The sequence below is a fragment of the Gordonia sp. (in: high G+C Gram-positive bacteria) genome (assembly GCF_020438995.1).
Classification (GTDB): domain Bacteria; phylum Actinomycetota; class Actinomycetes; order Mycobacteriales; family Mycobacteriaceae; genus Gordonia.
In genome coordinates, this window is the sequence record NZ_JAGQTN010000225.1 from 1 (window position 1) to 51942 (window position 51942).

Here is a 51942-nt window from a genome sequence, read left to right on the forward strand (position 1 = left end):
CACCCTCGTCAACACACCCACCGACACCACATCAGACAAACGACGATCAGACTCAGGCTTCACCCAACCAGCACGCGGCACACCACCAGACTACACCCAAGTCGACCTTAACTGAACGGTATTGAGGCTAGAACTGGTTAGTGCCCTCCTTCGTCAGCGGTGTTGAGCACGTTGATGCCGCGGAACAGCGCCGACGGACAGCCGTGGCTGACCGCCGCCACCTGGCCGGGCTGGGCCTTGCCGCAGTTGAACGCGCCCCCGAGGCGCCAGGTCGACGGCCCGCCGACCGCTTCCATCGCGTTCCAGAAATCGGTGGTGGTGGCCTGGTAGGCGACGTCGCGGAGCTGGCGTCGAGTCTGCCGTTACGGATACGGAAGAAACGTTGCCCGGTGAACTGAAAGTTGTAGCGCTGCATATCGATCGACCACGACTTGTCGCCGACGACGTAGATGCCGTCGTCGACGCGGGCGATCAGGTCGTCGGTGCTGATGTCGTCCGCGGCGGGGGCCAGGCTCACGTTGGCCATCCGCTGAATCGGGACGTGGTGCGGCGAGTCGGCGTACGAGCAGCCGTTGGATCGCGCCAGCCCGAGCCGGGGTGCGAACACCCGGTCGAGCTGATATCCGACGAAGATGCCCTCACGCACCAGATCCCAGCTTTGCGCGGCCACCCCTTCGTCGTCGTATCCGACAGTTGCCAAACCGTATTCGACGGTACGGTCGGCGGTGACGGTCATCGCCGGTGATCCGTAGCGCATGGTGCCGAGTTTGTCGGGGGTGGCGAAGGAGGTGCCGGCGTACGCGGCTTCGTAGCCGATCGCGCGGTCGTATTCGGTTGCGTGACCGATCGATTCGTGGATGGTCAACCACAGGTTGGTCGGGTCGATCACCAGATCCGTCGGTCCCGCAACAACACTCGGTGAATTGACCTTCTCGGCCAATAGCCCCGGCAGGGTCGTCAGCTCGGTGGTCCAGTCCCACACGTCATCGTCGGTGAGTGTCTCCCAGCCCCGGGCGGTCGGAGGCGCGAGCGTGGTCATCGTCTCGAACTTGCCGGCGGCGGTGTCGACGGCGGTCGCGTCCACGTGCGGCTCCACCCGTACCCGCTGCTGGGTGATCGAACTGCCGAAGGAGTCGGCGTAGAAGGTCTGCTCCTTCACGCAGATCACCGAGGCGGTCACGTGGTCGACGCCGTCGGCGGCCAGGAGCCGGGCCGAATACTCGGCGAGCAACGATGCCTTGTCGGCGGTCGGTACCTCGAACGGGTCGGTGCGATAGGCCGACACCCACGTCGCGTCCCGGTACACGGGTTCGCCGGCCAGCTCGATGCGTTCGGCGTTCAGGGATCTCAGAGTGGCGGCCACGGCGACAGCTCGTCGCGCGGATGTGGCCGCGGAGTCGGTGGTCAGCTCGGGATGGGAGGCGAAGCCCCAGGTGCCGTCGACGATGACCCGCACGGCGAAACCGACCTCGCCCGCGGTGACCGCCGATTCGAGCTTCCCGTCCCGCAGGTTCAAGTTCTCGTTGCTGAGCCGGTGCAACCGCAGGTCCGCGTACGAGGCGCCCGCGGCGAGCGCCGCCGACAGCGCCGCATCGGCCAGCTGATGGCGGGGCAGGGCGAGAAAGTCCGGGTCGACGTCGCGGGTGGCGGTCACCTCCCGGACTCTACTGACATCGGGCCCCGATAGCGGTCTAATGCCTGGCGCGTCTGCGTGGTGCCGGGCACCGGACCCCTAGAATCACCGGTGATGGTGCGGCAGAGACATGTGGGTGCGGTGGTTGCCGCGGTGATCGTGCTCGTGGTGACGAGCATTGTCGGGTGTTCGAGCGTCGATGACGGTCCTCGGGACGCCTTGGACCGATACCTGACGGCATTCGATGACCACGACATCGCGGGCGCCGCCGAACTCACCGACAATCCGGACGCGGCGCAGACCGGCATCGAACAAGTGTGGAAGGGGCTGTCCGCCCAGGGCGTGTCGTCCTCGACCGGTCACGCACGCACGACCGCCGACAACGCCGACATCGACGTCATGTACACCTGGAAGCTCGCGGGCGGGCAGACCTGGGAGTATCCGGCGACAGTGAAGATGGCGAAATCGACGCAGGGCTGGATCGTGCGCTGGGCGCCGACGAACATCCACCCCGACCTGGGCCGCAATCAGCGACTGCTGCTGGAGACCACGTCCGCGCCGCGGGCGACGGTGAACGAGTCCGACGGTTCGCAGGTGTTGGTAGACGGCACCTTCTACGGCATCGCCTTCGACGCCAAGGCCGCCGCCCGAAAAGGCAGTGTCGTCGACTCGGTCACGTCGGTCGTCGGCGCGCTACGGCTGTACGCGCCGGATCTTTCGGTGCAGACCATCACTGAGAAATCGACCGCTTCCGAAGGCATTTACCCGATCGCACGCCTGACCGAGGCACAGTACAACGCGATCCATGATCAGCTCGACATTCCCGGAGTGCTGATCACCGAACAGACCGACCTGGTGGCCAAGGACAAGCGGTTCGCTCCGGGCCTGCTCTCGGTGGTCCGCGGACTGGTTAGCTCCGAGGTGGAGGGTAAGGCCGGGTGGCGGGTGATCACCACCAACGCCAACGGTCTGCGGACCGGCGTCGTCGCCGACCACGCCCCCCAGCCGGCTCCCGCGGTGTCGTTGACGCTGTCGCGGTCCAGGCAGAACGCGGCTCAGCGTGCGGTCAACGCCCGAAGCCGTTTCCCCGTCGCGATGGTGGTGATGCAGGCATCGACCGGACGAATTCTCGCGATCGCTCAGAACCCGCTCGCCGACCGGAGTGGTTCGATCGCGACCACCGGCCTGTATCCGCCCGGCTCGACATTCAAGATTGTCACCGCTGCCGCCGCGATCGGTAAGAATCTGGCACACCCCGGCACGATGGTGCCGTGTCCGGGAACCATCGACATCGGTCCACGTCGCATCCCCAATTACGACCGGTTCGCTCTCGGGACGGTATCGATGCAGCAGGCCTTCGCGGCGTCGTGCAACACCAGCTTCGCCAAGCTCGCCAGCGAGATGGGACCGGCCGACCTCCCCAGTACAGCGGCGGCTTTGGGTATCGGCCCGGACTACACGATCGCCGGCCTCGAATCGGTGTCCGGAACGGTGCCGCTGTCCTCCGATCTCGTCGAACGCACCGAGGACGGATTCGGTCAGGGCAAGGTGCTGGTGAGTCCGCTAGGCCTGGCAATTGCAGTGTCCACCATCGCACGTGGCGGCAAATCGCCTGTACCGCAACTGATTCGAGGTAGACGGACCATCGTGAAGGGCGGTGGAAAACCGGCCCTCGACCCGGTGGTGTTCACCGAACTCCGGTCGATGATGCGCGCGGTGGTCACCGGCGGCACCGCCACCCTGATCAACGGGATGGGTGAGGTGTACGGCAAGACCGGTGAGGCCGAGTTCGCCGGCGGCTCACACGCCTGGTTCGCCGGCTACCGGGGTGACCTGGCCTTCGCCACCCTCGTCGTCGGCGGCGGCGACTCCACCAACGCCGTAGCCGTCACCCGGGACTTCCTCGCCGCCCTCCCGAACTGAGTCCGTTCCCGCGCAGCTACTTCGTTGCACGCCGAACGGATCCGTTTGGCGTCCAAGGAAACCGTTCGGCGTGAGCGTGGCCGCCTGTGGAGTGGAGATCGCAACAGCGGCCAGATGATCGCGGGTGTGGAAGTCCGCAACCCGTTTGGCGAACACCGCGAACGTTAGGTCCTCGTCGCCTTCGAAGTCTTGTCACGTGCGGCGGGGGAGGATCAGGAGTTGACCGGTTTCGGGGTGGGGCCAGGTTTCTACGGGGTGGTCGTAGGTGTGTGAGAGGAGGTCGGCGGTCATGACTTCGGGGGTCGGGCCGTGGGCTACCAGGCGGCCCTGCTTCATGACGGCTACCTGGTCGGCGTAGGCGGCGGCGAGCGAGAGATCGTGGACGACGATCAGGACGGCGGTGCCCTGGTCGCGCTGGCGGCGCAGGATGTCGAGGACGGCTTCCTGGTGGTGGATGTCGAGGGCGGCGGTAGGTTCGTCGAGAAGCATCACCGGGGCCTGTTGGGCGAGGGCGCGGCCGAGGGACACCCGGGCTTGCTGACCACCGGAGAGCTGGGAGAAAGGGCGGTCGAGGATGTCGCCGAGGTCGCATTCGGCGATGGCGTCGGCGATGATCTGCGGGGACTGCACCGCCTGCGGGGTGCGTAGCCACGGGAAGCGGCCCATCTGCACCACCTCGGCGACGGTGAACGGGGTGTCGGTGCGGTTGGTCTGCGTCACCAGCGACCGTTCCCGCGCCAGGTCGCGATGGCCGATAGCACCGATTTCGTGGCCGTTGATGCGGACAGTTCCCGACGCCGGTCGGCGCACCCCCGACAGTGCCGACAGCAGCGTCGACTTGCCGCAGCCGTTGGGGCCGACGAGCGCGCACAGCGAACCGCCGTCGACCGTCAGCGACACACCCTTCACCACTTCGCGCCCGCCGAGCGTGATGTGAATGTCGTCGGCGATCAGACCCGTCGTATTACTCACCAGCCAGCCCCCGCGTGCCGGCTGCGGCGCAGCAGGATGAAGAACAACGGGCCACCGATCAGGGCCGTGAACATGCCGATCGGGAGGTCGGCGTCGCCGATCATGGTGCGGGCCGCCAGATCGGCGCCCACCAGCACCAGCGCGCCACCGATCAGGCTCGCCGGCAACAGGGTGGCGTGACGGGGGCCCAGCACCAGCCGCATGACGTGCGGCACGATCAGTCCGACGAACATGATGATGCCCGCGAACGCGACAGCGGCAGCGGTGAGAATCGCCACGAGAACGATCGCCTGACGACGCACCACCTCGACGTTCACTCCGAGCGAGGCCGCCTGAACGTCGCCGAGGGCGAGCAGATCGAGCTTGTGGCTGAGCGCGAGAGCCCCCGCACAACCGGCGACGATCAGCGGCGCCGCCACCCACACCTGATTCCACGAGGCACCGGCCACCGAGCCGAGCTGCCAGAACACGATCTGCTCACGGTCGTTCGGATTGGCCACGAACGTCAGATACGCGATGATGCCGGTCGCGAACGCATTGACCGCGATGCCGGTGAGCACCAGCATGATCGTCGACGACGCCCCGTCGCGTAGCGACAGCAGATATACCGCGGCCGTGGTGAACAGGCCGAACACGAACGCGGCACCGGCCAGCGCCCACTCGTTGGAGCCGCTGCCGCCGAGCACGATGATCAGGCACGCCCCGATCGCCGCACCCGACGAGACACCGACGATGCCCGGCTCGGCTAGCGGATTGGCCAGCACACCCTGTAGCAGACAGCCGCCCGCGCCGAGCCCGGCACCGACGATCAGCCCGAGCACGATCCGCGGGAACCGCACGTTCCACAGGGTTTCCTCGCCATTCTCGTGCGTCGGCAACGGCCCGATGTCGAGATGCCAGTGGTGGGCCAGACTGCCCAGCACCTCCGACGGCGCGATCGCGACCTTGCCGCTGCCCGCCGAGATCACCACGAGCACCGCGAGCGCGATCAGCATGCCGACGATGATCGCGATACTGCGGGTCAGGCGGGATCTGCGCCGACCGTCGGAGGCTTGTATTGTCGCAGGCCGCTCGGCCACGGACACATCATCTTTCACCGATAGACCGCCTTCGCCAGGGCGCCGATGACCTCGCCGACGTCCGGCCCGAACGCCAGGATCTTCGTCTCGTCCATCTGCACGACCCTGCGATGTCGCCCGGCCGACGTCGCGGCGATCCCGGCGATCTTGAGGACACCGTCCGGACCGCCGACGGTGTCGGCGCCCTGCTTCATCACCAGGATCACGTCGGGGTCGGCGCGGATCATGGCCTCGGCCGAGATCATCGTGAACGCTCCCGTCAGGTCGGCTTTAGTGCCGGCGTCGACGCCGCCGATCGCCTCGATCAGGCTGTCGGCACCCGAACCCGGTCCGGCCAGAAGGGTCAGTTTGGGGCCGCGAACGTACACGAACGCGATCGTCGGATTCCCCGACGGATTGGGCACCAATTGCCGGGCTTCGGCCACCTGCCGGTCGGTGCGTGCGATGAGTGCCCTGCCTTCGGCGGACACACCGAGTGCGTCGGCCACCGACTCGATCAGCTCAGTGTTGTTGTCGAGACTGCGGATGGCGGTGAACAGCACGACAGGGATCCCGGAGTTGCGGATCTGGTCGATCGCACCGGCCGGGGTGGTGTCCTGGTTGATGAGCAGTACGCTCGGCCGCAGCTTGAGCACCATTTCGGCGTTGAGGCTGTGACCGCGGTTGGTCACCACCGGTAGGCCGACGGCGGCCGGGAAGATCGTCGACGTGTCGCGGCCGACCATCCGCGAACCGAGGCCGAGCGAGAAGACGATGCTGCCGAGGGTGCCGTTGATGTCGACCGCGATGATGCGGGAGGCGTCGGCCACGGTGACCTTGCGGCCACCGGCGTCGGTCACGGTTGCCGGCAGCACCGGTCGCGGGTCCGTGGTGATGGGGTGGACGTCGGTGCCGGGTAGCTGCGCGGTCTGTGGGCCGTCGCGCAGGTGTGCGGTCGACGCCTTGGCGGTCTTGTCCTGGTCGATCGGGGTCACGAAACAGGAGGTCACGGTCAGTGCGACGAGGCCGGTGATCAGGACGAACAGCAGTCTCGCCGATCGACGTGCACGTACCGAGGTGCTTGCGTCAGGCATTTGTCTCACCGGACCCTTCGTGACCCTTGCTCGTTCCTCGCTTCGGCCTCAGGGATCAAGATGTGTTCCCCGGCCGTCACCTTAGCCGGGTGCGCCGGACCCGATGGCGTGGCGGCAGGTTCTAAGCTGGACGCCATGACCGTTCGCGCTCCCCTGAAACCCGGCACACTGTCACCGACGCTGCCGGTGCCCGATTCCATCGAACGCCCGGAGTATGTGTGGAAGCCGACCGCGAACGAGGGGCACGAGCCGTGGGTGCAGACGCCCGAGACCATCGAGAAGATGCGGCTGGCGAGCAAGATCGCCGCCAACGCGCTCGCCGAGGCCGGTAAGGCCGTCGCCCCCGGCGTCACCACCGACGAGCTCGACCGTATCGCGCACGACTACATGATCGACCACGGGGCCTACCCGTCGACGCTCGGCTACCGGGGGTTCCCCAAGTCGTGCTGCACCTCGCTGAACGAGGTGATCTGCCACGGGATCCCCGACTCGACCGTCATCGAGGACGGCGACATCGTCAACATCGACGTCACCGCCTACATCGACGGCGTGCACGGCGACACCAACGCGACGTTCCTGGCGGGCAACGTCTCACAGGAGGCGGCCGACCTCGTCGAACGAACCCGCATCGCCACCGAGCGTGCCATCAAGGCCGTCAAACCGGGCCGCGAACTCAACGTGATCGGCCGCGTCATCGAGTCCTACGCCCACCGGTTCGGCTACAGCGTGGTCCGTGACTTCACCGGCCACGGCATCGGCGAGACCTTCCACAACGGTCTGGTGATCCTGCACTACGACCAGCCCAACGTCGATACCGTCATCGAACCGGGCATGGTGTTCACCATCGAACCGATGATCAACCTCGGCGGCCTGCCGTACGAGATCTGGAAGGACGGCTGGACCGTCGTCACCGTCGACCGCAAATGGACGGCGCAGTTCGAGCACACCCTGGTGGTCACCGACACCGGCGCCGAGATCCTGACACTGCCCGATCCAGAGATCTGATTCGGCACATCCGTTTTCGCAGCGTGGTGAGGCAATCCCGGGAGTAGCGTCGACCCGGACGGATTGCGGGTCCGGCGATCCCGACCGAGGAGGAATGCGATGTTGTCTTCCGCAACGGGGTGGTGGCGCAAGCACTACAGCAAACTGCCGCCCGCTGTGCAGATGATCGGGCTGCAACTGTGGATGCCGCTGTTCTTCATCACCGCGTTCTGCCTGTGTTACGTCGTCGCCTTCCATGCACCGAAGGTGCACGACGTGCCGGTCGCGGTGGTCAACACGCCTGCGGCGTCGGTGGTGACGCAGAAGATCGAAGCCGGTGCCCCGGACACGTTCGCGTTCAGCTATTTCGCCGACCGATCGGCGGCCGTCGAGTCGGTGCGGGACGGCGACAATGCGGCAGCGCTCGTCATCTCCGCCGACGGGCAGGGCCAACCCGAACTCTTCGTGGCGGGGGCACATCAGTTCCAGGCGTCGAGCATCGTGAAGACGTCTTTTCAGCAGATCTTCGCCACCGGCGAGGGGGTGAAGATCACCGATATCGCGCCGCTGCCGAAGTCGGATTCATTCGGTCAGGGCGCCATGTACATGATGATGTCGTGGTGCATCGCCGGATACATGGTGGCGATGTTCATCGGCATGATGGGCGCACCGCTGGGCCATTGGACGCGGGTGAGCATCCTCGCAGGCGGTGCGATCGTACTGGCGGTGGTGTCCAACGTCATCGTCGGACCGATCGTCGGTGTCTACCCTGCGGAACACTTCCTGCAGATGACCGGCCTGGCGATGCTGTGGATCTTCGCGATCGGGTTGTTTGTCAACGGAATCTCGTACTTCTTCGGCAGATTCATCACCGGGCCGGCGCTGCTGATGTTCGTGTTCGTGTCGATCCCGGCGTCGGGGGCCGCGTTCCCGGCATGGATGGTGCCGTCGTTCTTCAAACATCTGCAGCCGTTCGTCGTCGGGCACGGCATCACCGAGATGATCAAACGAATCCTGTACGGGGTCGGCGAACCGTACTGGCAGGGCTTCCTGCTGATGGGCGCGTACGCGGTGCTCGGTGTGCTGACGATGCTTGTGGGTAAACGCTGGCGTGAATCCAAAGAGGTCGATCGCATCCTGTCCGGTCAGTCGACGATGATGATCGCCGCCCAGCGCGCGATGATGGCACACGGTATGGAGAATCGGGCAACTGTGCTGCGCCGGCACGGTATCGACCCGGAGACGGGCAAGCCGCTACACCAAGCGACCGGCACCGCCTCTGCGGACACGGACGATGCCGAGGCTTACACCGAACTCGAATTGACCGCCGGCGGCGACCCGCTGGTCAACGGGGGCAGAAGTCTGGGCCTGGGCGAGATCGATCGCGAACACGACATCCTGCAGGCCGACCGCACAGGTCAGGAGTGAACGGGGCGCTGCTGATCGGCGGAGCCACGTCCGACGCCGGCAAGAGCATGATCGTGACCGGGCTGTGCCGGGCGCTCGCACGGCAGGGAGTCCGCGTCGCGCCGTTCAAGGCGCAGAATATGTCCAACAATTCGGCCATCACCCGGGACGGGGGCGAGATCGGCCGTGCGCAGGCGTTGCAGGCGTTCGCCTGCGGACTCGAACCATCGACGCGATTCAATCCGGTGCTGCTCAAACCGGGCAGCGACCGCCGCTCGCATGTGGTGGTGCGCGGGAGGCCCGACGGCCAGATCGGTGCCGCCGACTACGCCACCCGGCGAGCGCAGTTACTCGGTGTCGTCACGGACGAACTTGCTTCTCTGCGTGCGGATTTCGATGTCGTGATCTGTGAGGGTGCGGGATCGATCGCCGAGATCAACCTGCGCGGCTCCGACATCGCCAACATGGGATTGGCGCAGGCCGCCTCGATGCCGGTGATCGTGGTCAGCGACATCGACCGGGGCGGATCACTGGCGCATCTGTTCGGCACCACCGCTGTGCTTGACGCCGACGACCAGAGCCTCGTAGCCGGGTACCTGATCAACAAGTTCCGCGGCGATCCCGGGCTGCTCGCACCGGGCCTGGACCAGTTGCGTGCGCTCACCGGCAGACCTACCTACGGTGTGGTGCCGTTCGCCTCCGGAATCTGGATCGACGCCGAGGATTCTCTGTCGGTCGCCGTCGGTCGCAGGGTCGGCCCGAGTGCCGACGACGGTCGTCGGGTCCGGTTGAGCGTCGCTGCGATCCGGCTGCCCCGCATCTCCAACTCCACCGACGTCGAGGCGCTGGCCTGCGAACCGGGCGTCGACGTCACCTGGGTCGACGATGCGAGTGCCGTCGCCGCCGCCGACATCGCGATCGTGCCGGGCACCCGGGCGACGGTGTCAGATCTCGCCTGGCTGCGTTCCCGTGGCATCGACGCCGCACTACGAACCCGGGCCGAACGGGGCCGGCCGATCATCGGGATCTGCGGCGGCTACCAGATGCTTGCCCGCGCCATCGTCGACGACGTCGAGTCGGGGAGCGGACGCGTCGACGGCCTCGGCCTGCTGGACATGACGATCCGGTTCGATACCGACAAGATCACCCGCCAGGTGACCGGACACGCGGACACCGCCGCAGGCCGAGTCCCGATCCGCGGCTACGAAATCCACCACGGCCGGGTGGCCGACAGCGCAGATGACCCATGGATCGCCCAGGGCCACAACGAGATCAAGGAGGGGTCGGTGCGGGGCGGGATACGCGGCACGCACTGGCACGGCCTGCTGGAGAACGACGCCTTCCGCCGCGACATTCTCACCACCCTCGCCGCTGAGGCCGGAAAACCCGACTTCGACGTGGCCCCCGACACCAGCGTCGCCGCGATCCGTACTGCCCAGGTCGACCTGATCGCCGACCTCCTCACCCACCACGTCGACCTCGACGCCCTGCTTCACCTCATCGACACGGGCGCGCAGGCAGCCGTACCGACCATCACGCACGCCCTCACCCGCTGAGCCCGACTATTGCCCCACCGGCCAGTGCTCGACCTCCCGCATCGGGAAGTCCTTCGGATTGCCCGTACACAGGGCGGCACCGTGCACCGATGCGGTGGCGGCGATGAGGCAGTCCGCCTGGTGGAGCGCTATTCCGCGCGCCGAGTATTCCGATCGCCATCGGCCACTGAGTCTGGCCGCCGCCGCATCGACCGAAAGGACCACCAGACCGGCGAGCAATGAATCGACCGCGTGCTGCTCCCGCGAACGCATCCCCCGGACGATCTCTTCGACGTTGATGGCGGTGGTCGCCGGAACGCCGCCGGTTACCCGCAATTCACGGATTCGCTGGACGGCAGGCCGACCGCGCAACGCGTCGATAAGGATCGTCGTGTCAAGGACGACGTGCACTACCCGGCCCGTCGCGGATCGCTGTGCCGTTGGGCGCGCACCCACGCGGCGGGATCGTCATCCCAGTCGTGACCGGTCTCCGGGATTGCGCCGAATGCGGATTCCAGTGCCCGCCAGCGCTCTTCCTGAGCGACCGCGGCCTCGACTGCCTGCCGGACGAACCCGCTGCGGCCGCGCGGACCTGCCACCTCATCAATGCGACCGACCAACTCGTCGTCCAACTCTATGTGCATTCTCATGTGCTAAGCATGACACATACCCGTCCTGATAGAAGCGGACTCCGTGCGACGCCACCTGCCGGTACGATCGACGGGTGAAGACCGAGCAGCGCGCGATCACCGTTGGCGACTACACCTTCGACGTCGAGATCGGTGGTCCCGAGCGCGGCAAGTGGGTGCTTCTGTTGCACGGTTTTCCGGTCGGTGGTTCGTGTTACAGCGAGGTGGTACAGCGGCTACATGAGTCGGGGTTGCGGACCATCGTTCCCGAGCAGCGTGGTTACAGTCCCGGCGCGCGGCCCACCGAGGTCGAGGAGTACGGGATAGATCACCTGGTGTCGGATGCGATCGGCATCCTCAATGCCCTGGGCGTGCCGTACGCGATTCTCGTCGGGCACGACTGGGGCGGGCTGGTGGCCTGGCACCTGGCGTCCAGGTACCCGGATCGGTTCACGGGGCTGGTCGCGGTGAGCACCGGTCATCCGTCGGCCGGGCGCGACGCATTGAGCAGCGGCGACCAAAGACAGCGGTCCTCCTACATCAAGAAGTTCGTCGTACCCGGCGCCGAAGAGGCGATCCTTGCCGACAACTTCAAGGTGCTGCGTGACTTCGGTGTCACCGCAGAAGAATTGGTGCCGTTGAAGGCTCCGGGTGCGCTGACCGCCGCACTGAACTGGTATCGCGCCAACTTCACCGGTGATGTCAAGACGAAGATGAGTTGCCGCCCCGTCGAAATCCACACCACCCTGGTGTGGAGCGACAACGATTCGGCACTCGGGCGCGAGCAGGCCGACTTGACGAGCCGCTACGTGTACGGCGAATACCGGTTCTGCGTGTTGCCCGGTGTGGATCACTGGATTCCGCAACACGCCGCACCGGCATTGGCGAGTGAGATCGCGCTCCGGTCCGCGGTCTTCTAGTGCGGCGCAGTCCTTTTGACTGACTGTGCGATTGATCCCGGAAACCGGGACTCACAGCACACTCGGGCCTGCGAAATCACAGGTCCAGACCGAGTAGCGCGTTCTCCAGGACTTCGGGCATCGCCGGGTGGATCCAGTACTGGCCGCGGGCCATCCGGCGGGCGTCGAGGCCGAACGACATCGCCTGGATGACGGGCTGGATGACCGTCGACGCTTGAGGGCCGAGGATATGGCAGCCGAGGATACGGCCGGTGCCGCGTTCGGCGATCACCTTGCACAGGCCGGTGGTGTCCTCCATGGCCCAGCCGTAGGCGACGTCACCGTAGGTCTGGACCTTCACCGTGATGTCGTAGCCAGCCTCGCGGGCTTGTTGTTCGGTCAGACCCACCGAGGCGACCTGGGGGTGGGTGAATACCGCACCCGGCACGAAGCGGTGATCGAACCGGTCGAGATCGGTTGCGTCCCAGCCCTTTATCAGATTGCCCTGCACGACGCGCTGCTCGTGATTGGCGACGTGTTTGAGCTGATACGGCGAACTCACATCGCCGAGCGCCCACACTCCGCGGGCCGTCGCGCGGCCCGCGTCGTCGCACACCACCCGGCCGTCGTCGTGGAGGTCGACGCCGACCGAGTCGAGGCCCAGCCGGTCTCCGTTGGGAGTACGGCCGATCGCCACCAGCAGTGCGTCGCCGTCACAGTGGCCACCGTCGGAAAAGCTCACGCGGACAGTGCCGTCGGGCAATTCCTCGACGTCCGACACGTCACCGTTCAGACGGACGTCCCATTGTTGCTGCGCGACCTCGGTGAATCGGGCCGAGATGTCCTCGTCCTGCGATCGCAACAACCGCCCGCTCCGCGCGACGACGGTCACCTGCGATCCCAAAGATCCGAAGACGTGCGCGAATTCGGCTGCGATGTAACCACTTCCGACGATGATCAGGCGCCCCGGCAATTCAGGCAGCCGCATGATGTCGTTGTTGGTGTAGTACCGCACGCCGCTGTCGGCGATGGCAGGCGGAATCATCGGCCGGGCGCCTGCCGCGATCACCACCTGCTCGGCGAGCACCGTCGCACCGTCTGTGACGAGCCGGTACCGGCCGTCGCGGTCACGGCCGTCGAACACCACATGCGACGGGTAGACCGTGATGTTCGGGCACCGTTCGACCCGGTACTCCTTGCCGCCCGCCGAGATCGGATCGATCCGCCCGAACACCCGCTCCACGATGGCCGGCCAGTCGGCGCGCTCGAACGACGCGTGGACGCCGTACCGCTGCGCGGAGCGAACCGTGTCGGCCACGTCTGCGGCATACACGAACATCTTGGTGGGAATGCACCCCACATTCAGGCAGGTGCCTCCGTAGACACCCTCCTCGAAGATCGCGATCGACAGGTCGTCGAAACGTTCGTCGGGAATGGAGTTTCCGCTGCCCGAACCGATGATCGCGAGGTCGACGATGCGGGTCGTGTCGCCGCCGGTCACCGGGCGGTTCCGGCGCTCGTCGCGTTGTCCGCGGCGGCATCGATCAAGGGTGGCTCGATATCCCGGGTGATCTCCGTCAGCCATTCGCCGAGTGCCCGGTAGGCGCTCTCGCGGGCCGGTTTGGCCGACAGGAACACGTCGTGCCGGGCACCGGTGATGGGCACCACGCGCACCCGGTCGCCGAGGTGGGCGCTCCAGCGAGCCATGTGCCGGACGTCGAGTACGACGTCGGCGGCGTCGACCTCTGGAGAATAGGCGTGGGTGGACATCGACGCATTCGATCGCAACACCAGGGTGGGGACTCCGACATCGATGCCGCGATGCAGTCTGCGCTGCCCGGATCGGACGGCGTCGATGAAGCCGAACGTGACGGGAAAGCCGCCCATCGGCTTCAGGCGCAGATCGTACGACCATTCGCCGTGTGCACTCTCGTGGAGGCTGTGCCCGTAGGCGAGTGAAAGCTCCTGTGGCAATACTTGTTTGGGCTTTGCCCTGGCAACGGCCTTGATCACCATCGTGACCGGGAACGTGCGCAGGACCGCCTCACCCTGCAGGTCGAGCCACGGGCTGTTGAGTACGGCCCCGTCGATGCGGGAGTGCAACGCCGGGTTGTCCTGACGCAGCCGGTCGAGCCACAGCGACGTGGTGAGCCCGCCAGTCGAATGCCCGGCGACGACGACCTTTGCGTCGGGACCCACCTCATCGATCACCGCACGCAACGCCAGGGTAAGTTCCTCGCCGTAGCGGCCCAGGTCGGTGGTGAAGTGCGGGGTCTGGTTCTCGCGCAGTGACCGGCCGCACTTACGTAGATCGAGCGCGTAAAAGGCGTACCCGCGGGCATGGAAGAAATCGGCCAGCGGCTGCTGGAAAAAGTAGTCCGTGAAACCGTGGACGTGCAGCACGGCACGGTGCTGACCGGAATCGGGGGAAACACCTTCGGGAGCGCTGTGCCGGATCAGGGTCGCCGAGATCGGGTCCTCACCGTCGGGGTCGGGGCCGAGGGGAATCGTCGCGATCTCATATCTGTCGAGATACCGGTCGGGGTGCCAGGTCAGCCCCGGCTCGGTGATGTCGCCTGCGGCGGATTCGGGGGTGTCGCCTGCGGCGGATTCGGGGATGACGGCTGCGGCATCGTCGGTGGAACTCACGGGTCCACTTTAAGGCGCGCACAGCGGTCACGGGTCCCGTTGCTGTCGCCCGGGGCACATCGCGGCGTGGCCGGTTCCGACAACGATTCATTCATGGGTAAGAATGACCGTTGACAGTCAACATCCGGACGGGTAACCGTCCACAGCTGCGAGAGTGGAGCCACGGTGTCGCAAACGGTGATCAAGACGGACGTCGCGCTGATCGGCGCGGGCATCATGAGCGCAACGCTCGGCGCACTGATCCGGCGCCTCGAACCCACCTGGTCGGTGAGCGTGTTCGAACGCCTCGACGCGGCCGCCGCCGAGAGCAGCGACCCGTGGAACAATGCGGGCACCGGGCACTCGGCGCTGTGCGAACTCAACTACACTCCCCAGACCGCCGACGGCGACGTCGACATCTCCAAGGCGCTCAGCATCAACGAGCAGTTCCAGGTGTCCCGGCAGTTCTGGGCGCATGCGGTCGACAACGGCTTCCTCGGCAACCCGAAGGAGTTCATCAACCCGATCCCGCACGTCAGCTTCACCCACGGTGCCGACGGCGTCGAGTACCTGCGCAAGCGCCACGCCAAACTGTCCGCGCAGACCCTGTTCGAGGGCATGGAGTACATCACCGATCCGGGCGAGTTCTCCGACCGGCTGCCGCTGATGGCCGCGGGCCGCGACTTCTCCGATCCGGTGGCGCTCAACTGGTTCACCGATGGCACCGACGTCGACTTCGGCGCCCTCACCCAGCAACTGCTCAACTACGTCGGGCAGGCGGGTGATGTGTACTTCGGTCACGACGTCACCAATCTGACCAAGCAGTCCGACGGATCGTGGCGCGCCAAAGTCACCAACCGGCGCACCGGCGAGAAGCTCACCATCGCAGCCAAGTTCGTGTTCGTCGGTGCCGGTGGCGGTGCGCTGCACTTGCTGCAGAAGTCGGGTATCGCCGAGGCCAAGGGCTTCGGTGGGTTCCCGGTGTCGGGCGCGTTCCTGCGCTGCACCAACTCCGACCTCATCGAGCAGCACGCCGCCAAGGTGTACGGGCAGGCCGCAGTGGGCGCACCGCCGATGTCGGTGCCGCACCTGGATACTCGCGTCATCAACCACAAGCAGGGCCTGCTGTTCGGCCCGTACGCGGGCTGGTCGCCCAAGTTCCTCAAGAACGGCAAGTACACAGATCTGCCGTTCTCGGTGAAGCCGAACAACATCATCCCGCTGCTGTCGGTGGGCGTGAAGGAAATGGCGCTCACCAAGTACCTGCTCGGCGAACTCGCCGCCAGCCGCGCGGCTCAGATCGCCACCCTTGCCGACTTCATGCCGCGCGCCGACGGCGGCGACTGGGAGATGATCACCGCGGGCCAGCGCGTGCAGGTGATCCGCAAGACCGGGGGCGGCGGCTCGCTGGAGTTCGGTACCGCCGTCATCGCCGCCGACGACGGCACCATCGCCGGGCTGCTCGGTGCGTCGCCGGGCGCCTCCACCGCGGTGCCTGCGATGCTGTCGGTGCTCGAGCAATGCTTCCCACAGCAATACAAGGCGTGGACACCCAAGCTCACCGAGATGATCCCGTCGTTCGGCAAGAAGCTCTCGGACAACCGCGACCTGTTCCGGCAGGTCTGGGACTGGACGAGCAGCTCGCTGCGGCTCACCGGCGGACATTCGGCCTAGAAAGCCGTCCGCTGACGCACGCAGGCCACACCGGATCACCGCGTGAGGTGGGTGGTGCGGCACGCGGTGGTGTGATAGTGACGACATTATGAGCAATGCGCAGCTTCACCGCGGTTCGGTGGACGAGATCGACGCGCGGACCCTGTACCGGCTGCTGCAGTTGCGGTCGGAAGTGTTCGTGCTGGAACAGGCATGTCCGTACCAGGATCTCGACGGCCGCGACCTCGAACCCGCGACCCGGCACCTGTGGATCACCGCCGACGACGGCACCGTGGCCTCCGAACTCCGGATCCTGCGCAACATCGGTCCTGACGGCGCGGTCGCCTATCAGATCGGGCGCGTGTGCACTCATCGCGCACACCGCGGCCGCGGCCACACCCGGTGGTTGATGACCGAGGCGCTCGCCGAGATCGGTGACCACGAGTGCCGCATCGAGGCGCAGAAGTACCTGGCGGAAATGTATGCCGGACATGGATTTTCCATTTCCGGAGACGAGTATCTAGAAGACGGTATCCCACATGTACCGATGATCCGGGCGGCGGGTTCGTCGGTGGAGTCGGCCGGTGACGGTGGTGAGTGAGATCGCGGCACGCTATCCGTTCACCGCGGTCGTCGGGCAGGACCGACTCAAGCTGGCGTTGATTCTCAGCGCCATCTCCCCGGGCATCGGCGGCGTGCTGATCCGGGGCGAGAAGGGGACCGCCAAGTCGACCATCGTGCGCGGCCTCGGACCGGTCGCCGGCGGTCGGGTGGTGGAACTGCCGATCGGTGCCACCGAGGACCGCGTCGTCGGTTCGCTCGATCTGACGGGCGTACTGCGCGAAGGCCGTGCCGATTTCACCCCGGGTCTGCTCGCCCAGGCCGACGGCGGCGTGCTGTACATCGACGAGGTCAACCTGCTCGCCGACCATCTCGTCGACGTACTGCTCGATGCCGCAGCCAGCGGGCGGGTGACCATCGAACGCGACGGAGTCTCGCATACGCAGGCCGCAGCATTCGTACTCGTCGGCACGATGAACCCCGAAGAAGGGGAGTTGCGGCCACAACTGCTCGACCGGTTCGGTCTCGCCGTCGATGTGGTGGCCGCCCACGACGTCGATGAACGCGTCGAAATCATCTCGTGCCGAATGGAATTCGACGCCGATCCGGAGGCCTTTGCCGAGCGGCACAAGGCTCAGGAGGACGAGCTACGCACCCGGATCGACGATGCGCGGGCGGCGGTGCGCGAGGTCGCGCTGCCGGTGGCTCAGTTGCGGCGCATCGCGGGGATCTGCGCCCACCTCGGCGTCGACGGGCTACGCGGCGACATCGTCGTCGCTCGGGCCGCAGCCGCGCACGCGGCCTGGCGCGGCGCGGAGTCCATCGACGGCGACGATATCGCCGTCGCCGTCGAACTCGCACTGCCGCATCGGCGGCGCCGAGACCCGTTCGACGACTCGGGTTTCACCGACGAACAACTCGACGACGCGATGCGGGCCGGTGACGAGGCCGCGGATTCGGCGGAACCCGAGCCCGACCCCGATGGCGACGGGCCAGACGACGGGGGCGGTGCCCGGCCGGAGTCAGGAGCGGACGGTGACGGCCCGGACCTCGGCGATCCGGCCCCGGATGACGCGACGCCCGACACTCCGCAGCAGCAACCGGAACAGCAGACAGCGCCCGCCGGCGCGCTGTTCGGCACCCGCAGTACGGGGGCACCGCGCCGGATGCGGCCGCTCAAGGTGGCCGGAGTCGGGGACGGTGATCCGGGACGACGCTCCCGGGCCCGCAGTACCCGAGGTGCGACGACACATGCCGTCGACTTCACGACGGGCCGACCGCTGCACCTGTTCGGCACGGTGCTGGCGGCGGCAGGACGAACCGCGGGCACGACCGGGACGCGCGTGCCAGGGCTGACGGTCGTCACCGACGATCTGCGTGGTGCCCAACGCGTCGGCCGCGAAGGCAATCTCGTCGTGTTCGTCGTCGACCTCAGCGGCTCGATGACCGCCCGTAAACGCCTGGCTGCGGTCAGCGAGCTGTGCGTCGACCTGCTGCGCGACTCCTACACGCGCCGCGACCGGGTGGCCGTGGTCACCGCCCGGGGTTCGTCCGCACAGGTCAGCGTGCCGCCGACACGCTCGGTGGAGTTGGCGGTGCGCAGACTGGCACAGGTGCGTACCGGTGGTCGCACGCCCTTGGCCGAGGGGTTGCAGACGGCGACGGAGGTGATCGACGGCGCGGCCCGTCGCGAACCGGCCCGTCGTCCGCTGCTGGTGGTGCTCACCGACGGCCGGGCAACCGCCGGGCCCGACGCCCCGCGTCGCGCCGACGCCGCGGCCGCAGGCATCGCCCGTCGCGGCATCGCGTCGGTGGTGGTCGACTGCGAGCAGGGCATGATCCGGCTCGGTATGGCACACACTCTCGCCGCCCGACTCGGCGCGCAATGCCTGACCCTCGACGAACTGACCCCGGCCGCCCTGCATAGATCCGGGCCGCACGGACCGGCCACTGCCCAGGTATCCCGCGCGAGCTAGGAGAACAGCTGTGCCCCAAGGAGTTCCGGAGAACGTTCCGAACGACGGTCTGACCACCCGGCAGCGACGTAACACCCCCGTGCTGGCTGTGCACACCGGAGACGGCAAAGGAAAGTCGACGGCGGCCTTCGGGATGGCGATGCGGGCCTGGAACGCGGGGCTGAGCGTCGGTGTGTTCCAGTTCGTCAAGAGCGCCAAATGGCGGGTCGGCGAAGAATCGGCGCTGCTGGCTCTCGGCGAGGTGCACGCCGCCACGGGCAAGGGTGCGCCCGTTGAATGGCACAAGATGGGTCAGGGCTGGTCCTGGCTGCGCGCCAACGCCGGTGATGCCGACGACCATGCCGCCGCAGCTGCCGCGGGCTGGGCCGAGATCGCCCGCAGGCTCACCGAACAGACCCACGACTTCTACGTCCTCGACGAGTTCACCTATCCGCTCGACTGGGGATGGGTCGACACCGACGCCGTCGTGGCCGCCCTCGCCGCCAGGCCCGGCCGCCAGCATGTGGTGATCACCGGCCGCCGCGCACCCCGAGCGCTTGTCGACGCCGCGGACCTGGTGACCGAGATGCGCAAGATCGCTCACCCGATGGACCAGGGCCGCAAGGGCCAGAAAGGGATCGAGTGGTGACGATCCCGACGATCGTCATCGCCGCACCCGCCTCGGGCAGCGGTAAGACGACCGTCACCACCGGCCTGATCGGCGCGCTGCGCGCCGCCGGTCACCGGGTGGCCCCGTTCAAGGTGGGTCCCGACTTCATCGACCCCGGCTATCACGCGGTGGCCGCCGGTCGACCGGGCCGCAACCTCGACCCGAACCTCGTGGGCACCGACCTGGTCCCACGGCTGTTCGCCGCGGGCAGCGCCGGGGCCGACATCGCGGTCGTCGAGGGTGTGATGGGCCTGTTCGACGGACGTATCCGATCCGACGACAGCGGCTCGGCCGTCGCCGACGCCGATCCGGTCGCGTACGGGTCGACCGCCCACGTCGCCGCGCTCATCGGTGCCCCGGTGGTGCTCGTGGTCGACGGCTCGGGGCACAGCCAATCCCTGGCCGCGCTGCTGCACGGATTCCTCACCTACGATTCGTCGGTCAGGATCGCCGGGGTCATCCTCAACCGGGTCGGATCACCCCGCCACGAACAGGTGTTGCGGCACGCGTGCGCCCGCGTCGGCCTGCCTGTGTTCGGGGTGATCGGCCGCGACCCGTCGCTCATGGTGCCCTCCCGCCACCTCGGACTGATCCCGGCCGCCGAACGCAGCACCGAAGCCGTCGCCGCCGTCGCCGCGATGTCGACCGAAATGACTGTGTCCCTGGATATTCCGGCGATCGTCGATGCGGCTGCGACACGGGCCCGGCTGACCGCGACCCCGTGGTCGGCGACGGACGCACTCGAACCAGCCGGGAGTCCGGTGATCGCTGTCGCCGGCGGTCCGGCGTTCACCTTCTGCTACACCGAACTCGGCGAACTGCTCACCGCCGCCGGCGCTCGGATCGCGGTGTTCGACCCCGTGACCGACCCGCTGCCCGACGGTACCGCCGGGGTGGTCATCGGCGGCGGCTTCCCCGAGGAACATGCCGCCGAACTATCGGCCAATATCACTTTGCGGCAACAGCTTTCGGAGCATGCGAAGTCTGGGGGGCCGATCTGGGCCGAATGCGCCGGCCTGCTGTACCTGACCCGTGAACTCGACGGCCATCCGATGGCGGGCGTGCTCGATGCCGTCGGCCGGTTCTCGCCGGCACTGACGCTCGGGTACCGCGACGCGATCTCGGTCGCCGACTCGGTGCTGTTCCGGGAAGGGGAGCGGGTGACCGGTCACGAGTTTCACCGCAGCGTCGTCGTCGAGGACCGGCCGGGCCGGTCGCCTGCGTGGATGTGGCGCGATTCGTCGGGGCGCCCCGCACGGCACGGTCACGTCACCGGCGGTGTGCACGCCTCGTACCTGCACCTGCATCCGGCGGCGCATCCGGCCGCCGTCGCCGGATTCGTCGCCGCAGCCGATGTCTTCCAGCACACTGCTCCTGACCACACCCGGCGTGCGATGACCGAGCCCACGTAGCACCCGCGCCCACGTAGCACCCGCGACCCGACAAGGATGTGCAGCACCATGGACACCAATCACGAAGGCAGGTTTCCGGGCCGTCCCGAACCCACCGAACACCGGTGGGCCGACGCGCTGGACGCCCTGACCAAACACGGTGGCGACGATCCGCGGCTGCTGCGTGACCTGCTCGACGCCGTGCTCGTGGTGGGGCAGGGGCTCGAGCTCGATGAGGCGCTGCAGCGGATCGTCGAAGTGGCCGTCGGCGTCGTCGACGCCCAGTACGGCGCGCTCGGTGTGCGTGGCGGCGACGGCGGCTTGAGCGAATTCGTGCACATCGGGATCACGCCGCAGCAGCGCGCCACCATGGGACATCTGCCGGTGGGCCGGGGTGTTCTCGGACTGCTCATCAAGAAGCCGCAGGTAGTGCGGATTCCGCACCTGTCCCAGCATCCGTCGTCGGTGGGATTCCCGCCCCATCACCCGCCGATGGAGACGTTCCTCGGCGCGCCGATCACGGTGCGCGGCTCCAACTTCGGCAGCATCTACCTGACGGAGAAGCGCAACGCCGAGGAGTTCACGAAGGTCGACGAGACGCTGATCGCGATGCTGGCGGTGGCCGCCGGAATCGCCGTCGACAACGCGCGACTATTCGAGGGCGCCCGCACCCGGCACCGCTGGATGCAGGCCGTCGCCCGCCGAGGATCCGAACCTTTGGCAGGAATAGCCTTGTCGGACACCATGTCCCGCCTGTGCGACGATGTCGCCGGGCTTACCGACGCGGTGGACGTGGTCATCCTCACCAGCTCTGACGACAAGATGGTGGTGCAGGGACGATCACAGCAGATCGCCGGTGCCGAGCAGTCCGGCGACGTGTCGGCCGTATCGGCGACGCAGATGCCCATCGGATCGTCGATGGTCGTGCACGCGGCAGATCAGCTTCCCGCCGGGGTGGTCGGCGGCGGCGCCGAATGGATCACTGTGCAGCCCCTGCAACGGGCCGCCGGAGCGTTCGGATGGCTGGTGGTGGCCCACCGCCGACAGCCCTGGTGGGAGCCGGAGGAGATTGCCGGCCTGGCCGGCGTCGCCGAAGTGGCCTCGCTGGCCGTCGTCTATGCCGAGCAGCAGCAGATCGCCCGCGACCTCGAGGTGCTCGAGGACCGGCACCGCATCGCTCGCGACCTCCACGACCACGTCATCCAGCGCCTGTTCGCCGTGGGCATGTCGATTCAGACGATGCTCGCCACCCCGCACGACGAGGATGCGACCATCGCGACCCCGGTCTCACGGCTGGAGCAGGTGGTGATCGATCTGGACCGCACCATCGCCCAGATCCGGACATCGATTTTCGACCTGCAGACCATCCCCGGTCACCACGACGCCACCACCCTGCGCCGCAGGGTCCTCGACATCGTCTCCGAATTGGCCGCGCACGCCCCGATCTCCCCGAGCGTCACGTTCGACGGGCCGGTGGACACGGTGGTGCCCGAGGCGCTCGGACCGCACATCGACGCGGTGCTCCGCGAAGGCCTGTCCAACGCGCTGCGGCATGCCGGCGCCGACCGGATTTCGGTCCTCGTCAGTGCCGACGAGGACGTGCTCAAGGTGGAGATCACCGACGACGGCAAGGGCATCGACACCAATGTCACCTACCGCGGACTGGACAACCTGACCACCCGCGCCGACGAATGCGACGGCGCGTTCACCATCGAAACCACGCCGCGCCGACCGGGCCGCGCCGGTGGCACGACCCTGACCTGGACCGTTCCCCTGGTCCACTGACGCACCCGGTCAGGCCGGGTGCCGCGCGCCGAGGACCGTCGGCCGCGCCGCGCGGGAGTGGTCGAACTCTTCGACGCGCCGGGTCAGATCGGCCAGGAAACGGGCGAGCCGGTCACGGTACATCTGCCCGATCGGGCCGAAGCCGTCGCGCTCGAAGACCCGCCATTTGCGCAGCAGCGGCACCACCACATCCGAGCGGTGCCGGCGCAGGTCGTACACACCGCCCTCGACGATGAGCGCGGCGATGTAGCCGAGAGCGGGCGACGAGCCCGGTCCGCCGACCGCGCCGGGCATCAGGAACGTCGACACGATTCCGTAGATCGCGGCCATCGTCGCATCGGGTGCCAGGTCCAGAGCGCTGTCGATGATGTTGCGGTAGAAGAGCATGTGCAGTGTCTCGTCGCAGGCGACGCGGTGTAGCAGGCGGCGCACGAGTGGATCGGTCCCGGCCTGGGCCGCGTTGCGCTGGGAGACCCGGGAGGCAAGCTCGTGGAAGGCCATGTAGGTGATCGCCAGCAGCATGCCTTCGCTGTGCTCGGGCAGACCACGATCACGCGAAAGCGGATTGAACACGGTCATCGCGTTGCGGGTGCGGGCGATGTCGAGCTGTACGGGGTCGACGCCGCGCGTCACCACCAGATAATCGCGGATCACCGTCGAATGGCGCATCTCCTCGGCCGTCCACCGGCCCAGCCACACCCCCCACGCGTCGTCGAGATTGACGTGTTCGGCGATCATCCGGTGGTAGGAGGGCAGATTGTCCTCGGTGAGCAGCAGACCGACCAGTGCCGCCCGCGAGGCGTCGGACAGTGCCGATTGGGTGGGATCCCAGTCGTCGCCGCCGAGGGTGGCGAAGTTGAACCCGCCGTCCCAGGGCACGTAGTCGTGCGGATACCAGTCCTTGGCCATCTTCATGTGCCGCTCCAACTCGGCCTCGCACACCGGAAGGAGCTCGCGCAGCAGGTCGGGGCCGGTCATCGGAGACAAACCGGTCGCGATGCCGGTGAGACTGGTCACGAATACTCCTGCATCTGTGGTTGTGTCCGGCGGTCGGTGAAGCAGCGGCCGGCGAGGAGAGCGCACGCATCGCCGAGGAACCTCGACTCCACTTTTCGCGCAACCGGGAGTTGACTCCTGAGGCGAAGGTCCCGACAGGGTTGGGCCGCATGTCGTTGCCCGCTTGCCGGTGTACTCGAACGGTGCTGCGGTAGCGTTTGACTCATGGCATCAGCAGGTGAGGTTCAAGTCCCCGGCAGCGACACCCCGCGCGTGCGTGTGTATCTCGTCGACGACCACGAGCTGGTCCGGCGCGGACTGCGTGATCTCCTCGGCACCGCCTCCGACCTGGAGATCGTCGGCGAGGCCGCGTCGGTCGGGGAGGCGACGGTGGGCATCCTGGCCACCAAACCCGATGTGGCGGTGCTCGATGTCCGGCTGCCCGACGGCAGCGGCGTGGAACTGTGCCGCGACGTGCGCTCGGCCGAACCGTCGGTGCACTGCCTGATGCTCACCAGCTACGCCGACGACGATGCCCTGCTGGCCGCGGTACTGGCCGGAGCGTCGGGCTTCGTGCTCAAACAGATCCTCGGTCAGGACCTGGTCGCGGCGGTCCGCACCGTCGGCCGCGGCGGCTCCCTGCTCGACGACCGCAGCACCGCGGCCCTGCTGGCCCGCCTGCGCGACGGTAAACGTGACGACGTCGATCCGCTCGCCGAACTCACGCACCAGGAGCGCGAGGTGTTCCACCTCATCGGCGAGGGCCTGACAAACCGGCAGATCGCCCAGCGGATGTTCCTGGCGGAGAAGACGATCAAGAACTACGTCTCGCGCATCCTGTCCAAGCTGGACATGCAGCGGCGCACCCAGGTCGCGGTGATGGCGACCAAGCTGCGTGACGACAAACACTGAACTCGGGGCCGCACGCCGCGGCCGGTAGGGTGTTTCCTCATGGCTGAACGCGTTGCTCCGGAATCGGTGTCCGGTCTGTATCTGGCCGGGCTCGACCTTCGCGGTCGCCGCGTCGTGGTCGTCGGCGGTGGTTCGGTGGCCCAGCGGCGCCTGCCAAATCTGGTCGCCGCGGGCGCCGATGTCACGGTCGTGGCCATCGACCCGACCCCGGCTGTCGAATCGTTCCAGGGCATCACGGTGCTCACCCGCGCTTACGCCGACGGCGACCTCGACGGCGCCTGGTATGTCCTGGCCTGCACCGACGACCCGCAGGTCAACGCCGCGGTCGTCGCCGAGGCCGAACGCAGTCGCATCTTCTGCGTCCGCGCCGACGATGCCCGGAAGGGAACTGCGGCCACCCCCGCTTCCGGGCGGCACCGCGACCTTCAGTTCGGTGTGCTCGCCGGTGGCGACCACCGGCAGTCCGCGGCGATGCGTGCGGCGATCTCCCGGGCGCTCGCCGACGGTTCACTGGCCCCGCACGCCGGCGCACCGCACCCGCCCGGCGTGGCTCTGGTCGGTGGCGGACCCGGCGATGCCGAGCTGATCACCGTGCGCGGGCAGCGTCTGCTCGCCCAGGCCGACGTGGTGGTCGCCGACCGACTCGCACCTCCGGAACTGCTCGCCGCGCTCGGGCCGCAGGTCGAGATCATCGACGCGGCCAAGGTGCCGTACGGGCGGGCGATGAAGCAGGAAGCCATCAACGACGTCCTCGTATCCCGGGCCAAGGAGGGCAAGTTCGTCGTCCGGCTCAAGGGCGGCGACCCGTTCGTGTACGGCCGCGGGTTCGAGGAACTACAGGCGTGCGTGGCCGCGGGCGTGCCGGTCACCGTCGTTCCGGGCGTGAGCAGCCCGATCGCGGCGCCCGCGTCGGCCGGAATCCCGGTGACCCACCGCGGCGTCACGCACGAGGTGGTGATCGCGTCGGGTCACGTTCCGCCCGGCCATCCCGACTCTCTCATCGATTGGTCGGTGCTTGCCCAGTTGCAGGGCACCCTGGTGCTGATGATGGCCGTCGAACGGGTCGCCGTGTTCGCCGATGCGCTGCTCGCCGGCGGCAAACCCGGCGACACCCCCGTCGCGATGATCGAGAATGGTTCACTGCCCACGCAGCGTCTGCTGCGCACCGATCTCGCGCACGCCGGTGAGGTCGCCGACGCCGAGAATCTGACCCCGCCGGCAATCGTCGTGGTCGGTGCCGTCGCCGCATTCACCGACGCGGATTCGGGTTCTCGCCGATGAAGGACAAGGTTCTCGGCCCCGCGATTTTCGTGCTGAGCGGGATGCAGTTGCTCATGGTGCTCGACGGCACCGTCGCGGCGCTGGCCCTGCCCAAGATCCGGGACGCCCTGTCGCTGAGCGAATCCAACGCCAACTGGATCATCAGCAGCTACGTTCTCGCATTCGGTGGCCTGATGCTTCTCGGCGGCCGGCTCGGCGATACCTTCGGCCGGCGCCGGATGTTCGTCGTCGGGGTGCTTGCCTTCACGGCCACCTCGCTGATGTGCGGTCTCGCGCAGGGCGAGGCGATGCTCATCATCGGCCGAGCCCTGCAAGGGGCGTCGGCGGCGGTGGCCGCACCGACGGCGATGGCGCTGGTCGCCACCACATTCGCCCCCGGAAAACCGCGCAGCCAGGCGTTCGCCATCTACGCCGCCATGACCGGTATCGGCTCGGTCGCCGGGCTGATCCTCGGCGGCATACTCACCGAGGTGTCCTGGCGGCTGGTCTTCCTGATCAACGTTCCGATCGGCCTGGCCGTCGGCCTCGGTGCGCTGTGGGCGCTCACCGAATCGCAGGGGGAGCGGCTGTCGCTGGACGTGCCGGGGGCGGTGCTGGGCACGCTGGGGTGCACGCTGCTGGTGCTGGCCGTCAATGAGGGGCCCTCGGGCTGGGGACGGCCGATCGTCGTCGGTTCGTTCGTCGTCGGCACGCTCGCGCTGATCGCCTTCGTGGTCGTGCAGCGCCGGGCCCGCAATCCGATCCTGCCGTTCTCGCTGTTCGACAATCCGAACCGGGTCGCGGCGCTGATCGCGATCCTGCTCTCCAGCATGGTGATGATGTGCATGGCCGTGTTCATCTCGCTGTACCTGCAGGGCATCCTCAAATACACGCCGCTGCAGAGCGGTCTGGCCGTCGTCCCGTTCGCGTTCGGCCTGGGCACGGCCGCCGCGATCGCCTCCAAACTGTCGCTGATGGTGCAGCCGCGCTGGCTCGTCATGGCCGGCGGAGCGGTGATCTGCGCGGGCTGCATGTACGCGTGGTCCATCGCCACCGACGACCCGGCGTACTTCCCGAGCATCGGGCTGCCCGTCGTGGTCATCGGTTTCGGTGTGGGTCTGGCGGTGATCCCGCTGACGCTGTCGGTTGTCGCGGGTGTGGGACCCAACGAGATCGGTCCGCTCACGGCCATCGCACAGGTCGCCCAGCAACTCGGCGGTGCAGTCGGTCTGGTGACCGTCGGTGCTGCGGTCACCTCGCGGGCGCTGTCCAAAGGCGGCACGACCGGGCCCGTCGAAAAGATGGACGCCTGGGAACTCGCCGCCCAGGCCGACGGCTACGGCCTGGCATTTGCCAGTTGCGCCGCACTTGCTGTGCTGGCCGCATGCGTGGTGATGTTCATGCGGTTCACCCCGGAGGAGGTCGCCGAGGGGCAGGCCGCCCAGCAGGCCGCCGATGCGGGGGTCGACAACGACGGTGACCAGGTCACCGCGTGACGGCTACTGCGTGATGACGACGATCCGGTCGGGTCCGTCGATTTCGATGCGCTGACCGGCGTCGGAGAGGACCGCTGCCAGAACGTTGATGTCGCGGACTGTCCGCCGGGTACGTACCAGTTCGCGCGCGATCAGGCCTTTGTGGTGCTTGTTGAAGTGACTGACGACGCTGCGCGAACCGTCGGGCTGCTCGGTGACCACGGTGGCGGTGACGGCACCACGTATCGGTCCGAGCTGGTGATAGATGCCTGAGCGCAGATCCACCACGAAGTCGTCCACCGCGTCCAGGCACGGTGACAGTGATCCCTTCCACTGCGCGGCAAGGGTTTTCATGCCCGGAAGCTTCGACCCGCCCGACAGTCGGTAGGCCGGGATCAGGTCGCTCGCGCCGACCACACCGAACAGCGCCGACCCGATCATCACCCGGTCGGCGGTCTTGGCCTTACCCGCCCTGGTCAGCGACGAGTAGTCGAAGGCGTCGTAGAGCACACCCGTGTAGCGCTCGATCGCCGGACGGGTCGGCGATACCCACAGCTCGGCGTTGCGGTCGACCTCGGCCAGTTGGGTCCGGCCAAGGCCAAGGGCCAGGCGGCTGGCGTCCAGGTCGGCGGCCAGGGCCACCAGTGCGTCGCCGAGTTGTTTGCGAACCGGGTTGAGTTCGGGAAACACCAGGGTGTCCAGGTCCAGGGGTGCGCCCTTGCCGCCGTCGGACTTGGTTTCGGAGGGAGGCAGGATCACTCGCACCGGACACACGATAACGGGGCGTGTCCGCTGTTCGGCCACGAGGGTTCGAGCGGTGCGGACGCATATATGCAGATGCGGCGATGGCCTAAGCTGACTGACTGTGATCACACGCATGTCGACCCTGTTCCTGCGAACGCTGCGCGATGACCCGGCCGACGCCGAGGTGCCCAGCCATAAACTGCTCGTGCGTGCGGGCTATGTCCGTCGTGCCGCACCGGGCGTCTACAGCTGGCTGCCGCTGGGCCTGAGGGTGTTCCGGGCCGTCGAACAGGTGGTCCGCGAGGAGATGGACGCCATCGGAGCCCAGGAGATCCTGTTGCCGGCGCTGCTGCCGCGCGAACCGTACGAGGCCACCAACAGGTGGACCGAGTACGGCGACAACCTCTTCCGGCTCAAGGACCGCAAGGGTGTCGACATGCTGCTCGGCCCCACCCACGAGGAACTGTTCAGCCAGCTCGTCAAGGGTGAGTACTCCTCGTACAAGGATCTGCCGGTGATCCTGTACCAGATCCAGACCAAGTACCGCGACGAGGAGCGCCCCCGCGCGGGCATCCTGCGCGGGCGCGAGTTCGTGATGAAGGACTCCTACTCCTTCGATCTCGACGACGACGGCCTCAAGGTCTCGTACAACCTGCATCGCGAGGCGTACCAGAAGATCTTCGACCGGCTCGGCGTCAAGTACGTCATCGTGTCGGCGACCTCGGGTGCGATGGGCGGCAGTGCGTCGGAGGAGTTCCTGGCCGAGAGCGAGGTCGGTGAGGACACCTTCGTGCGGTGCGTCGAGTCCGGCTATGCCGCCAATGTCGAGGCGGTGGTGACTCCGGCACCCGATCCGATCCCGTTCGACGACGCACCCGCCGCACTGGTGCACGACACCGAGAACACCCCGACCATCGCCACGCTCGTCGACTGGGCCAATTCCGCGCTGGACCGGGAGGTCACCGCGGCCGACACGCTCAAGAACGTGCTGGTCAAGATGCAGCTTCCCGGCGGGGACACCGAGATCGTGGGGATCGGTGTGCCCGGCGACCGAGAGGTCGACATGAAGCGGTTGGAAGCATCGGTCGAGCCCGCGTCGGTGGAACTGCTCACCGAGGAGGACTTCACGGCCAATCCGTTCCTGGTCAAGGGCTATGTCGGCCCGAACGCGCTGTTGAACAACGGGCTCCGGTACCTGGTCGATCCGCGGGTGGTGGACGGCACCCGCTGGATCACCGGCGCCGACGAGCCCGGCAAGCATGTCGTCGACCTGGTGGCCGGGCGTGACTTCGTGCCGACCGGCACCATCGAGGCCGCCGAGGTGCGCGAAGGTGATCTGTCCCCGGACGGCAAGGGTGTGCTGACCGCGGCCAAGGGCATCGAGATCGGGCACATCTTCCAGTTGGGCCAGAAGTACACCAACGCCTTCGAGGTGGACGTGCTCGGCGAGAACGGCAAGCCGGTCCGCCTCACCATGGGCTCCTACGGCATCGGGGTTTCGCGGCTGGTCGCCGTGATCGCCGAACAGTGCCACGACGACAAGGGCCTGCGCTGGCCGCGCGAGGTGACCCCGTTCGACGTCCACGTGGTGATCGCCAACAAGGACACCGCGGCCGTCGACGGCGCCGAAGCGCTGGTGGCGGAACTGGATGCGCAGGCACTGTCGGTGGTTCTCGACGACCGCAAATCCTCGCCCGGGGTCAAGTTCAAGGACGCCGAACTGCTCGGCGTGCCGACCACCGTCGTGGTGGGCCGCGGTTTCGCGAACGGCGTCGTCGAGGTGCGGGACCGGTTCACCGGCGAGGCCCGGGAGATTTCCGTCGACGGTGCGGCGGCGGCGATCGCGGCGATCATTCGGGGATAGGACCCGGCCCGACGGAGGGCTGGACGAACACCTCCTAAAGTGATATCACTTTTAAAACTGATATCACTTTAGGAGGTCCGGTCATGAACGCCGAATCCGTTCCCGTCGGTCGCGAAGGCGCCCAGGTCGAAGTATCCGAGCGGCCGTGCTGGTACGCCGGAACCGCCGCCGCGATCGGTGTCTTCGTCGCCGTGTTCGTGGCCATCGGTCTGGCTGCCGTCTGCATCGTGTTCGCGGTGATCGAGGCCCTGCCGGTGCTGGTGGCGCCCGCCGTGATCCTGGTGGTGGCCGCGGGCGTCGGGCTGTCGATGGTCGTCATTCTCGCGCCCGGCCATACGTACGTGGTGCAGCTCTTCGGCCGATACGTGGGCACGGTGCGGCAATCAGGAATGGGCCTGGTTCCGCCGCTGACCACCCACCGCCGGGTGTCCGCGCGTGTCCGTAACTTCGAGACCGCCGAACTGAAGGTCAACGACGCCGTCGGAAATCCCGTCCACGTGGCCGCGATCATCGTCTGGCAGGTCGCCGACACCGCCAAGGCCACCTTCGGCGTCGAGGACTACGAGGAGTTCATCGGCACCCAGGCCGAATCGGCGCTCCGGCAGGTCACCACCGCCCACCCCTACGACGACGACGCCAGCCACGGCACCACGTCGTTGCGCGGATCCACCGATCAGGTGGCGGCCGAACTGGCCGAGCAGGTCGCCGACAGGGCCTCCCTTGCGGGTTTGGAGATCCTCGAAACGCGCATCTCCTCGCTCGCCTACGCCCCGGAGATCGCCCAGGCGATGCTCCAGCGGCAGCAGGCCTCGGCCCTGCTGGCCGCGCGCGAGAAGATCGTCGACGGCGCCGTCGGACTGGTCCAGAGCGCACTGGCCAGACTCGAGGCCGAGGGCGTGGTGGCCCTCGACGACGAGCGCCGTGCGGCAATGGTGTCCAACCTGCTGGTGGTGCTGTGCGGTGACAGTCGCGCCACCCCGGTGGTGAACACCGGCAGCCTGTATTCCTGATGTCGACGGGTAGCACTGATTCCTCGGGATCGGGCGACCGACGGTCACCCGATCCGACGACGAGGGTCCCCGCGGCCCGTAAGACCATCGCGTTGCGGATCGACCCGGCCGTCTACGAGGCCCTGGCCCGGTGGGCGGCCGACGATCTGCGCAGCGTCAATGCGCAGATCGAGGTGTTGCTGCGGCGCTGCCTCCACGACGCCGGACGGGCGCCGCGCGAGGTGGCACCGATCCCGCGGAGGGGCCGCCCGCGGCGTGAACTCTGACGGTCGCGACAACTGAGCCGGTCTCGGGCGGGTCAGCCCGATCCCGGGCTGGTCAGCGAGAGCCCGGCAGGGCGACGGTGAACGGTGACTGCTTGAGCGCGGCCCGCCATTGCGCGGCCCGGTTCGCCGAGGCGGTCAGGCCGTCGAGGCCGATCTGCCGGACGGCGGTCGTGTCGGCCTTTTCCAGCAGTGACCGGTAGGCGACGGTGCAGTCGGTTTCCGCGGCGAGGGCGGCCTTGGCGGCGGATGCCGGATCGGACACCGTCAACGGCAGCACATATCCGGGTTCCTGATCGGGCGGGGTGGACCCGGCCGCCCGCATCGCTTCCGCGGCGGTGTCTCGTGCCGCGCGGTGGGCGGCGGTGAACTCGTCGACCATCGTGCGGCGCGTGGAGTTGGTGAACGCGGTGATCACGCCGTAGGTGAACACGGCGGCATGTTCGACGGTCACGACCGCCTTCAGAGCATCGGTTGTTTCGCTCATGCGGCCAGTGCCACCTCGACGATCGAGGCCACCGAAGCACTGATCGATCCGGCGAGCCCGGCGACATATCCGTGTTCGCCCAGTGCGACCTTTCCGGCCGCGCGGCCCGACTCGGTGAGCCGGGTGCGAAACTCGTCGACGCTCGACGGCGCGGCAGTGCCGCCGTTCTGCGTGGACGGGTCGGTGACGATCTGTTTCGCGGTGTCCTGGTGCAGGCGGGTGATCTCCTCTGTGAGCACCTGTCCATGGGTGGTGCGCTGATCGGCGACGATCTTCAGCGCCGCCGCGTAATCGGTGTCCGTCGCGCTGAGCGCCAGGGCAGTGGCCGCGTCCGCGTGGGCGGCGTCGGCCAGCGGCACCAGTGCCTCGGCGGTGAGTTGTTCGGCGGACGGCCCGCTGTCGCAGGCCGCCAGCGATCCCGCGGTCACGGCGACCGCCGACGCGGCCAGTGCGCCACGGATCACCGATCGCCGGGACATCACGAGACGGGTGGATAACACGGGCGTCGGTCGCGGTGTATCGCGCATCGGTGGCGCGGCACGCATCGGGAGGGTCGGCACCCGACACATGATGCCAGCAACTCGGCCGATGCGTTTTGCGGTGCGGCATTGCTATCATTACGGTTCGCCCGACTGCCGAACCGCCGGCAGCCGGCCGGGAGCATGTCAGAGCCCGGCAATCGCCGCGGCCCGGCGTATGCTTGCCGGCCGCGCGCCGACCAGACCGTCACCGACAACTGAAGACGAGGAGTTCGACCGTCGTGCAGATCACCTCCACCTCAGGGAAACTGGCATCGCACATCACCACACTCGTCGAGCCGGTGGTGAGCGGGCATGGTTACGACCTCGAAGAGGTCATCGTCGACTGGCCCGACTCCGGCCCCCGGCGGGGCGTCAAGATCGTCGTCGACCGCGACGGCCCGAACGATCTGGACGAGATCGCGATCATCAGCCGCGACGTCTCCGCGATCCTCGACGCCGATCCCGGAGTACCCGGTGACCCGTACGACCTCGAGGTGACCTCGCCCGGCATCGACCGGCCGCTGACCACGCCGCGGCACTGGATCCGGGCGCGGGGACGCAAGGTGACGGTCGAACTGTCCGACGGTGATACCCCGTCGGTCACCGGTCGGGTCGGCGCGTTGACCGACGACGCGGTAACCCTCGTCATCAACCAGCGCGGCCGCATCCTTCGCCGGGCGATTGAGTTCGGATCGATCGCAGAAGCGGTTGTCCAAGTTGATTTTTCACGACCATCGATCGCCGAGCTCGAACTCTGTGGGCTCGATGACGAGGAGATCGCCCAGCGGCGTCAGGAGCGGGCATGATCTCGATGACTATCGCCACCGACCAACCCACAAGTGAATAGGAGCCGGCCCATGCATATCGACATCAGCGCCTTGCGCATGATCGAAGCCGACAAAGGCATTCCGATCGACACCGTGATCGCGACGATCGAGACCGCGCTGCTGACCGCGTACAAGCACACCAGCCATCCCGCCCAGCACGCCCGCATCGACATCAACCGCAAGTCCGGCGAGGTGCGGGTGATGGCCCACGAGTTCGGCCCGGACGGCGAGGCGTCCGAGGAGTGGGACGACACCCCGCACGACTTCGGCCGGATCGCGGCCACCACCGCCCGCCAGGTGATCCTGCAGCGGCTGCGTGACGCGGAGAGTGAGAAGACCTTCGGCGATTTCGCCACTCACGAGGGTGAGATCGTCGGCGGTGTGGTGCAGGCCGATGCCCGCGCCAATGCCCGCGAGATGATCGTCGTCGCGATCGGCAGCGACGCCAATTCCGTCGAGGGCGTGATCCCCAAGGCCGAGCAGGTTCCGGGTGAGGTGCTCAAACACGGCGACCGGGTCAAGTGCTACGTGGTGGGGGTGACCCGCGGCGCGCGCGGCACCCAGATCACCCTCTCGCGCACCCACCCCAACCTGGTGCGCAAACTGTTTGCGCTGGAGGTTCCCGAGATCGAGGATGCCTCGGTCGAGATCGTGGCCGTGGCACGGGAGGCGGGTCACCGCTCCAAGATCGCCGTACACACCAAGGTTTCCGGCCTCAACGCGAAGGGCGCGTGCATCGGCCCGATGGGGCAGCGGGTGCGCAACGTGATGAGTGAGCTGGGCGGGGAGAAGATCGACATCATCGACTTCGACGAGGATCCGGCCGTGTTCGTCGGGAATGCGCTGTCCCCGGCGAAGGTCGTGTCGGTGACGGTCATAGATCTCGCGCTCAAGGCCGCGCGCGTGGTGGTGCCCGACTACCAGCTCTCGCTCGCCATCGGAAAGGAAGGCCAGAACGCGCGGCTGGCGGCCAGGCTCACCGGGTGGCGGATCGATATCCGCTCCGACGCGGACCCCGACGCCGGAAACGTGTGATGGCCCGATTGATGACTCGTGTGAACGTGAGGCGAACAACACCGCTGATAGTCGGCCGATTCTTCCGATCGGCCCTCGGCGCGCTAGACTGACCGATGGTTCAGCGAACGCTATCCGACGCGCCGGTAAGGACCTGCATCGGATGTCGGCAGCGCGACTGCGCGAGCGCCCTCGTTCGGTTGGTGGCCCGCACGGATTCCCGTGAGGCCGCCGACGGTGCGCAGGTGGTCGTCGACGTCACACGAACCATGCCGGGGCGAGGTGCCTGGTTGCATCCACGCGAGGATTGTGTATCCCGTGCGGTGCGCCGCAAGGCCTTTGGACCGGCGTTACGGGTGGGCGGTCTGACCGTCGCCCACAGTGATCTTTCCGAGCTGGTCGGGAAGATCAACGATCAAAGACAGGCAGCAGAAGACATGAGCACACCGTGAAGTACCCACGATGAGCACGTATCGGACGTAACCATGAGGTCGTGGCGGGCTAGCCGCTCGGCCTCCAAGTGAGGAGAGCAGTGGCAGGCAAGGCCCGCGTGCACGAATTGGCCAAAGAACTCGGCGTGACGAGCAAACAGGTGCTCGAACGATTGAAGGAACAGGGCGAATTCGTCAAATCCGCGTCGTCGACGGTCGAGGCCCCGGTGGCCCGCAGACTTCGCGAATCATTCCCCCAGGCCGGAGGCAAGGACGTCAGCTCGTCCGCCAAGCCCCGGCCTTCGGGCGCACCCAAACCCGGTGCGCCGCGCCCGTCGGCCACACCGGCGACGGCAGCCCAGACAACAGCCAAGCCCGCACCCGCGGGCCCGCGCCCCGGCGCGCCCAAGCCGGCGGCACCCGCCCCGGTGCAGCCTGCCGCAGCGAGTACGGCCGCACCTGCGGATACGGTCCGCCCGGCACCGCAGGCACCCGGCCCCAAGCCGGGCCGCCCGCGTCCGGCCGCGCCGAAGCCCGCGTCGGCACCCGCACCGCAGACACCGCGTGACGGCGGTTCGTCGCGTCCGGGCCCCGGTCCGCGCCCAGGGCCCAAGCCCGGTCCGCGTGCACCACGCGTCGGCAACAACCCCTACTCGTCGGCTCCGCCGCCGGCACCGCGGCCTGCCGGTCCCCGTCCCGGCCCCGCTGGTCAGGGCGGTCCGCGCCCCGGTGGTGGCCGTCCCGGCGCACAGGGCAGGCCCGGCCAGGCCGGTCCCCGTCCGGGCCCCGGTCAGGCCGGCCCGCGTCCCAATCCAGGCAACATGCCTCCCCGTCCGAACCCCGGTGCGATGCCCAGCCGTGCCGCCCGTCCTGATGCCGGTCGTCCCGGCCGTGGCGGTCCGGGCGCTGGTCGTGGCGGTCCCGGCGGTGGTGGCGGAGGCGGCTACCGCGGTGGTGGCGGAGGCGGCACGGGTGCTCCCGGTGGTGCTCCCGCGGCCGGTGGTGGCTTCCGCGGTCGTCCCGGTGGCGGAGGCGGCGGCGGTGGCCGTGGACGCGGCGGTGCCGCGGGTGCCTTCGGGCGTCCGGGCGGTGCTCCCCGCAAGGGCCGCAAGTCCAAGCGCCAGAAGCGGCAAGAGTACGACTCGATGCAGGCACCGGCAGTCGGCGGTGTCCGGCTGCCACGCGGCAACGGCGAGACCATCCGGCTCGCCCGTGGCGCGTCGCTGTCCGATTTCGCCGACAAGATCGGCGCCAACCCGGCGTCGCTGGTCCAGGCGTTGTTCAACCTCGGCGAGATGGTCACGGCCACCGAGTCGGTGAACGACGAGACGCTGGAGCTGCTCGGCGGCGAGATGAACTACACCGTCCAGGTCGTCAGCCCCGAGGACGAGGACCGCGAGCTGCTCGAAAGCTTCGACCTCACCTACGGAGAGGACGAGGGCGGCGAAGAGGATCTCGAACAGCGCCCGCCGGTGGTGACCGTCATGGGTCACGTCGACCACGGTAAGACCCGACTGCTCGACACGATCCGCAAGGCCAACGTCCGTGAGGGCGAGGCCGGTGGCATCACCCAGCACATCGGCGCCTACCAGGTGAACACCCACCTCAACGGCGAGGACCGGCTCATCACCTTCATCGACACCCCTGGTCACGAGGCGTTCACCGCCATGCGTGCCCGTGGTGCCAAGGCCACCGACATCGCGATCGTCGTGGTCGCCGCCGACGACGGTGTCATGCCGCAGACGGTGGAGGCCATCAACCACGCACAGGCGGCCGACGTGCCTGTCGTGGTGGCGGTCAACAAGATCGACAAGGAGGGCGCGCAGCCGGAGAAGATCCGCGGCCAGCTCACCGAGTACGGTCTGGTCCCCGAGGAGTACGGCGGTGACACCATGTTCGTCGACATCTCGGCCAAGCAGGGTACCAACATCGAGGGTCTCCTCGAAGCGGTGCTGCTGACCGCCGACGCGTCGCTGGACCTGCGGGCCAACCCCGACATGGACGCGCAGGGTGTGGCCATCGAGGCCCACCTCGACCGCGGCCGCGGCCCGGTGGCCACCGTCCTGGTGCAGCGCGGAACGCTCAAGGTGGGCGACTCGATCGTCGCCGGCGACGCCTACGGCCGCGTCCGGCGCATGGTCGACGAGCACGGCGACGACGTCGCCGAGGCCACCCCGTCGCGTCCGGTGCAGGTCATCGGCTTCACGTCGGTGCCCGGTGCCGGTGACAACCTGCTGGTCGTCGAAGAGGACCGCATCGCCCGGCAGATCGCCGACCGGCGCAACGCGCGCAAGCGCAACGCGCTGGCCGCCCGCAGCCGCAAGCGCATCAGCCTGGAAGATCTGGATTCGGCTCTCAAGGAGACCAGCCAGCTCAACCTCATCCTCAAGGGCGACAACTCCGGTACCGTCGAGGCCCTCGAAGAGGCGCTGCTCGGTATCGAGATGGACGACGAGGTGTCGTTGCGGATCATCGACCGCGGCGTCGGCGGTGTCACCGAGACCAACGTCAACCTGGCGGCGGCCTCGGATGCCATCATCATCGGCTTCAACGTCCGCGCCGAGGGTAAGGCAACCGAACTGGCCAACCGCGAGGGTGTCGACATCCGGTACTACTCGGTGATCTACCAGGCCATCGACGAGATCGAGAGCGCGCTCAAGGGCATGCTCAAGCCGGTCTACGAGGAGGTGGAGCTCGGCCGCGCCGAGATCCGTGCCATCTTCAAGTCGTCGAAGGTCGGCAACATCGCCGGCTGTCTGGTGCAGTCGGGCATCATGCGCCGCAACGCCAAGGCACGTCTGCTCCGCGACAATGTGGTGGTCGCCGAGAACCTGACCATCTCCTCGCTCAAGCGTGAGAAGGACGATGCGACCGAGGTTCGCGAAGGGTACGAGTGTGGTCTCACGCTCACCTACAGCGACATCAAGGTCGACGACGTCATCGAGACGTACGAGCTGCGCGAGAAGCCGCGCGACTGATCCGCTGTCCCGCATCCCGGCGCACAGGGTCCACCCGGACCCTGTGCGCTGCGGTCGTGCCCGGTGTTTCCTCCCTTGAAAGTGACGCGTCACACGACGTGGCGTCGCACGCTCCGAGCCCCGGGGGAGTAGTAGTACTTTGAAATGTGAAAGGACGTGACATATGGCTGACCCCGCACGGGCACAACGGCTGGCCAAGCGGATTTCCTCGATCGTGGCATCCGCTATCGCGCACGACATCAAGGATCCGCGGTTGGCGCACGTCACCATCACCGACGCCCGCGTCACCAACGACCTGCACGAGGCGACGCTCTATTACACAGTGATGGGCGAGTCCATCGATTCGCCGCCCGACTACGCCGAAGCGGCCGCCGGCCTGGCCAAAGCCACCGGAGTCCTGCGGTCCAAGGTCGGTGCGGGGACAGGTGTCCGGTTCACCCCCACGCTGACGTTCGTCCGTGACTCGGTGCCCGACGCGGCCCGGCACATGGAAGAGCTCGTCGCCCGCGCCCGGGCCAACGACCTCGCAGTCGCGCAGCAGGCGGCCGCGGCCCAGCCCGCGGGCGAGGCGGATCCGTACCGGCACGACGACGAGGACGGTCGGACCGAGTGAGGGCGAGCACGCCCCAGGACGTCGCCGAGGTGCTCGGCGATGCGACGGCCGTGACGATTCTCTGTCATGTCCGGCCAGATCCCGACACGATCGGCAGCGGACTGGCGCTGGCCTTGGGGCTGTCGCGGCGCGGCGTCGACGTCGAGGTGTCGTTTCCGGGGTCCGAGAAGCTGCCCCGGTCGCTGACTGCGCTCGCAGGAGCCGATCTGGTGGTTCCCGCCGGTGAGGTGGTGGGTCATCCGGTGGTGGTGTCGGTCGACGCGGCGACCCTCGGTCGTCTCGGCGATCTCGGCGCCGTTTTCGAACGTGCCGAACACAACATCGTCATCGACCATCACGTATCCAACAGCGGATTCGGTGAGTTGAACCTGATCGATCCGGCCGCCGATTGCACATCGATCCTGATCCTGGCGGTCCTCGACGAACTCGGGGCCGAGATCGACGCCGATATCGCGACCTGCGTCTACGCCGGCCTGATCACCGATACGGGTTCCTTCAAATGGGCACGTCCGGAGTCGCTGCGCGTCGGTGCCCGGCTCCTGGACACCGGGGTCGACGGTGCGGCCTGGAGCCGGGTTCTGCTCGACAGCCATCCGGTGTCCTGGTTGTCGCTGGTGTCCAAGGTGCTCGGCGGGGCGCGTTTCGACGCGAACGCCTGCGACGGGCACGGCGTGATCTACGCGGTCGTCGAACACGACATGATGGGGCCGGTGGGCTGGGCCGATGTCGAGAGCATCATCGACGTGCTGCGCGTCGCCGAGGAGGCCGAGGTGGCGGCGGTGTTCAAGGAGACCGCACCGTCGAAGTGGGCCGTGTCGCTGCGGGCCAAGGACAAGGTCGATCTCGTTCCGCTGGCCGGCGCGCACGGCGGCGGTGGCCATCGGCGGGCGGCAGGCTACAGCGACAGCGGTGTGGTCGGCGATGTGGTCGACCGGTTCCTGAGGTCCCTCTGACCACTGGCCCGGCGCCTGCCGACGGTACTGACGGGCGGGTACCCGACACCGGTGTGCGCCGTATCGCGGTGCTGTCGGTGTCCGCTCTGGTGGTGCTGGTCGCGCCGCCTTTCTACCTGCTGCTCGATCTTGCCGTCGTCGGCCGGCTCGGTGGTCACGAACTCGCTGCCCTGGGCGTGGGCACGCTGGTGCTGGCCACCATCAGTACGCAGCTCACCTTCCTCTCATATGGCACGACGGCCCGATCGGCTCGGTTGTTCGGTGCCGGTGATCGCGGCGGTGCTGTGCGTGAGGGTGTGCAGGCGACGTGGGTGGCGCTCGGTGTCGGTGTCCTGCTGATCGTTCTCGCGTATCCGTTGGCGCCGGTGGTGATGGGCGCGCTGGTGGGTTCCGGCGAGGATGGCTCGGCACAGGTCGCGGCCGATGCGACGCGTTGGGTGCGGATCGCGATGTTCGGTGTCCCGCTGATCCTGGCGTCGATGGCGGGCAACGGCTGGATGCGTGGCGTGCAGGACACCCGCAGGCCGGTTCTGTTCGTGCTGTGCGGTTTGTCGATCGGTGCTGCCGGGGTGATCGGGCTGGTCCACGGTGTCGGCTGGTTCCCGCGGCTGGGCCTGACCGGCAGTGCGGTGGCCAACGTGGTCGGCCAGTCGATCACGGGGGCGCTGTTCGTGACCCGGTTGATCGGCGAATCGCGGCGGCGAAGGCTGTCGTTGAGCCCGGATCGCTCGATCATCGCCGCGCAGCTTCTGATGGCGCGTGACCTGATCCTGCGTAGTCTGTCGTTTCAGGTATGTTTCGTGTCGGCGACGGCCGTCGCGGCACGGTTCGGGATGGCCTCCGTGGCCGCCCATCAGGTGACCATTCAGGTGTGGGATTTCGTCGCGTTGCTGCTCGACTCGGTGGCGATCGCCGCGCAGTCGCTGGTGGGTGCGGCGCTCGGGGCCGGTGCGGCCGGCGTAGCAGTCACCGTCGCCCGGCGGGTCACCGTGGTGGCGGTGGCGATCGCCGTGGGCGTGGCCGCCGTGTTCACCCTCGGTGCCGGGGCCATCCCGGGGCTGTTCACCTCAGATGCCGACGTCCGCGACGCCATGCTGGTGCCCTGGTGGTTCCTGGTCGGTATGCTGCCGATCGCCGCGATAGTGTTCGCGCTCGATGGTGTTCTACTCGGTGCCGGCGACGTGGTGTTCCTGCGCAAGGCCACCCTGTTCTCGGCGCTGTGCGGATTTCTGCCGCTGATCTGGTTGTCGCTCGTGCTCGGCTGGGGGCTGGCGGGGATATGGTCGGGTCTGGTGGCGCTGATGGTGTTGCGTCTGATTCTGGTGGTTGTGCGGGTTCTCGGTGGACGCTGGCAACTCGTCGGCACGGAGTCTGTGACCTGATCGGCATTTGCATACCGTGGTGAACGGTGTCCGTAGGATGATTCGCGCCGGCAATGAGTCCGGGCGGCGGGGTGGGGAGCGAACGTATGGCAATGAGACCGGCGAAGACAGCGTTGGTCGTGGGCCTGAGCATGCTGGCACTGTCCGGCTGCGAGCAACTCGACAAGGTCATCGCGACGGAGACCGTCACCGTCACCGAGACCCCCGGCCCCGAGACCCAGGACGGCCTGACTGCGGCCGAGGACAACGACCCGGTCGACGAGGGCAACCAGGAGGAAACGGTCGAAGCCGACGATCAGGTCGGCGGTTCGCGTGACTATTTCCAGGGCCCGACGATCAGCCAGGACCGGGGTGCCGTCGTCTGGACGTGCGGCCGTAAGGCGATCCTGATCAGCGGTGACGCCAACATCGTCACGCTGCTGGGCATGTGTCCTTCGGTGCTGGTCAGCGGCGACGGCAACAAGGTGATCCTCAGCGGCGTCGAGCGGCTGTCGGTGTCGGGCAACGGCAACACCATCACCTACTGGCCCAGCACCGCCAAACTCACTGACACCGGCAACGGCAATACCTACTTCAAACGCTGACGTCGCTTCCGCTGCCCGCTGCGTCGACGGTGAGGGTGAGATCGACGGGTGCGCAACCGCGGGCCGACGCGGTCAGGCGCACCTGGCCGGGCACGTGCCCGGCCCGCAGTACGGCCAGAGCCCGGCCCTGATAGGTGCGGTGTACAGGTGAACAGAACCCTTCTTCGGTGATCGGTTCGGCGCTGCCGAATCCGAGCAGGGCAGCGGCACCGTCGATTTCAAGTGATACAGGACGATCGTCGAGTGGCCGGACGATGCCCTCGGCGTCGGTTATCTCGACATGTACGAACGCCAGGTCGTGGCCGTCAGCGCGTAGCGATCCGGATTCGGCCCGCACCGTCAGGCATAGGTCCGGTCCGGCACTGCGCAGGGTGTCGCGGCCGATCTCAGTGCCGTCTGTGCCGCGCAGTACCGCGGTCAGTTCCCCTGGCGCGTACGGCACGGTGAAGCTGACCAGGTGCCCGGACTTCGCCGATATCTGCCCGCGCCCGACCGGTACTCCGTTCAGGGACAGTTCGGCCACACCGTCTGCGCCGTACACCTCGACCGTCGCGGGTTCGCCTTCCAGCCCGGCCCAGCTCCAGCTGCGGATTGAGTCGGTGGAGCGCCAACTGGAGTCGACCGGCCGGTCCCGCGCATGGTCGACCGGCCGCACCGCCAGATGCGGCCCGTAACTTGAACCCCACGCGATCTCGTTGAGGTAAGTCTGCGTGTGCCGATGCCCGGTGATGTCGAAGTTGGGGGTGCCGGCCGCGAGCGCGGGGTACGGCTGGAACAGCCGAGGACGGTCGTTGTAGCGGGCCGCGGCGATCGCGCCCTCGCCCAGGTAGTCCCAGCCGGTCCACACAAAATCCCCGATGACGTGCGGTTGGTCGGCGATGTCGTGCCAGATCTCGACGGTTTGGGTGGGTGGATTCTCGCTGCCGACGGCGATCCGGTCCGGATGCAGCAGGTGGTCCTGGCGGAACCGGGCAGCCATGTAGTTGTAGCCGGCGATGTCGACGTCGGCGAACGCGTCGCGGGTCTTGCGGTCGACAACCGGTTTGGTGAGGACCACTTTCATGATCTTGCTCATCGCACCCATCGCCAGGTTCAGCAGCAGAATCAGGTTCTTGTTGGCTGCCGTGGTTCCCGCGGCGCGGGCCTTGGCGGCCTTGCTCTGGGCCTTCGCCTCGTCCTTGGAGGCCACCAGATTGAGAAGACCGTTGATGCAGTTGGTGACCGGCCGGGAAGGGTCGAACTCGCGGGTCGTCGCGGCGAGTTGCGCGCCGAGCCGGATTCCGTCGGTGGTCGCGGTCTCGCCGATCTCGTTGCCGATCGAGTACATGATCACCGACGGGTGGTTGATGTCCTTGGCGATCATCGCCGCGAGGTCGGTGCGCCACTGATCGGTGAACTCCAGCGAGGCGTCCCAGGTGGTTTTCGGTCGGGTCCACACGTCGGTGAGCTCGTCCATCACCAACATTCCCAGCTCGTCGCAGGCGTCGAGCATGGCCCGTGATGCGGGGTTGTGGGCGCTGCGGATCGCGTTGAACCCGGCCTCTTTGAGCAGCCGTACGCGCCGGTGCTCGGCGGCCGGGAGACAATGCGCGCCGATCACCCCATGGTCGTGATGTACCGCTGCGCCGCGCAGCTTGGTCGATTCGCCGTTGATCAGCAGTCCCGAGGCCGCAGTCACCTCGACGGTGCGGATCCCGAACCTGGCATGTGCCTCGTCGGTGCGTCCGCCGGCAGCAGTGGTGACGCGCACCGTGTACAGGGTGGGTGATCGGAGTGACCACAGTGCGGGATCGGGTATCTCGACGGTCTGTGTCACGGGCAGCCGGGCTCCGGTGGCCACCTGAACGGTACGCCGCGCCTGCTGTACCGGTTGTCCGGACGGATCGTCGACCGTGATCGCCAACCACACGTCGCGGTCGGTGTCTCCGGCATTGACCACGTCGGTACGGATGTCGAGCGTCGCGGTCCCGGTGGCGACCGTTCGCGTCGTCACCTGTGGGTATCCGGGTGCGATGTGCACCGCCGGCCCGACCAGCACGTGCACGGGACGGTAGATTCCGCTGCCGGTGTACCAGCGGCTGTTGGGTTGCTGCGAGTTGTCGACGATCACCTCGATCGTGTTGGTCTCACCGAACCGCAACCCGGTCAGCGGCACCCTGAACTCGGTGTACCCCGACGGGCAGCCGCCCACCTCGACGCCGTTGAGCAGCACGTGCGAGCGGTGATAGACGCCCTCGAACTCGCACTCGACGACGCAGTCGCGCCACTCCTGCGGGGCGGTGAAGCGCTTGCTGTAGCGGTAGACACCACCGGGGAAGTAGCCGGTGTTGTGCGCAGCCGCGCAATCGGGATCGCGGGTCTCGAACATCATCGCGTCGTACGGCAATGTGGCCGGCCCGACGGTCCGTGCGGGTCGACCGGGCGTCTCGGTCGTGACCGTCCAGTCGGCGTCGAACGAGGAACCGATCACAGAGATCTCCATCCATAGCCCGGCTTCTGATATGTCAGTACATGTAAAACATATCAGCAGGGCGGGACGATGTTCGGTGTTCCCGCGTCCGGGATCGCAATACCGGACGCGGGCTCTGGCACTATGGACCCTCGTGGCTACTCTCTGGGCGATCAGTGATCTGCATGTCGGGCATCGTGGAAACGAGGAGATCGTCGGCAAGATCCGGCCGCAGAGGTCTGATGACTGGCTGATCGTCGCGGGTGACGTCGCCGAACGCACCGACGACATCATCGACACGCTGCGCCGGTTGGAGATGAAGTTCAACACCGTGATCTGGGTACCCGGCAATCACGAGCTGTATACGACCAGCCGCGATCCGCGTCAGTTGTTCGGGGTGGCCCGCTACGACTATCTGGTGCAGGCGTGCCGGGACATCGGCGTGGTGACGCCCGAGGACATCTATCCGCTGTTCGATCCCGGCACGGGGGAACCGCCGGTGCGGATCGTGCCGATGTTCCTGCTGTACGACTACACGTTCCGGCCCGAGGGCACCACGACGACGCTGTCGGCGCTGGCGCTGGCCCGCGAACGCAACGTGGTGGCCACCGACGAGTTCCTGCTGTCCCCGGAACCGTTCCCGACGCGGGACGCGTGGAGCCGTGCGCGGATCGAGGCCACCCGGCTGCGGCTGGAGGCGCTCGATCCGAACGAGAGGAAGGTCCTGATCAACCATTGGCCGCTGCGCCGCGAACCGACCGACGTGCTGATGTATCCGGAGTTCGCGCTGTGGTGCGGCAGCGAGCTGACCGCCGACTGGCACACCCGGTTCAACGCGGTGAACTGCGTGTACGGACACCTGCACATTCCGCGTTCCACCTGGTACGACGGCGTCAAGTTCGATGAGGTGTCGGTCGGCTATCCCCGTGAGTGGAAGAAGCGTGGACTGCCCGAGCCGTTGCTGCGCAAGATCGTTCCCGACGAGGGGGTCAGGCCGGCCGACCTGTCGGAGTTCGGCGAACGTTTCGACCTGCCGCCGGAACTGTATGCCGAGCGGGCCGAGGCATTGCGGCGCCGGGTCGCGCAGGCGGAGGCGCGGCGGCGCATGACCGGCGGGTCCTGATCACCCGATCGTCGTCGCAGGGTGAGAATCAGGTCACCCTTGCTAGAAATTTCGGTTACCCGAAATTAGGGTATCGGGCATGTGGAACTGGTGTCGGTTGCGGTGGAGGGCGCCGGTCGTGGCTGCCGTCGTCGCGGTGGGTGCGCTGTCGGGGTGCGCACCCGAGGATTTCCCCGACGACGGCAAACCGATCGTGGTGACCACCTTCACGGTCCTGGCCGATATCGCCTCGGTGGTGGCCGGCGACCGGATCCACGTGCGGTCCATCACCAAGCCGGGCGCCGAGATCCACGGTTACGAGCCCACCCCCGGCGACATGCGGCGATCGGCGAAAGCCGACCTCATCGTCGACAACGGTCTGAACCTCGAATCGTGGTTCTCCCAGTTCGTCGAGCCGCTCGACGTCGAACATGTCGTGATCAGCGACGGTGTGAAACCGATCGACATCACCTCCGATGCGTATGCGGGTAAACCGAATCCGCACGCCTGGATGAGTCCGTTGAACGTCGAGATCTACGTCGACAATCTGGTGCGGGCCTTCACCGGCATCGACCCCGGCGGCGCCGTCGCGTTCCAGGCCAACGCGGTGGCCTACAAGAAGCAACTGCGGCAGGTGCACGACGACCTGGTCGCGGCGCTGCGCACTGTGCCTGAGAAGCAGCGTGCCCTGGTGACCTGCGAGGGCGCGTTCCCGTACCTGACCCGCGACGCAGGGATCGCCGAACACTACATCTGGCCGGTGAACGCCGAACAGCAGGCCACTCCTAAACAGGTGTCGGAGACCATCGATTATGTCCGTGACAACGACGTGCCGGCGGTGTTCTGCGAGTCGACCGTGTCGGACCGGCCGATGAAACAGGTCGCCGCAGCCACGGGCGCACGGTTCGGCGGCACTCTGTACGTCGACTCGCTGTCGGATGCCGACGGGCCGGTGCCGACCTATCTGGATTTGATCCGCCACGACGCGAAGACCATCGTGTCGGGCCTGACGGGCAGGTGAACCGATGAGAACCACTGATCCGGCCGCGATCGTCGTCGACGACGTGACCGTCCGCTACGGCGACGTGGTCGCCCTCGACGGCGCGTCGCTGACGTTGCGGGCGGGCACGGTGTGCGGGTTGGTCGGGATGAACGGGTCCGGCAAGTCGACGCTGTTCAAGACGATCATGGGTCTGGTGCGGCCCGATGCGGGCACCGTCACCGTCGGCGGCCAGGCACCACGCACGGCGCGCCGGTCGGCCTCGATCGGGTACGTCCCGCAGTCCGAGGACATCGACTGGCAGTTCCCGGTGTCGGTGGAGGACGTGGTGATGACCGGCCGCTACGGGCAACTGGGGTTTACCCGGAGGCCGCGCCGCAAGGACAGGGCGGCTGTCGACGACGCGCTGGCCCGGGTGGAGCTGACCGAGTATCGGCACCGGCAGATCGGCCGGCTCTCCGGAGGTCAGCGCAAACGGGCATTTGTCGCCCGGGGCATCGCCCAGGGGGCGTCGATCCTACTGCTCGATGAGCCGTTCGCCGGTGTCGACAAACGCACCGAGGCCACCATCACCGCGCAGCTGCGGGCCCTGGCCGCCGACGGGGTAACCGTTCTGGTGTCGACGCACGACCTGCATGCACTGCCGGCGCTGGCCGACGAGGCGATCCTGCTGATGCGCAAGGTTCTTGTGCACGACACCCCCGAGACGGTGCTCAAACCGGAAAACCTGGTCCGTGCCTTCGGAGTGGACCCGCTCGACCTGGCACCCGGGGGTGTGGCGTGATCGACTACCTGATCGACCCGTTCACCTACTCGTTCATGGCCCGAGCGCTTGCGACGACGCTCATCGCGTCGGCGGTGTGCGCGTTGCTTTCGTGCTGGCTGGTGCTCATCGGTTGGTCGCTGATGGGCGATGCCGTTTCCCATTCGGTGCTGCCCGGCGTGGTGCTGGCCTACATCGTCGGCGCGCCGTTCGCGCTCGGTGCGGTGGTGTTCGGCTTCCTGGCGGTGGGACTGATCGGTGCGGTCCGTGACCGGGGCCGCATCAAGGAGGACGCGGCGATCGGCATCGTGTTCACCACGCTGTTCGCGGTCGGACTGGTGCTGATCTCGGTGACTCCCAGCCAAACCGACCTCAACCACATCGTGTTCGGCAACGTGCTGGGCGTCTCGCGGTCGGATCTGGTGCAGATCGCGGTGCTCGGCGCGATCGTCGCGGTGGTGTTGCTCCTCAAACGCCGTGACCTGGTCCTGTTCGCGTTCGATCCCATCCACACCCACGCCATCGGACTCAATCCGCGACTGCTCGGCGCACTGCTGCTCGGGCTGCTCGCGCTGACGACCGTCACGGCGTTGCAGGTGGTGGGGATCGTGCTGGTGGTCGCGATGCTCATCATCCCGGGCGCCACCGCCTACCTGCTGACCGACCGGTTCTCCCGGATGCTGATCATCGCACCCATCGTGTCGATGCTGTGCGGCCTCGTCGGCCTCTACATCTCCTACTATCGCGACACCTCGCCCGGCGGCATGGTTGTCGTGGTGCAGGGCAGCCTGTTCACCCTCGTCTACCTGTTCAGCCCCAGCCACGGGATCGTCGCGGGCTGGATCAGACGCCGCCGGCAACCGCGTCCGGTGGGAGACAGCCCTGTCGCGGCGGAGTTGAGCCGGTGATCATCACCCCGACGGCTACACGTGTAGCTGTTCAGACGGTTGCGGTCCCGGTGCTGAGCGCCGCGTACGGCCGCGGCGCGCCCTTCGCGTAGAACTGATCCAGATCGGCGACGACCAGCCCGGAACCGGCGAGCAGGGACGGGACGTCGCGGGTGAGGTGGCAGCCGCCACCCAACCGTTTCTGGACCGGTTCGAGCAACCGCTGAGTACGACGGACCTTCTCGTCGGGTGCGCGTCCGTGTTCCAGAAAGCACACCGTGCCACCCGGTTTCACAACCCGCCGCAGTTCGGCGAGCGCCGCACCGACGTCGGGAATGGTGCACAGCGTGAACGTACTCAGTGCACTGTCAAAGGTGTTGTCATCGAACGGAAGTCGCTGTCCATCAAGACCGGCGCGTTCTATCGGTACCGTCGAGGCCGCGACTCGCTTGCTCGCCAACCCCCAGCCGCCGTCCGACGGTTCGACGGCACTGACCCGCGTCACCGCATCCGGGTACAGCCCGACATTGAGCCCGGAACCGAACCCGATCTCCACGACCTCTCCGCTCAGCCCCGCACACGCGCGTCGCCGCAGCGGCCGCATCGCCGCCATCCCACACGTTTTCTCCACCAGATGCGGCAGAATCCGGTCGTCATAAAAGCCCATGCGCCCATCATGGTGCCTTCGACACTACGGACATGCGGATTGCGTCATCCCATCCGATTCCTCGTGCTGGTCCACAGCACCGCATCTTGCTAGCATTGAGTGCATTGCATGAAGGAGATGGACTATGGCAACTTTGACGATCAGGGATCTCGATGACGACCTGAAGGCCCGACTGCGCATCCGTGCGGCCGAACATGGCCGATCCATGGAGGCCGAAGTCCGTGAGATATTGCGAACCACGCTCGACGAACCACGCGGTCAGCGCGGACTTGCCACGAGGATCCGCCGTCGACTCGCTGGCGAGGGCTTTGATCTGGAACTGGTTCCCCGCACCGAGATGCCCCGTGCGGCGGAGTTCGGCGAGTGATCGTCCTCGACACCAATGTGGTGTCGGAGGTGATCCGTGTCGAACCGAATCCCCAGGTGATCGGGTGGATCGACGGCATCCTTGATGACGAACTGTTTATCACGGCCGTCACCGAGGCTGAACTCCTGTACGGGATGGAACGGCTGCCGGACGGCAAGCGGAAGTCCGCCCTTGCCGGAGCGATTGAGGACATTGTCGAAGGCGATTTCCGCGACAGGATCTTGCCGTTCGATCATCGCGCTGCGAGCCACTACGGGCGCATCGTGGCCGGTCGCGAACGGGTCGGCAGGCCGATCGCCGCGGCGGACGCGCAGATCGCATCGATCTGTGCGTTCTGGGGTGCGCCATTGGCGACTCGCAACGTGTCGGACTTCGCCGGTACTGGCATCGAGCTTGTGAATCCTTGGGATCCAGTAATGGGTGGAGTTGATTCAGATGCCCGTACCCGCTGATTGGACGACACACCGCCGCGACGACCGTGAACTGCTTGGCTGGATCGTCGCCGCCGACGAGTCGGGAGAGACGTGGTCGGCACACGACGTTCTCGGCCGGGTGGTCGCATCGGGAGTCGACTGGCTCGACGCCGAAGCAGCCCTCGACAACCACGGTCTGCGCTATCTCGCCGACCCCTACATGCTCGAAGGTGTGCGCGAGCAACCTCTGCGGGTGCGTCTGGTGGAGGTCACGCCGGAGCGGATCGTCGTCAAGGAGGAGGACTTCGGGGACATGACCGCGAAGACCGAACGTTTCGTGCTGTCCTGGCCGATGCCTGCGGAGCTGCGGGAGACGCGTCCCGACGATCCGGACGGGTTCACGTTCGGCGGCTCCCACTAGACTTTCGGGCGGAGTTGACGTGGAGAGGATCTGGGTGTGATCGAGCAGGTTGTGCCGTCCGGTGTCGCATCGGTGGAGACGTTCGCCGACCCGCCGGGTATCGCGCCGATGGCGGGGGAGGAGGCGATCATCGCCCGCGCCGTCGACAAGCGGCGCCGCGAGTTCATCACCGCCCGCGACTGCGCGCGTAAGGCGATGGCGCAGCTCGGTGTGGAACCGGCGCCGATCCTGCGTTCGCCCACCGGGTCGCCGCAGGAGAAGGCCGCCCCGATCTGGCCGCGCGGCATCGTCGGCTCCATCACCCACACCGACGGCTACCGGGCCGCGGTGGTGGCGTACAAGCTGCAGATCCGGTCCCTGGGCATCGACGCCGAACCCCACGAGGCGCTGCCCGATGGGGTGCTCGATCACACGAGCATCGCCGAGGAACGCACCGTGCTCGCGACCCGGCCGGCGGGACTGCACTGGGACCGGCTGCTGTTCTGCGCCAAGGAGGCCACCTTCAAGACGTGGTTCCCGTTGACCAAGCGGTGGCTCGGTTTCGAGGACGCCCACATCACCTTCGAGCAGACCGGCGACAACGAGGGGACGTTCGTGTCCAAGCTCCTCGTGGACGGTTCGGTGATCGACGGCGGCACCCCGTTGACCTCGTTCGACGGGGTGTGGCGTGTCGAGCAGAACTTCATCCTGACCTCGATCGCACTGAACTGACATGGCCGACGCGTCCATCGAGAACGCCGGCCTGCTGATCGTCGACAAAGAGGCCGGCATGACCAGCCACGACGTAGTGTCGCGTTGCCGCAAGATCTTCAACACCCGTCGCGTCGGTCACGCCGGCACCCTGGATCCGATGGCGACGGGCGTGCTGGTGATCGGTATCGAACGCGCCACCAAACTCCTCGGCCTGCTGTCACTGACGACGAAGGCCTACGAGGCGACGATCCGCCTGGGAGCGTCCACCACCACCGACGACCGCGAAGGCGAGATCCTCGAAACCCTCGACGCCTCAACCGTTTCCGACGACGAGATCCGTTCCGGTGTCGCTGCCCTGACCGGCGACATCGAGCAGGTCCCAGCGAAGGTCAGCGCCATCAAGGTTGACGGCCGCCGCGCCCACGCCCTCGTCCGTGGTGGCCAAGAGTTCGACCTCGAAGCCCGCCCGGTCACGGTGTCCCGCTTCGACATTCATCACATCCGCCGCGACGAGCCGGGTTTCGCCGACCTCGACGTGACTGTCGAATGCTCCGCCGGAACCTACATCCGTTCCCTCGCAAGAGATCTCGGCACCGCACTGGGCGTCGGCGGTCACCTGACGGCGCTGCGTCGCACCGCCGTCGGCCCCTTCACCCTCGACCACGCCCTGACATTGGACGAGGTCCGCGACAACCCCCACGTCAGCCTCGACATCGATCAGGCCGTCAAACTCTCCTTCCCCCGCCGCGACATCGACGACGACGAAGCCGAGTCCATCAGCCAGGGTCGCTGGCTGAACCCCATCGGCCGCAAAGACATCTACGTCGTAGTAGACCCCGCCGACAAGGCAATCGCCCTGATCCAGGAAAAGGGACGTCGAGCCAGCTCGATCATGGTCGTCCGCCCCGCCACCCTCCGCTGACCCCGGAAACTCCGCATTTCCGTGTCGCTGACGGCAACAAAACGCGGAGTCCTCGCCGGAGAGGATCAGTGGTGCATCGCAACGCCGGATGCGGACACAAACTTTGCGTTCAGGTCCGGGTTCCGGAGCTGAACGCAAAGTTCAGCGGTTCCGGGGGCTATCTCGCGGCCGGGATCGCGATGCCCTCACCGGTGAGATCCGATAGTCGCATCGAGACCCGAACGGACGCACCCTGACCCGAAACCCGCACCGACGACGCGTCGAGTGAGCCGATCAGTTCAGTCAGCACCCGCGTTCCGTTTTCGGCGTACACCTCGACGGCGTGCCCGTCGAGCCAGATCGTCAGGGACACCACCGCCGAATCGTCGGGCACGGCGGCCGGAGCAGGGGTGACCGGGAGCCGGACGGTGCCGGCGAACTCCGGCGGGAAACCGTGGGCGGCCGCCTGCCGGTCCAGCGTCAGTTCCTGGTCGGCGCAGTTGTAGGTGAGCGTGACGCGGGAGTCGTTGTCGTCGGCGAACTCGACGTCGAACCCCGCAGCTCCGTCCGGCCTGACGTCCAGGTCGATCCGGCATGCACCCCGGATCGGCTGTACCACAACGGGTTCGGTGACGACCGTGGGGCCCTCGCCGGCGGGTGGCCCGATGGGCGTTTGCCGCACCCGCAGCTGGCCGTCCACCTTCACCAGGGAAAGCCTGCGCGGCAATGTCATTCGTCCACGTTGCGGAGTATCGGCGTCAAATGGCATGTGGCGCGCGTAATCCCAGTTGCTCATCCATGCGATGAGTGTTCGGGAGTCGTCGTCGAGTCCGGCGAATGTGACCCCCGCATAGCAGTCATGCCCGAAGTCCAGCCAGTTCAGCGCATGCAGGCCGGGCACATCGTCGGCCTTTACGCGCGGCGTGCCATCGTGCGGGGTAAAGGTGCGCCCATCGAAATCGCCGACGAAGTACTGCGTTCCCGACCCGCCTGCGATGGCGCCCGGGTTGAGGCTGACGAGCAACACCCAGTGCGTCTCGTCGGTGCCGTCGACACGGAGCGGAAACAGGTCCGGGCATTCCCATTCACCGCCGACGGCACCGGCCGGCCCGAATGACGACAGAAACTCCCAGGTCAGCAGGTCGTCGGAACGGTAGAGCACCACCTGACGGTCGATCGCCTCCACGG

At 67.3% G+C, this 51942-nt stretch carries 48 protein-coding genes and 1 pseudogene; 34 read left to right on the plus strand and 15 right to left on the minus strand.

The window, feature by feature from the left end; genetic code table 11:
- Positions 1-137: 137 nt before the first annotated feature.
- Positions 138-1654 (minus strand): annotated as a pseudogene (locus KDB67_RS15875) (TldD/PmbA family protein).
- 93 nt (positions 1655-1747) lie between these two features.
- Between KDB67_RS15875 and KDB67_RS15880 the strand changes: the two are divergent.
- On the plus strand, positions 1748-3556 hold the full coding sequence (locus KDB67_RS15880) for a penicillin-binding transpeptidase domain-containing protein (protein WP_291017529.1): 1809 nt from the start codon (positions 1748-1750) through the stop codon (positions 3554-3556).
- Positions 3557-3748: 192 nt separating this feature from the next.
- Here the strand turns inward: KDB67_RS15880 and KDB67_RS15885 are convergent, their stop codons facing one another.
- Genes KDB67_RS15885 through KDB67_RS15895 form a run of 3 tightly spaced genes read right to left on the minus strand, consistent with a single transcriptional unit; the run spans position 3749 to position 6680 of the window.
- On the minus strand, positions 3749-4528 hold the full coding sequence (locus KDB67_RS15885) for a heme ABC transporter ATP-binding protein (protein ID WP_291017532.1): 780 nt from the start codon (positions 4526-4528) through the stop codon (positions 3749-3751).
- Positions 4525-5607 carry an iron ABC transporter permease gene (locus tag KDB67_RS15890; protein ID WP_291017535.1) on the minus strand — a complete coding sequence of 361 codons (1083 nt, stop codon included), beginning with the start codon at positions 5605-5607 and terminating at the stop codon, positions 4525-4527. Before KDB67_RS15890 ends, KDB67_RS15885 begins: the two co-directional genes overlap by 4 nt.
- Before the next feature lie 14 nt (positions 5608-5621).
- On the minus strand, positions 5622-6680 hold the full coding sequence (locus KDB67_RS15895; protein WP_291017537.1) for an ABC transporter substrate-binding protein: 1059 nt from the start codon (positions 6678-6680) through the stop codon (positions 5622-5624).
- Between the two features lie 135 nt (positions 6681-6815).
- Between KDB67_RS15895 and map the strand changes: the two genes are divergently transcribed.
- The 3 genes from map to KDB67_RS15910 all read left to right on the plus strand — a co-directional run bounded on the left by map (position 6816) and on the right by KDB67_RS15910 (position 10627).
- A complete protein-coding gene (gene map / locus KDB67_RS15900; protein ID WP_291017541.1) occupies positions 6816-7685 on the plus strand; it encodes a type I methionyl aminopeptidase in 870 nt (289 codons plus the stop codon).
- A 99-nt stretch (positions 7686-7784) separates the two neighbouring features.
- Positions 7785-9092: an ABC transporter permease gene (locus KDB67_RS15905; protein ID WP_291017544.1), complete on the plus strand. Its 1308-nt coding sequence runs from the start codon at positions 7785-7787 to the stop codon at positions 9090-9092.
- Positions 9089-10627 carry a cobyric acid synthase gene (locus KDB67_RS15910; RefSeq protein ID WP_291017547.1) on the plus strand — a complete coding sequence of 513 codons (1539 nt, stop codon included), beginning with the start codon at positions 9089-9091 and terminating at the stop codon, positions 10625-10627. The genes KDB67_RS15905 and KDB67_RS15910 overlap by 4 nt, the downstream gene beginning before the upstream one ends.
- Before the next feature lie 6 nt (positions 10628-10633).
- On the opposite strand, the gene KDB67_RS15915 is transcribed toward KDB67_RS15910, so the two are convergent.
- Together KDB67_RS15915 and KDB67_RS15920 are read right to left on the minus strand one after the other, a co-directional pair.
- Positions 10634-11017, minus strand: a complete 384-nt coding sequence (locus KDB67_RS15915; RefSeq protein ID WP_291017550.1) for a type II toxin-antitoxin system VapC family toxin — start codon at positions 11015-11017, stop codon at positions 10634-10636.
- Positions 11017-11256, minus strand: a complete 240-nt coding sequence (locus KDB67_RS15920; RefSeq protein WP_291017552.1) for a hypothetical protein — start codon at positions 11254-11256, stop codon at positions 11017-11019. Before KDB67_RS15920 ends, KDB67_RS15915 begins: the two co-directional genes overlap by 1 nt.
- A 95-nt stretch (positions 11257-11351) precedes the next feature.
- Here KDB67_RS15920 and KDB67_RS15925 point away from each other — a divergent pair, with 95 nt between their 5' ends.
- Complete coding sequence (locus tag KDB67_RS15925; protein WP_291017638.1) at positions 11352-12155, plus strand: alpha/beta hydrolase; 804 nt, start codon at positions 11352-11354, stop codon at positions 12153-12155.
- A gap of 76 nt (positions 12156-12231) precedes the next feature.
- Here the strand turns inward: KDB67_RS15925 and KDB67_RS15930 are convergent, their stop codons facing one another.
- Positions 12232-13635 carry a mycothione reductase gene (locus KDB67_RS15930; RefSeq protein ID WP_291017553.1) on the minus strand — a complete coding sequence of 468 codons (1404 nt, stop codon included), beginning with the start codon at positions 13633-13635 and terminating at the stop codon, positions 12232-12234.
- Entirely contained in the window at positions 13632-14705 is a 1074-nt protein-coding gene (locus tag KDB67_RS15935; protein WP_291017640.1) for an alpha/beta hydrolase, read from the minus strand. Before KDB67_RS15935 ends, KDB67_RS15930 begins: the two co-directional genes overlap by 4 nt.
- 243 nt (positions 14706-14948) lie before the next feature.
- Between KDB67_RS15935 and mqo the strand changes: the two genes are divergently transcribed.
- From mqo to KDB67_RS15965, 6 genes are all read left to right on the plus strand, one after another.
- Positions 14949-16436 (plus strand): malate dehydrogenase (quinone), encoded by a 1488-nt coding sequence (mqo, locus tag KDB67_RS15940; RefSeq protein ID WP_291017556.1) that lies wholly within the window; start codon positions 14949-14951, stop codon positions 16434-16436.
- Between the two features lie 88 nt (positions 16437-16524).
- Complete coding sequence (locus KDB67_RS15945) at positions 16525-17016, plus strand: GNAT family N-acetyltransferase (RefSeq protein ID WP_291017559.1); 492 nt, start codon at positions 16525-16527, stop codon at positions 17014-17016.
- Complete coding sequence (locus tag KDB67_RS15950; RefSeq protein ID WP_291017641.1) at positions 17009-18952, plus strand: VWA domain-containing protein; 1944 nt, start codon at positions 17009-17011, stop codon at positions 18950-18952. The genes KDB67_RS15945 and KDB67_RS15950 overlap by 8 nt, the downstream gene beginning before the upstream one ends.
- Positions 18953-18962: 10 nt before the next feature.
- A complete protein-coding gene (gene cobO / locus KDB67_RS15955; protein ID WP_291017562.1) occupies positions 18963-19580 on the plus strand; it encodes a cob(I)yrinic acid a,c-diamide adenosyltransferase in 618 nt (205 codons plus the stop codon).
- Positions 19574-21013, plus strand: a complete 1440-nt coding sequence (locus KDB67_RS15960; RefSeq protein WP_291017566.1) for a cobyrinate a,c-diamide synthase — start codon at positions 19574-19576, stop codon at positions 21011-21013. The genes cobO and KDB67_RS15960 overlap by 7 nt, the downstream gene beginning before the upstream one ends.
- A gap of 48 nt (positions 21014-21061) precedes the next feature.
- A complete protein-coding gene (locus tag KDB67_RS15965; protein WP_291017568.1) occupies positions 21062-22777 on the plus strand; it encodes a GAF domain-containing sensor histidine kinase in 1716 nt (571 codons plus the stop codon).
- Positions 22778-22786: 9 nt separating this feature from the next.
- Here the strand turns inward: KDB67_RS15965 and KDB67_RS15970 are convergent, their stop codons facing one another.
- Entirely contained in the window at positions 22787-23794 is a 1008-nt protein-coding gene (locus tag KDB67_RS15970; RefSeq protein ID WP_291017571.1) for an acyl-ACP desaturase, read from the minus strand.
- 204 nt (positions 23795-23998) lie between these two features.
- Here KDB67_RS15970 and KDB67_RS15975 point away from each other — a divergent pair, with 204 nt between their 5' ends.
- The 3 genes from KDB67_RS15975 to KDB67_RS15985 are packed head-to-tail and all read left to right on the plus strand — an operon-like array spanning position 23999 to position 27441.
- Entirely contained in the window at positions 23999-24685 is a 687-nt protein-coding gene (locus tag KDB67_RS15975) for a response regulator transcription factor (RefSeq protein WP_291017574.1), read from the plus strand.
- A 39-nt stretch (positions 24686-24724) separates the two neighbouring features.
- Positions 24725-25966, plus strand: a complete 1242-nt coding sequence (gene cobA / locus KDB67_RS15980) for a uroporphyrinogen-III C-methyltransferase (protein WP_291017577.1) — start codon at positions 24725-24727, stop codon at positions 25964-25966.
- The gene (locus tag KDB67_RS15985) at positions 25963-27441 is read left to right on the plus strand and encodes an MFS transporter (RefSeq protein ID WP_291017580.1); all 1479 of its coding nucleotides are present in this window, start codon (positions 25963-25965) and stop codon (positions 27439-27441) included. Before cobA ends, KDB67_RS15985 begins: the two co-directional genes overlap by 4 nt.
- A gap of 3 nt (positions 27442-27444) precedes the next feature.
- On the opposite strand, the gene yaaA is transcribed toward KDB67_RS15985, so the two are convergent.
- Positions 27445-28185, minus strand: coding sequence for a peroxide stress protein YaaA (yaaA, locus tag KDB67_RS15990; RefSeq protein WP_291017583.1), 741 nt, complete (start codon positions 28183-28185; stop codon positions 27445-27447).
- Between the two features lie 112 nt (positions 28186-28297).
- Between yaaA and KDB67_RS15995 the strand changes: the two genes are divergently transcribed.
- From KDB67_RS15995 to KDB67_RS16005, 3 genes are all read left to right on the plus strand, one after another.
- Complete coding sequence (locus tag KDB67_RS15995) at positions 28298-30028, plus strand: proline--tRNA ligase (protein WP_291017643.1); 1731 nt, start codon at positions 28298-28300, stop codon at positions 30026-30028.
- An 83-nt stretch (positions 30029-30111) separates the two neighbouring features.
- Complete coding sequence (locus KDB67_RS16000) at positions 30112-31038, plus strand: SPFH domain-containing protein (protein WP_291017586.1); 927 nt, start codon at positions 30112-30114, stop codon at positions 31036-31038.
- Between the two features lie 86 nt (positions 31039-31124).
- The gene (locus KDB67_RS16005; protein ID WP_291017645.1) at positions 31125-31304 is read left to right on the plus strand and encodes a hypothetical protein; all 180 of its coding nucleotides are present in this window, start codon (positions 31125-31127) and stop codon (positions 31302-31304) included.
- A 52-nt stretch (positions 31305-31356) separates the two neighbouring features.
- On the opposite strand, the gene KDB67_RS16010 is transcribed toward KDB67_RS16005, so the two are convergent.
- Both KDB67_RS16010 and KDB67_RS16015 read right to left on the minus strand, forming a co-directional pair.
- On the minus strand, positions 31357-31788 hold the full coding sequence (locus KDB67_RS16010; protein ID WP_291017589.1) for a ferritin-like domain-containing protein: 432 nt from the start codon (positions 31786-31788) through the stop codon (positions 31357-31359).
- On the minus strand, positions 31785-32267 hold the full coding sequence (locus tag KDB67_RS16015) for a hypothetical protein (protein ID WP_291017592.1): 483 nt from the start codon (positions 32265-32267) through the stop codon (positions 31785-31787). The genes KDB67_RS16010 and KDB67_RS16015 overlap by 4 nt, the downstream gene beginning before the upstream one ends.
- 281 nt (positions 32268-32548) lie before the next feature.
- On the opposite strand from KDB67_RS16015, the gene rimP reads away from it, so the two are divergent.
- The 8 genes from rimP (at position 32549) to KDB67_RS16055 (ending at position 41091) form a co-directional block, all read left to right on the plus strand.
- Positions 32549-33115 (plus strand): ribosome maturation factor RimP, encoded by a 567-nt coding sequence (rimP, locus tag KDB67_RS16020; protein ID WP_291017594.1) that lies wholly within the window; start codon positions 32549-32551, stop codon positions 33113-33115.
- A 51-nt stretch (positions 33116-33166) separates the two neighbouring features.
- Positions 33167-34171: a transcription termination factor NusA gene (nusA, locus tag KDB67_RS16025; RefSeq protein ID WP_291017596.1), complete on the plus strand. Its 1005-nt coding sequence runs from the start codon at positions 33167-33169 to the stop codon at positions 34169-34171.
- A gap of 95 nt (positions 34172-34266) precedes the next feature.
- On the plus strand, positions 34267-34602 hold the full coding sequence (locus tag KDB67_RS16030; protein ID WP_291017598.1) for a YlxR family protein: 336 nt from the start codon (positions 34267-34269) through the stop codon (positions 34600-34602).
- Positions 34603-34682: 80 nt separating this feature from the next.
- Complete coding sequence (gene infB / locus KDB67_RS16035) at positions 34683-37559, plus strand: translation initiation factor IF-2 (RefSeq protein ID WP_291017600.1); 2877 nt, start codon at positions 34683-34685, stop codon at positions 37557-37559.
- 163 nt (positions 37560-37722) lie between these two features.
- Positions 37723-38172 (plus strand): 30S ribosome-binding factor RbfA, encoded by a 450-nt coding sequence (rbfA, locus tag KDB67_RS16040; protein WP_291017602.1) that lies wholly within the window; start codon positions 37723-37725, stop codon positions 38170-38172.
- Entirely contained in the window at positions 38169-39125 is a 957-nt protein-coding gene (locus KDB67_RS16045) for a DHH family phosphoesterase (RefSeq protein ID WP_291017605.1), read from the plus strand. Before rbfA ends, KDB67_RS16045 begins: the two co-directional genes overlap by 4 nt.
- 53 nt (positions 39126-39178) lie before the next feature.
- Positions 39179-40507: an MATE family efflux transporter gene (locus KDB67_RS16050; RefSeq protein ID WP_291017608.1), complete on the plus strand. Its 1329-nt coding sequence runs from the start codon at positions 39179-39181 to the stop codon at positions 40505-40507.
- An 86-nt stretch (positions 40508-40593) separates the two neighbouring features.
- Positions 40594-41091, plus strand: coding sequence for a DUF3060 domain-containing protein (locus KDB67_RS16055; RefSeq protein WP_291017610.1), 498 nt, complete (start codon positions 40594-40596; stop codon positions 41089-41091).
- On the opposite strand, the gene KDB67_RS16060 is transcribed toward KDB67_RS16055, so the two are convergent.
- A complete protein-coding gene (locus KDB67_RS16060) occupies positions 41081-43573 on the minus strand; it encodes a glycoside hydrolase family 2 TIM barrel-domain containing protein (RefSeq protein ID WP_291017613.1) in 2493 nt (830 codons plus the stop codon). The genes KDB67_RS16055 and KDB67_RS16060 overlap by 11 nt on opposite strands.
- Positions 43574-43694: 121 nt before the next feature.
- Here KDB67_RS16060 and KDB67_RS16065 point away from each other — a divergent pair, with 121 nt between their 5' ends.
- The 4 genes from KDB67_RS16065 to KDB67_RS16080 all read left to right on the plus strand — a co-directional run bounded on the left by KDB67_RS16065 (position 43695) and on the right by KDB67_RS16080 (position 47313).
- Positions 43695-44663 (plus strand): metallophosphoesterase, encoded by a 969-nt coding sequence (locus KDB67_RS16065; protein WP_291017616.1) that lies wholly within the window; start codon positions 43695-43697, stop codon positions 44661-44663.
- Between the two features lie 79 nt (positions 44664-44742).
- Positions 44743-45663: a metal ABC transporter substrate-binding protein gene (locus KDB67_RS16070; protein WP_291017618.1), complete on the plus strand. Its 921-nt coding sequence runs from the start codon at positions 44743-44745 to the stop codon at positions 45661-45663.
- Between the two features lie 4 nt (positions 45664-45667).
- The gene (locus KDB67_RS16075; protein ID WP_291017620.1) at positions 45668-46426 is read left to right on the plus strand and encodes a metal ABC transporter ATP-binding protein; all 759 of its coding nucleotides are present in this window, start codon (positions 45668-45670) and stop codon (positions 46424-46426) included.
- 35 nt (positions 46427-46461) lie between these two features.
- Positions 46462-47313: a metal ABC transporter permease gene (locus tag KDB67_RS16080; RefSeq protein ID WP_291017648.1), complete on the plus strand. Its 852-nt coding sequence runs from the start codon at positions 46462-46464 to the stop codon at positions 47311-47313.
- 31 nt (positions 47314-47344) lie between these two features.
- Here KDB67_RS16080 and KDB67_RS16085 read toward each other — a convergent pair whose 3' ends face one another.
- On the minus strand, positions 47345-47959 hold the full coding sequence (locus KDB67_RS16085) for a class I SAM-dependent methyltransferase (RefSeq protein WP_291017623.1): 615 nt from the start codon (positions 47957-47959) through the stop codon (positions 47345-47347).
- A gap of 124 nt (positions 47960-48083) precedes the next feature.
- Between KDB67_RS16085 and KDB67_RS16090 the strand changes: the two genes are divergently transcribed.
- The 5 genes from KDB67_RS16090 to truB are packed head-to-tail and all read left to right on the plus strand — an operon-like array spanning position 48084 to position 50775.
- A complete protein-coding gene (locus KDB67_RS16090; RefSeq protein WP_291017626.1) occupies positions 48084-48326 on the plus strand; it encodes a plasmid stabilization protein in 243 nt (80 codons plus the stop codon).
- Positions 48323-48778: a type II toxin-antitoxin system VapC family toxin gene (locus KDB67_RS16095; RefSeq protein ID WP_291017629.1), complete on the plus strand. Its 456-nt coding sequence runs from the start codon at positions 48323-48325 to the stop codon at positions 48776-48778. The genes KDB67_RS16090 and KDB67_RS16095 overlap by 4 nt, the downstream gene beginning before the upstream one ends.
- Positions 48762-49160 carry a hypothetical protein gene (locus KDB67_RS16100; protein ID WP_291017631.1) on the plus strand — a complete coding sequence of 133 codons (399 nt, stop codon included), beginning with the start codon at positions 48762-48764 and terminating at the stop codon, positions 49158-49160. The genes KDB67_RS16095 and KDB67_RS16100 overlap by 17 nt, the downstream gene beginning before the upstream one ends.
- Before the next feature lie 36 nt (positions 49161-49196).
- Positions 49197-49871 (plus strand): 4'-phosphopantetheinyl transferase superfamily protein, encoded by a 675-nt coding sequence (locus KDB67_RS16105; protein ID WP_291017633.1) that lies wholly within the window; start codon positions 49197-49199, stop codon positions 49869-49871.
- Between the two features lies 1 nt (position 49872).
- The gene (gene truB / locus KDB67_RS16110; protein WP_291017634.1) at positions 49873-50775 is read left to right on the plus strand and encodes a tRNA pseudouridine(55) synthase TruB; all 903 of its coding nucleotides are present in this window, start codon (positions 49873-49875) and stop codon (positions 50773-50775) included.
- Positions 50776-50932: 157 nt separating this feature from the next.
- Here the strand turns inward: truB and KDB67_RS16115 are convergent.
- Positions 50933-51942, minus strand: a 1010-nt coding sequence (locus KDB67_RS16115) for a glycoside hydrolase family 32 protein (RefSeq protein ID WP_291017636.1), incomplete at its 5' end; no start/stop codon positions are given.

Excerpts from the sequence above, each read along its gene's own strand:
- KDB67_RS15880 (WP_291017529.1), top strand. The coding sequence starts at position 1,748 with ATGGTGCGGCAGAGACATGTGGGTGCGGTGGTTGCCGCGGTGATCGTG.
- KDB67_RS15895 (WP_291017537.1), bottom strand. The coding sequence starts at position 6,680 with ATGCCTGACGCAAGCACCTCGGTACGTGCACGTCGATCGGCGAGACTG.
- map (WP_291017541.1), top strand. The coding sequence starts at position 6,816 with ATGACCGTTCGCGCTCCCCTGAAACCCGGCACACTGTCACCGACGCTG.
- KDB67_RS15905 (WP_291017544.1), top strand. The coding sequence starts at position 7,785 with ATGTTGTCTTCCGCAACGGGGTGGTGGCGCAAGCACTACAGCAAACTG.
- KDB67_RS15920 (WP_291017552.1), bottom strand. The coding sequence starts at position 11,256 with ATGAGAATGCACATAGAGTTGGACGACGAGTTGGTCGGTCGCATTGAT.
- KDB67_RS15945 (WP_291017559.1), top strand. The coding sequence starts at position 16,525 with ATGAGCAATGCGCAGCTTCACCGCGGTTCGGTGGACGAGATCGACGCG.
- KDB67_RS15965 (WP_291017568.1), top strand. The coding sequence starts at position 21,062 with ATGGACACCAATCACGAAGGCAGGTTTCCGGGCCGTCCCGAACCCACC.
- KDB67_RS15975 (WP_291017574.1), top strand. The coding sequence starts at position 23,999 with ATGGCATCAGCAGGTGAGGTTCAAGTCCCCGGCAGCGACACCCCGCGC.
- cobA (WP_291017577.1), top strand. The coding sequence starts at position 24,725 with ATGGCTGAACGCGTTGCTCCGGAATCGGTGTCCGGTCTGTATCTGGCC.
- KDB67_RS15985 (WP_291017580.1), top strand. The coding sequence starts at position 25,963 with ATGAAGGACAAGGTTCTCGGCCCCGCGATTTTCGTGCTGAGCGGGATG.
- KDB67_RS15995 (WP_291017643.1), top strand. The coding sequence starts at position 28,298 with ATGTCGACCCTGTTCCTGCGAACGCTGCGCGATGACCCGGCCGACGCC.
- KDB67_RS16000 (WP_291017586.1), top strand. The coding sequence starts at position 30,112 with ATGAACGCCGAATCCGTTCCCGTCGGTCGCGAAGGCGCCCAGGTCGAA.
- KDB67_RS16010 (WP_291017589.1), bottom strand. The coding sequence starts at position 31,788 with ATGAGCGAAACAACCGATGCTCTGAAGGCGGTCGTGACCGTCGAACAT.
- KDB67_RS16015 (WP_291017592.1), bottom strand. The coding sequence starts at position 32,267 with ATGTCCCGGCGATCGGTGATCCGTGGCGCACTGGCCGCGTCGGCGGTC.
- nusA (WP_291017596.1), top strand. The coding sequence starts at position 33,167 with ATGCATATCGACATCAGCGCCTTGCGCATGATCGAAGCCGACAAAGGC.
- KDB67_RS16030 (WP_291017598.1), top strand. The coding sequence starts at position 34,267 with ATGGTTCAGCGAACGCTATCCGACGCGCCGGTAAGGACCTGCATCGGA.
- rbfA (WP_291017602.1), top strand. The coding sequence starts at position 37,723 with ATGGCTGACCCCGCACGGGCACAACGGCTGGCCAAGCGGATTTCCTCG.
- KDB67_RS16055 (WP_291017610.1), top strand. The coding sequence starts at position 40,594 with ATGGCAATGAGACCGGCGAAGACAGCGTTGGTCGTGGGCCTGAGCATG.
- KDB67_RS16060 (WP_291017613.1), bottom strand. The coding sequence starts at position 43,573 with ATGGAGATCTCTGTGATCGGTTCCTCGTTCGACGCCGACTGGACGGTC.
- KDB67_RS16070 (WP_291017618.1), top strand. The coding sequence starts at position 44,743 with ATGTGGAACTGGTGTCGGTTGCGGTGGAGGGCGCCGGTCGTGGCTGCC.
- KDB67_RS16075 (WP_291017620.1), top strand. The coding sequence starts at position 45,668 with ATGAGAACCACTGATCCGGCCGCGATCGTCGTCGACGACGTGACCGTC.
- KDB67_RS16080 (WP_291017648.1), top strand. The coding sequence starts at position 46,462 with ATGGCCCGAGCGCTTGCGACGACGCTCATCGCGTCGGCGGTGTGCGCG.
- KDB67_RS16085 (WP_291017623.1), bottom strand. The coding sequence starts at position 47,959 with ATGGGCTTTTATGACGACCGGATTCTGCCGCATCTGGTGGAGAAAACG.
- KDB67_RS16090 (WP_291017626.1), top strand. The coding sequence starts at position 48,084 with ATGGCAACTTTGACGATCAGGGATCTCGATGACGACCTGAAGGCCCGA.
- KDB67_RS16100 (WP_291017631.1), top strand. The coding sequence starts at position 48,762 with ATGCCCGTACCCGCTGATTGGACGACACACCGCCGCGACGACCGTGAA.
- truB (WP_291017634.1), top strand. The coding sequence starts at position 49,873 with ATGGCCGACGCGTCCATCGAGAACGCCGGCCTGCTGATCGTCGACAAA.